Annotated in this window: 56 protein-coding genes and 1 pseudogene; 30 read left to right on the top strand and 27 right to left on the bottom strand. The window is 60.1% G+C overall.

The window, feature by feature from the left end:
• Positions 1–68: 68 nt before the first annotated feature.
• From mreD to tldD, 6 genes are all read left to right on the top strand, one after another.
• Positions 69–560 carry a rod shape-determining protein MreD gene (gene mreD, locus PMI34_RS24845; protein WP_007970244.1) on the top strand — a complete coding sequence of 164 codons (492 nt, stop codon included), beginning with the start codon at positions 69–71 and terminating at the stop codon, positions 558–560.
• A 32-nt stretch (positions 561–592) separates the two neighbouring features.
• Positions 593–1,189: a Maf family protein gene (locus tag PMI34_RS24840; RefSeq protein ID WP_008046135.1), complete on the top strand. Its 597-nt coding sequence runs from the start codon at positions 593–595 to the stop codon at positions 1,187–1,189.
• Positions 1,190–1,246: 57 nt separating this feature from the next.
• Complete coding sequence (rng, locus tag PMI34_RS24835) at positions 1,247–2,704, top strand: ribonuclease G (protein ID WP_008018726.1); 1,458 nt, start codon at positions 1,247–1,249, stop codon at positions 2,702–2,704.
• Positions 2,705–2,779: 75 nt separating this feature from the next.
• The gene (locus tag PMI34_RS24830) at positions 2,780–6,583 is read left to right on the top strand and encodes a YhdP family protein (RefSeq protein ID WP_008046136.1); all 3,804 of its coding nucleotides are present in this window, start codon (positions 2,780–2,782) and stop codon (positions 6,581–6,583) included.
• Between the two features lie 69 nt (positions 6,584–6,652).
• The gene (locus PMI34_RS24825) at positions 6,653–7,507 is read left to right on the top strand and encodes a carbon-nitrogen hydrolase family protein (RefSeq protein ID WP_008046137.1); all 855 of its coding nucleotides are present in this window, start codon (positions 6,653–6,655) and stop codon (positions 7,505–7,507) included.
• Positions 7,508–7,519: 12 nt separating this feature from the next.
• Complete coding sequence (gene tldD / locus PMI34_RS24820; protein ID WP_008046138.1) at positions 7,520–8,962, top strand: metalloprotease TldD; 1,443 nt, start codon at positions 7,520–7,522, stop codon at positions 8,960–8,962.
• 48 nt (positions 8,963–9,010) lie between these two features.
• Here the strand turns inward: tldD and yjgA are convergent, their stop codons facing one another.
• Positions 9,011–9,535 (bottom strand): ribosome biogenesis factor YjgA, encoded by a 525-nt coding sequence (yjgA, locus tag PMI34_RS24815; RefSeq protein WP_008046139.1) that lies wholly within the window; start codon positions 9,533–9,535, stop codon positions 9,011–9,013.
• A 108-nt stretch (positions 9,536–9,643) separates the two neighbouring features.
• Between yjgA and pmbA the strand changes: the two genes are divergently transcribed.
• Positions 9,644–10,990: a metalloprotease PmbA gene (gene pmbA / locus PMI34_RS24810; RefSeq protein ID WP_008046140.1), complete on the top strand. Its 1,347-nt coding sequence runs from the start codon at positions 9,644–9,646 to the stop codon at positions 10,988–10,990.
• 138 nt (positions 10,991–11,128) lie between these two features.
• Here pmbA and PMI34_RS24805 read toward each other — a convergent pair whose 3' ends face one another.
• The 10 genes and pseudogenes from PMI34_RS24805 to PMI34_RS24765 form a co-directional block, all read right to left on the bottom strand.
• Complete coding sequence (locus PMI34_RS24805) at positions 11,129–11,404, bottom strand: HPr family phosphocarrier protein (protein WP_008046141.1); 276 nt, start codon at positions 11,402–11,404, stop codon at positions 11,129–11,131.
• Positions 11,405–11,419: 15 nt separating this feature from the next.
• On the bottom strand, positions 11,420–12,277 hold the full coding sequence (gene rapZ / locus PMI34_RS24800; RefSeq protein WP_008046142.1) for an RNase adapter RapZ: 858 nt from the start codon (positions 12,275–12,277) through the stop codon (positions 11,420–11,422).
• A 2-nt stretch (positions 12,278–12,279) separates the two neighbouring features.
• Complete coding sequence (gene ptsN, locus PMI34_RS24795; RefSeq protein WP_008046148.1) at positions 12,280–12,744, bottom strand: PTS IIA-like nitrogen regulatory protein PtsN; 465 nt, start codon at positions 12,742–12,744, stop codon at positions 12,280–12,282.
• Positions 12,745–12,756: 12 nt separating this feature from the next.
• Positions 12,757–13,065 carry a ribosome hibernation-promoting factor, HPF/YfiA family gene (hpf, locus tag PMI34_RS24790; protein WP_007941242.1) on the bottom strand — a complete coding sequence of 103 codons (309 nt, stop codon included), beginning with the start codon at positions 13,063–13,065 and terminating at the stop codon, positions 12,757–12,759.
• A gap of 74 nt (positions 13,066–13,139) precedes the next feature.
• Positions 13,140–14,633 carry an RNA polymerase factor sigma-54 gene (locus tag PMI34_RS24785; protein WP_032829337.1) on the bottom strand — a complete coding sequence of 498 codons (1,494 nt, stop codon included), beginning with the start codon at positions 14,631–14,633 and terminating at the stop codon, positions 13,140–13,142.
• Positions 14,634–14,878: 245 nt separating this feature from the next.
• A pseudogene (gene lptB / locus PMI34_RS0126995) lies at positions 14,879–15,604 on the bottom strand (LPS export ABC transporter ATP-binding protein).
• Positions 15,604–16,152 carry a lipopolysaccharide transport periplasmic protein LptA gene (lptA, locus tag PMI34_RS24780; protein ID WP_008046154.1) on the bottom strand — a complete coding sequence of 183 codons (549 nt, stop codon included), beginning with the start codon at positions 16,150–16,152 and terminating at the stop codon, positions 15,604–15,606. Before lptA ends, lptB begins: the two are co-directional and overlap by 1 nt.
• On the bottom strand, positions 16,139–16,711 hold the full coding sequence (gene lptC / locus PMI34_RS24775; protein WP_008046157.1) for an LPS export ABC transporter periplasmic protein LptC: 573 nt from the start codon (positions 16,709–16,711) through the stop codon (positions 16,139–16,141). Before lptC ends, lptA begins: the two co-directional genes overlap by 14 nt.
• 7 nt (positions 16,712–16,718) lie before the next feature.
• Complete coding sequence (locus tag PMI34_RS24770) at positions 16,719–17,243, bottom strand: KdsC family phosphatase (RefSeq protein ID WP_008046159.1); 525 nt, start codon at positions 17,241–17,243, stop codon at positions 16,719–16,721.
• Positions 17,243–18,217, bottom strand: coding sequence for a KpsF/GutQ family sugar-phosphate isomerase (locus PMI34_RS24765; protein ID WP_008046161.1), 975 nt, complete (start codon positions 18,215–18,217; stop codon positions 17,243–17,245). Before PMI34_RS24765 ends, PMI34_RS24770 begins: the two co-directional genes overlap by 1 nt.
• A 275-nt stretch (positions 18,218–18,492) precedes the next feature.
• Between PMI34_RS24765 and PMI34_RS24760 the strand changes: the two genes are divergently transcribed.
• The 10 genes from PMI34_RS24760 to hisC all read left to right on the top strand — a co-directional run bounded on the left by PMI34_RS24760 (position 18,493) and on the right by hisC (position 26,457).
• On the top strand, positions 18,493–19,302 hold the full coding sequence (locus PMI34_RS24760) for an ATP-binding cassette domain-containing protein (RefSeq protein ID WP_008046162.1): 810 nt from the start codon (positions 18,493–18,495) through the stop codon (positions 19,300–19,302).
• Positions 19,302–20,099, top strand: a complete 798-nt coding sequence (gene mlaE, locus PMI34_RS24755; protein WP_008046168.1) for a lipid asymmetry maintenance ABC transporter permease subunit MlaE — start codon at positions 19,302–19,304, stop codon at positions 20,097–20,099. Before PMI34_RS24760 ends, mlaE begins: the two co-directional genes overlap by 1 nt.
• Positions 20,099–20,566: an outer membrane lipid asymmetry maintenance protein MlaD gene (gene mlaD / locus PMI34_RS24750; RefSeq protein ID WP_007970271.1), complete on the top strand. Its 468-nt coding sequence runs from the start codon at positions 20,099–20,101 to the stop codon at positions 20,564–20,566. Before mlaE ends, mlaD begins: the two co-directional genes overlap by 1 nt.
• 11 nt (positions 20,567–20,577) lie before the next feature.
• Positions 20,578–21,231 (top strand): MlaC/ttg2D family ABC transporter substrate-binding protein, encoded by a 654-nt coding sequence (locus PMI34_RS24745; RefSeq protein WP_008046171.1) that lies wholly within the window; start codon positions 20,578–20,580, stop codon positions 21,229–21,231.
• Entirely contained in the window at positions 21,228–21,533 is a 306-nt protein-coding gene (locus tag PMI34_RS24740; RefSeq protein WP_008046178.1) for an STAS domain-containing protein, read from the top strand. Before PMI34_RS24745 ends, PMI34_RS24740 begins: the two co-directional genes overlap by 4 nt.
• Positions 21,534–21,647: 114 nt before the next feature.
• The gene (locus PMI34_RS24735) at positions 21,648–21,887 is read left to right on the top strand and encodes a BolA family protein (RefSeq protein WP_008046181.1); all 240 of its coding nucleotides are present in this window, start codon (positions 21,648–21,650) and stop codon (positions 21,885–21,887) included.
• 22 nt (positions 21,888–21,909) lie between these two features.
• Positions 21,910–23,175 (top strand): UDP-N-acetylglucosamine 1-carboxyvinyltransferase, encoded by a 1,266-nt coding sequence (gene murA, locus PMI34_RS24730; RefSeq protein WP_008046183.1) that lies wholly within the window; start codon positions 21,910–21,912, stop codon positions 23,173–23,175.
• A gap of 128 nt (positions 23,176–23,303) precedes the next feature.
• On the top strand, positions 23,304–23,939 hold the full coding sequence (gene hisG, locus PMI34_RS24725) for an ATP phosphoribosyltransferase (RefSeq protein WP_008018703.1): 636 nt from the start codon (positions 23,304–23,306) through the stop codon (positions 23,937–23,939).
• 125 nt (positions 23,940–24,064) lie between these two features.
• Positions 24,065–25,402 (top strand): histidinol dehydrogenase, encoded by a 1,338-nt coding sequence (gene hisD, locus PMI34_RS24720; protein WP_008046190.1) that lies wholly within the window; start codon positions 24,065–24,067, stop codon positions 25,400–25,402.
• A gap of 2 nt (positions 25,403–25,404) precedes the next feature.
• Positions 25,405–26,457, top strand: coding sequence for a histidinol-phosphate transaminase (gene hisC, locus PMI34_RS24715; protein ID WP_008046192.1), 1,053 nt, complete (start codon positions 25,405–25,407; stop codon positions 26,455–26,457).
• A 119-nt stretch (positions 26,458–26,576) separates the two neighbouring features.
• Here the strand turns inward: hisC and algW are convergent, their stop codons facing one another.
• Positions 26,577–27,737, bottom strand: a complete 1,161-nt coding sequence (gene algW / locus PMI34_RS24710; RefSeq protein WP_008046196.1) for a Do family serine endopeptidase AlgW — start codon at positions 27,735–27,737, stop codon at positions 26,577–26,579.
• Positions 27,738–27,840: 103 nt separating this feature from the next.
• On the opposite strand from algW, the gene PMI34_RS24705 reads away from it, so the two are divergent.
• The 4 genes from PMI34_RS24705 (at position 27,841) to cysN (ending at position 32,168) form a co-directional block, all read left to right on the top strand.
• Positions 27,841–28,599, top strand: coding sequence for a Nif3-like dinuclear metal center hexameric protein (locus PMI34_RS24705; protein ID WP_008046198.1), 759 nt, complete (start codon positions 27,841–27,843; stop codon positions 28,597–28,599).
• A 253-nt stretch (positions 28,600–28,852) separates the two neighbouring features.
• Entirely contained in the window at positions 28,853–29,770 is a 918-nt protein-coding gene (gene cysD / locus PMI34_RS24700) for a sulfate adenylyltransferase subunit CysD (protein ID WP_008046199.1), read from the top strand.
• A gap of 104 nt (positions 29,771–29,874) precedes the next feature.
• Positions 29,875–30,216, top strand: coding sequence for a four helix bundle protein (locus tag PMI34_RS0127000; RefSeq protein WP_032829340.1), 342 nt, complete (start codon positions 29,875–29,877; stop codon positions 30,214–30,216).
• Between the two features lie 53 nt (positions 30,217–30,269).
• The gene (gene cysN, locus PMI34_RS24695) at positions 30,270–32,168 is read left to right on the top strand and encodes a sulfate adenylyltransferase subunit CysN (protein WP_008046200.1); all 1,899 of its coding nucleotides are present in this window, start codon (positions 30,270–30,272) and stop codon (positions 32,166–32,168) included.
• Positions 32,169–32,341: 173 nt separating this feature from the next.
• Here the strand turns inward: cysN and PMI34_RS24690 are convergent, their stop codons facing one another.
• The 3 genes from PMI34_RS24690 to PMI34_RS0127005 all read right to left on the bottom strand — a co-directional run bounded on the left by PMI34_RS24690 (position 32,342) and on the right by PMI34_RS0127005 (position 35,735).
• The gene (locus PMI34_RS24690) at positions 32,342–33,247 is read right to left on the bottom strand and encodes an acyltransferase (protein WP_008046201.1); all 906 of its coding nucleotides are present in this window, start codon (positions 33,245–33,247) and stop codon (positions 32,342–32,344) included.
• Positions 33,248–35,347 (bottom strand): phosphate acetyltransferase, encoded by a 2,100-nt coding sequence (pta, locus tag PMI34_RS24685; protein ID WP_008046202.1) that lies wholly within the window; start codon positions 35,345–35,347, stop codon positions 33,248–33,250. It abuts the gene before it with no gap.
• Positions 35,348–35,408: 61 nt separating this feature from the next.
• Positions 35,409–35,735: a DUF3565 domain-containing protein gene (locus PMI34_RS0127005; protein WP_032829342.1), complete on the bottom strand. Its 327-nt coding sequence runs from the start codon at positions 35,733–35,735 to the stop codon at positions 35,409–35,411.
• Here PMI34_RS0127005 and PMI34_RS24680 point away from each other — a divergent pair.
• The 3 genes from PMI34_RS24680 (at position 35,704) to PMI34_RS24670 (ending at position 38,116) form a co-directional block, all read left to right on the top strand.
• Positions 35,704–36,189 carry an FKBP-type peptidyl-prolyl cis-trans isomerase gene (locus tag PMI34_RS24680; protein WP_008046204.1) on the top strand — a complete coding sequence of 162 codons (486 nt, stop codon included), beginning with the start codon at positions 35,704–35,706 and terminating at the stop codon, positions 36,187–36,189. The two genes, PMI34_RS0127005 and PMI34_RS24680, sit on opposite strands and share 32 nt — an antisense overlap.
• Before the next feature lie 122 nt (positions 36,190–36,311).
• A complete protein-coding gene (locus PMI34_RS24675; protein WP_008046206.1) occupies positions 36,312–36,794 on the top strand; it encodes a glutathione peroxidase in 483 nt (160 codons plus the stop codon).
• Positions 36,795–37,012: 218 nt separating this feature from the next.
• Positions 37,013–38,116, top strand: a complete 1,104-nt coding sequence (locus tag PMI34_RS24670) for an NADH:flavin oxidoreductase (protein WP_008046207.1) — start codon at positions 37,013–37,015, stop codon at positions 38,114–38,116.
• Positions 38,117–38,235: 119 nt separating this feature from the next.
• Here PMI34_RS24670 and PMI34_RS24665 read toward each other — a convergent pair whose 3' ends face one another.
• Complete coding sequence (locus PMI34_RS24665; RefSeq protein ID WP_008046210.1) at positions 38,236–39,435, bottom strand: glycosyltransferase family 4 protein; 1,200 nt, start codon at positions 39,433–39,435, stop codon at positions 38,236–38,238.
• 36 nt (positions 39,436–39,471) lie between these two features.
• Positions 39,472–40,224: a sulfate transporter CysZ gene (gene cysZ, locus PMI34_RS24660; protein WP_008046211.1), complete on the bottom strand. Its 753-nt coding sequence runs from the start codon at positions 40,222–40,224 to the stop codon at positions 39,472–39,474.
• Between the two features lie 315 nt (positions 40,225–40,539).
• Between cysZ and trxB the strand changes: the two genes are divergently transcribed.
• Positions 40,540–41,496, top strand: a complete 957-nt coding sequence (gene trxB, locus PMI34_RS24655) for a thioredoxin-disulfide reductase (RefSeq protein ID WP_007970300.1) — start codon at positions 40,540–40,542, stop codon at positions 41,494–41,496.
• 179 nt (positions 41,497–41,675) lie between these two features.
• Here the strand turns inward: trxB and PMI34_RS24650 are convergent, their stop codons facing one another.
• The 7 genes from PMI34_RS24650 to PMI34_RS24620 all read right to left on the bottom strand — a co-directional run bounded on the left by PMI34_RS24650 (position 41,676) and on the right by PMI34_RS24620 (position 46,243).
• The gene (locus PMI34_RS24650; protein WP_008046213.1) at positions 41,676–42,926 is read right to left on the bottom strand and encodes a 2-aminoadipate transaminase; all 1,251 of its coding nucleotides are present in this window, start codon (positions 42,924–42,926) and stop codon (positions 41,676–41,678) included.
• Between the two features lie 247 nt (positions 42,927–43,173).
• Complete coding sequence (locus tag PMI34_RS24645) at positions 43,174–43,512, bottom strand: HopJ type III effector protein (protein WP_008046216.1); 339 nt, start codon at positions 43,510–43,512, stop codon at positions 43,174–43,176.
• Positions 43,505–43,801, bottom strand: a complete 297-nt coding sequence (locus PMI34_RS24640; protein ID WP_008046218.1) for a DUF1244 domain-containing protein — start codon at positions 43,799–43,801, stop codon at positions 43,505–43,507. The genes PMI34_RS24645 and PMI34_RS24640 overlap by 8 nt, the downstream gene beginning before the upstream one ends.
• A gap of 98 nt (positions 43,802–43,899) precedes the next feature.
• Positions 43,900–44,271 carry a dihydroneopterin triphosphate 2'-epimerase gene (gene folX, locus PMI34_RS24635; RefSeq protein WP_008046220.1) on the bottom strand — a complete coding sequence of 124 codons (372 nt, stop codon included), beginning with the start codon at positions 44,269–44,271 and terminating at the stop codon, positions 43,900–43,902.
• 2 nt (positions 44,272–44,273) lie between these two features.
• A complete protein-coding gene (gene folE, locus PMI34_RS24630) occupies positions 44,274–44,834 on the bottom strand; it encodes a GTP cyclohydrolase I FolE (RefSeq protein WP_008046221.1) in 561 nt (186 codons plus the stop codon).
• A gap of 19 nt (positions 44,835–44,853) precedes the next feature.
• Positions 44,854–45,564: a dihydromonapterin reductase gene (gene folM, locus PMI34_RS24625; protein ID WP_008046222.1), complete on the bottom strand. Its 711-nt coding sequence runs from the start codon at positions 45,562–45,564 to the stop codon at positions 44,854–44,856.
• A 109-nt stretch (positions 45,565–45,673) separates the two neighbouring features.
• Positions 45,674–46,243, bottom strand: a complete 570-nt coding sequence (locus PMI34_RS24620) for an antibiotic biosynthesis monooxygenase (protein WP_008046223.1) — start codon at positions 46,241–46,243, stop codon at positions 45,674–45,676.
• A 223-nt stretch (positions 46,244–46,466) separates the two neighbouring features.
• On the opposite strand from PMI34_RS24620, the gene PMI34_RS24615 reads away from it, so the two are divergent.
• Positions 46,467–47,426, top strand: a complete 960-nt coding sequence (locus PMI34_RS24615) for a MerR family transcriptional regulator (RefSeq protein ID WP_008046226.1) — start codon at positions 46,467–46,469, stop codon at positions 47,424–47,426.
• Positions 47,427–47,429: 3 nt separating this feature from the next.
• Here PMI34_RS24615 and PMI34_RS24610 read toward each other — a convergent pair whose 3' ends face one another.
• Both PMI34_RS24610 and PMI34_RS24605 read right to left on the bottom strand, forming a co-directional pair.
• Complete coding sequence (locus tag PMI34_RS24610; protein WP_008046228.1) at positions 47,430–48,035, bottom strand: hypothetical protein; 606 nt, start codon at positions 48,033–48,035, stop codon at positions 47,430–47,432.
• Between the two features lie 60 nt (positions 48,036–48,095).
• Positions 48,096–48,566 (bottom strand): PAS domain S-box protein, encoded by a 471-nt coding sequence (locus tag PMI34_RS24605; protein WP_008046230.1) that lies wholly within the window; start codon positions 48,564–48,566, stop codon positions 48,096–48,098.
• Positions 48,567–48,668: 102 nt separating this feature from the next.
• On the opposite strand from PMI34_RS24605, the gene PMI34_RS24600 reads away from it, so the two are divergent.
• The 4 genes from PMI34_RS24600 (at position 48,669) to PMI34_RS24585 (ending at position 52,118) form a co-directional block, all read left to right on the top strand.
• Positions 48,669–49,124, top strand: coding sequence for a flavodoxin (locus tag PMI34_RS24600; RefSeq protein WP_008046231.1), 456 nt, complete (start codon positions 48,669–48,671; stop codon positions 49,122–49,124).
• A 227-nt stretch (positions 49,125–49,351) separates the two neighbouring features.
• Positions 49,352–50,134: a class II aldolase/adducin family protein gene (locus PMI34_RS24595; protein ID WP_008046233.1), complete on the top strand. Its 783-nt coding sequence runs from the start codon at positions 49,352–49,354 to the stop codon at positions 50,132–50,134.
• Positions 50,134–51,036: an alpha/beta fold hydrolase gene (locus PMI34_RS24590; protein ID WP_008046235.1), complete on the top strand. Its 903-nt coding sequence runs from the start codon at positions 50,134–50,136 to the stop codon at positions 51,034–51,036. Before PMI34_RS24595 ends, PMI34_RS24590 begins: the two co-directional genes overlap by 1 nt.
• Before the next feature lie 170 nt (positions 51,037–51,206).
• Positions 51,207–52,118, top strand: a complete 912-nt coding sequence (locus PMI34_RS24585) for an SDR family oxidoreductase (protein ID WP_008046237.1) — start codon at positions 51,207–51,209, stop codon at positions 52,116–52,118.
• A 73-nt stretch (positions 52,119–52,191) separates the two neighbouring features.
• On the opposite strand, the gene PMI34_RS24580 is transcribed toward PMI34_RS24585, so the two are convergent.
• Entirely contained in the window at positions 52,192–52,962 is a 771-nt protein-coding gene (locus PMI34_RS24580) for an N-acetylmuramoyl-L-alanine amidase (protein ID WP_008046238.1), read from the bottom strand.
• Positions 52,963–53,112 lie beyond the last annotated feature (150 nt).

Here is a 53,112-nt window from a genome sequence, read left to right on the forward strand (position 1 = left end):
CCCGCTGCCGCGAAGCCTGCCGCCAAACCGCCAGTCTCCGCGCCGGCCACTCCAGTGGGGAGAGAATAATGGGCGGTGTAAAAGCATCCCGAAACGGCTGGATAGTCTGGTTGACGTTCGCCGTCGGTCTGCTGTTGAGCGTTTCGCCTCTACCGCAATTCATGGAAATCCTGCGCCCGCTGTGGCTGGCCTTGTTGCTGGCATTCTGGGCGTTGAACCTGCCGCAGACCGTCGGGATGGTGACGGCGTTTTGCCTGGGGCTGGCTGAAGACGTGCTCTACGGCACGCTCCTGGGGCAGAACGCCTTGATCCTGACCCTCATCACCTATCTGGTGCTGGCGCTGCAACAACGCCTGCGGATGTTTCCGATGTGGCAGCAGAGCCTGGTGATCCTGGTGATCTTCGGCCTCGCCCAGCTCGTACAACTGTGGCTCAGTGCCTTGACCGGCAATCGTCAGCCGACGCTGGCGCTGGTGCTGCCGGCACTGGTCAGTGCGCTGCTCTGGCCCTGGATCAGTTTCGGTTTGCGCGGACTGCGTCGACGCTACAAAATCAATTAATTCGCTCAGGCATTGGACAGGGAGAGGTCTTGATGAAACGGTTGTACCTCGCCTCTGGTTCGCCGCGTCGACGTGAATTGCTCACGCAGATCGGCGTTCCGTTCTGCGCCGTCAGCGCGGACATCGATGAAACTCCTTTAGCTCAAGAATCCCCATCGGCTTATGTCGAGCGCCTGGCGCGCGGCAAGGCCGAGGCCGGACGCGGCGGCGCTGTGTCCGAAGAACCGTTCTGCGTGCTCGGCGCCGATACCGCCGTGGTGCTCGATGGAAAAATTCTCGGTAAACCGGTTGATCAAGCGGATGCGTGCGCCATGCTGATGATGTTGTCAGGGTGCGAACACGAAGTCCTGACCGCGATTGCCGTGCTCGATGGCGAACGTTGCGAATCCCGGGTTGTCACCAGTCGCGTGCGTTTTCGGGATATCAGTCGTGAAGAAGCCGTGGCCTACTGGGCCAGTGGCGAACCACGGGACAAGGCGGGCGGTTATGGCATTCAAGGACTGGGTGCGGTGTTTGTCGCCGGGCTCGATGGAAGTTATTCAGCGGTGGTCGGACTGCCGCTTTGCGAAACCGCGGAACTGCTCGGCCATTTCGGCATACCCTGTTGGCAACCCCGGAACGCGCTTTAAGCGTCTTCCTGAACAGATGCGGCCATTATCGTGAACATGCCTGAACGAGACCCTGCCATGAGTGAAGAGATCCTGATCAACATCACGCCGATGGAGTCGCGCGTGGCGGTGGTCGAAAACGGTGTCCTGCAAGAGGTCCATGTCGAGCGCACGCAAAAGCGCGGGATCGTCGGGAACATCTATAAAGGCAAGGTCGTGCGGGTATTGCCGGGGATGCAAGCGGCATTCGTCGATATCGGCCTGGACCGTGCAGCATTCATTCATGCGTCGGAAATTTCCCTGCGCGAAGGCCCGGCGGTCGAGAGCATCAGTGCACTGGTGCACGAAGGCCAGAGCCTGGTGGTGCAGGTGACCAAGGACCCGATCGGCTCCAAGGGCGCACGCCTGACCACCCAGCTTTCGATCCCTTCGCGTTACCTGGTATACATGCCGCGCACCGCTCACGTCGGCATTTCCCTGAAGATCGAAGACGAAGCCGAGCGCGAACGCCTCAAGCAGGTGGTCACCGACTGCGTGGCCAAGGAAGGGATAAAGGAGGCCGGCGGTTTCATCCTGCGCACGGCAGCCGAAGGTGCCGGCGCCGATGAAATCCTCATGGACATCCGCTACCTGCGCCGTCTCTGGGATCAGATCAACGCCCAGATCAAAACCATCAGCGCGCCTAGCGTGATCTACGAAGACCTCGGTCTGGCGCTGCGCACCCTGCGTGACCTGGTGAGCCCGAAAATCGAGAAGATCCGCATCGACTCTCGGGAGACCTTTCAGAAAACCACGCAATTCGTCGCCGAACTGATGCCCGAGATTGCCGACCGCCTGGAGCATTACCCGGGTGAGCGGCCGATTTTCGACCTGTATGGCGTCGAAGACGAAATCCAGAAGGCCCTCGAGCGCAAGGTCCCGCTCAAGTCCGGCGGTTATCTGGTGGTCGATCCGGCGGAAGCCATGAGCACCATCGACGTCAACACCGGGGCGTTCGTCGGCCATCGCAATCTCGAAGAGACCATCTTCAAGACCAACCTCGAAGCCGCGACGGCCATCGCCCGTCAATTGCGCCTGCGTAACCTGGGCGGAATCATCATCATCGACTTCATCGACATGGAAGATGAAGAACACCAGCGTCAGGTGTTGCGCACCCTCGAAAAGCAATTGGAGCGCGATCACGCCAAGACCAACATCATCGGTATCACCGAGCTGGGCCTGGTGCAGATGACCCGCAAGCGCACCCGCGAAAGCCTTGAACAAGTGTTGTGCGAGCCGTGCAATGCCTGTCAGGGACGGGGCAAGCTCAAGACCCCGGAAACCGTTTGCTACGAAATCTTCCGTGAAATCCTGCGTGAGGCTCGCGCCTATCAGGCAGAAGGCTATCGTGTATTGGCGAACCAGAAAGTGGTGGACCGCCTGCTCGACGAAGAGTCGGGTAACGTTGCCGAACTGGAAGGGTTTATCGGGCGCACCATCCGCTTTCAGGTCGAAACCATGTATTCCCAGGAACAATACGACGTGGTGCTGCTCTGAAGCGTTTCGTTTTGATTGTTCAAGAATGGCTGGCCTCAGCTTTTTGCAAAACCTTTGCCATGGGGGCCATCTGACATGGACCGTCTGACACGCATTTTGGCCGCACTGACCCGCTGGGGTCTGGGCCTGTGCGCGTTGGTTTTGGTGTTGATGGCGCTCTACGTCAGCCTTGGCCGGGAACTGACGCCGTTAGTCGCCGAGTACCGTGCCGACATCGAAACCAAAGCCAGCGATGCCTTGGGCATGCCGTTGCAGATCGGCGAGCTCGAAGGCAACTGGAGTGGATTCGCCCCCATATTGATGGCGCACGATGTGACGGTCGGCGAGGGCGCCAATGCCCTGCACCTGGACCAGGTGCGTGCCGTACCGGATCTTTGGGCCAGCCTGCTGGCTCGTCAGGTACGCATCGCTCATCTGGAACTGAGCGGGCTGAAGATCAACGTCAAGGAGGGCGACGACGGTCAATGGGCGCTGGAAGGTTTGCCGGTGCAGCAAGACCAGGCCACCGATCCGGAACAACTTTTCAATCGCATGCAGATGATCCAGCAACTGTCGGTGCTCGACAGTCAGGTGACCTTGCAGCCGTTTGGCCAGTCGCCTCTGACCCTGACTTATGTCGGCCTGAACCTGAAAACCGGGGTGTCACGGCAGTGGCTCGACGCACGACTGACCCTGCCAGACGGGCAACCGGTGGCCATGAGCCTGCGTACCCGTATTCGAGCCAGTCAATGGAAGGACGGTGAAGCCGAGGTCTACCTGAGCCTTCCGCAAAGCGACTGGTCGAAGTGGTTGCCCGAGCGAGTGACCCAAGAGTGGACTTTTTCCGAGATCAAGGCCGGCGGCGAGTTGTGGGCGAGTTGGGGCAAAGGCACCTTGCAAAGCGCTGCATTGCGCCTGAACGCGCCACAACTCAAGGGCGCGTACGGCGAGCGCAAGCCAGTCCAGATCAACAACCTGGCGCTCAATGGCTACTTCCAGCGCAGTGCCAAAGGCGCGTCGGTGACTCTGGACTCCCTGGCAATGAGCCTCGGCGAGACCCGCTGGGAAACGCATTTGCAGCTCACGCAAAGCGCCGCCACTGATAAAACCGAAGAGCTCTGGCACCTGCAAGCCGACCGGGTTGATCTCACTCCGCTGACCCCGCTGCTAAACGCCCTGGCGCCGTTGCCAGAAGGTTTTGCCACGGTTGTCGATCGATTGAAAGTCACGGGTGGCCTGCGTAACGTGCTGGTCGACTTCCGCCCCAATGCCATCGACGACAGCAAGTTCGGGTTTGCCGCCAACCTCGACCAGGTCGGCTTCGACGCTTATCACGGCGCGCCGGCGGCGCGCAATGTCAGCGGCAGCATCAGCGGTGACCTGGGGCAAGGCGAGTTGCGCATGGACAGCAAGGATTTCATGCTGCACCTGGACCCGATTTTCGCCAAGCCATGGCAGTACATTCAGGCCAATGCGCGGCTGACCTGGAAACTCGATAAAGAAGGTTTCACCCTGATCGCGCCATATCTGAAAGTGCTGGGCGAGGAAGGCAAGATCGCCGGCGACTTCCTGATTCGCCTGCACTTCGACAGCACTCAGGAAGACTACATGGACCTGCGTGTCGGCATGGTGGACGGTGACGGTCGCTACACCGCCAAGTACCTGCCGGCAGTCCTCGGCCCTGCGCTGGATGAATGGCTGCGCACGGCGATTCTCAAGGGCGCGGTGGATCAAGGCTTCTTCCAGTATCAAGGGTCGCTCAGCCATGGTGCCGCGGACGTCGATCGCAGCATCAGCCTGTTCTTCAAGGTCCACGATGCCGAACTGGCCTTTCAGCCGGGCTGGCCCCATGTCAGCAAGGTCAGCGGTGATGTGTTTGTCGAAGACAGCGGCGTGCGGATTCTGGCCAGCAAAGGCCAGTTGCTCGATACGCAGGTCAACGATATCTACGTCAACATTCCCCATGTGCCGGCCGGGCAGACCTCTCATTTGTTCCTCGATGGAGGATTTTCCGGCGGGTTGGGCGATGGCCTGAAAATCCTCCAGGAAGCGCCGATCGGCACCGGGGCAACCTTTGCCGGCTGGGAGGGCGAGGGGGACCTGCAAGGCAAGTTGAAGCTGAATATTCCCCTGGCAAAAGGCGAGGAGCCGAAGATCCTCGTCGACTTCAAGACCGCCAAGGCTCGCTTGAAACTGGCCGAACCTGCGCTGGAACTGACCCAGCTCAAAGGTGATTTCCGTTTCGACAGTGGCAAAGGCCTGAGCGGGCACAACATCAGTGCCCGGGCGTTCGACAAGCCGGTCACCGCACAGATTTTTGCCGATGGCAGCCCGGGCAAACTCAATACCCGGGTGGCCGCGTCAGGGCAGGTCGAGGTCAAGAAACTGACCGACTGGCTGAAGGTGACCCAGCCTCTGCCGGTGAGTGGCGTGATCCCGTATCAACTGCAACTGACCCTGGACGGCGCCGATAGCCAGTTGATGGTCAATTCCAGTCTCAGGGGCGTGGCCGTCGATTTGCCGGCGCCGTTCGGCATGACCTCCGAGGCTGGGCGCGACACGACGTTCCGCATGACTTTGCAGGGCGACGAGCGGCGTTATTGGGCCAACTACGGGGACCTGGCGAGTTTCACGTTCGCGGCTCCGGCCAGCAATTTCGCCGATGGTCGCGGGGACTTGTTCCTCGGTGGCGGCGAGGCCGTGTTGCCGGGCACCAAAGGCCTGCGGATACGGGGCGTGTTGTCGGAGCTGGACGTTGGCCCGTGGAAGGACCTGGTGGACAGGTACGCCGGACAGGACCCAGGCGGCAGCGCCAGGCAACTGCTCAGCGGCGCGGATTTCCAGGTCGGCAAGCTCAGCGGTATCGGCACCACCCTCGATCAGGCCTCGATCCAGCTGGCGCGCAAGCCTTCCGCCTGGGCGTTGCAACTGGACAGCCAGCAGATCAAGGGCAGCGCCAATCTTCCCGATTTGAAGGCCGCGCCAATCACGATCAATCTGCAAACCGTGCGTCTGCCCGCGCCGGACCCGACCGTGCTGGCCGATGAAAACTCGCCGGATCCACTGGCGTCGGTGGACCCGACGAAAATCCCCGCGATGGACATCACCATCAATCAGCTATTCCAGGGCCAGGATCTGGTGGGTGGCTGGTCGCTGAAGATTCGTCCGACGCCCAAGGGCATCGTGTTCAACTCCCTGGACCTGGGCCTCAAGGGCATGCTGTTGGTGGGCAGTGGTGGCTGGGAAGGCGTGCCTGGCGCCAGCAACAGCTGGTACAAGGGCCGCATCAGCGGCAAGAACCTGGCCGATGTGCTCAAGGGCTGGGGGTTTGCGCCGAGCGTCACCAGCAAGGATTTCTATATGGACGTTGATGGCCGCTGGCCCGGCTCGCCGGCCTGGGTGGCGACCAAGCGTTTCTCCGGCTCGCTCGATGCGACGCTCAATCAGGGCCAGTTCGTCGAGGTTGAGGGCAGTGCCCAGGCGTTGCGGGTATTTGGCTTGCTCAACTTCAACTCCATCGGCCGGCGCCTGCGCCTGGACTTCTCCGACCTGTTCGGCAAGGGCCTGAGTTATGACCGGGTCAAAGGGCTGCTGGTCGGGACCAATGGCGTGTATGTCACCCGTGAGCCGATCCGGCTGACGGGGCCGTCGAGCACAATCGAACTCGACGGCACCCTGAACATGGTGGCCGATCAGATCGATGCGAAACTGATGGTGACCTTGCCTGTGACCAATAACCTGCCGATTGCCGCGCTGATCGTCGGTGCACCCGCGGTCGGTGGAGCGCTGTTCCTGATCGACAAGCTGATCGGTGACCGGGTCGCCCGTTTCGCCAGTGTGAAGTACACCGTCAAAGGACCGTGGAAAGAACCGAAGATTACCTTCGACAAGGCTTTTTGAGATCCTTTTGAAAAGGCGCTCGGCAAGCCTATGGAGTAGCATGGCCGCATACGATACCAGGAGTGCGCCATGTCTGTAGCGGTGATTCAAATGGTCAGCCAGAGCGATGTGCCGGCCAATCTGGCCCAGGCCCGTCGGCTGCTCGAGCAAGCGGCCGCCGGTGGCGCGGAACTGGCCGTATTGCCGGAAAACTTCGCCGCCATGGGCCGGCGCGACATTGCCGACATCGGGCGCGCCGAAGCACTGGGCGAAGGCCCGATCCTGCCATGGTTGAAACAGACCGCGCGCGACCTCAGGTTATGGATTGTGGCCGGCACGTTGCCGTTGCCGCCGGTGGATCAACCGACGGCCAAGGTGCATGCCTGTTCATTGCTGGTCGATGATCAGGGCGAAACGGTGGCGCGCTACGACAAGCTGCACCTGTTCGACGTCGACGTGGCGGACAATCGCGGCCGTTATCGTGAATCCGATGACTATGCTTATGGCAACGGGGTGGTCGTGGCGGACACGCCTGTCGGCCGGGTTGGCCTGACGGTCTGTTACGACTTGCGCTTCCCGGAACTGTACAGCGAATTGCGCGCAGCCGGCGCGGAGCTGATTACCGCCCCTTCGGCCTTCACGGCGGTGACCGGCGCGGCACATTGGGATGTGCTGATTCGTGCGCGAGCCATCGAGACGCAATGTTACGTGCTCGCGGCTGCCCAGGGCGGGAAGCATCCGGGGCCGCGGGAAACCTTTGGGCATGCCGCCATCGTCGACCCGTGGGGGCGTGTGCTGGCACAACAGGATCAAGGCGAGGCCGTGCTGCTGGCCGAACGCGACAGCAGCGAACAGGCGTCCATCCGGGCGCGGATGCCGGTGTCCAGTCACCGGCGCTTTTTCTCGCAGGGCGCCCAGCGACCTGCATCAGAACGACGAATTTAAGGCGTAAAGCATATGAGCGAGTTGTTGTCCTCAGTCAGTGAACACCTGCTGGCGCCTGGTGGCGTCACGATCGAGAGCCTGCAAGGCGTGCTCGGCGATCTGGCCGGGCCGGGCATCGATGCGGCCGACCTGTATTTCCAGGGGCAGATCTCCGAGTCCTGGGCGCTGGAAGACGGCATCGTCAAGGAAGGCAGCTTCAACCTTGACCAGGGTGTGGGCGTGCGCGCGCAATCGGGTGAAAAAACCGGTTTTGCCTACAGCAATGCCATCACCCTGGAAGCCCTTGGCGCGGCGGCGCGTGCTGCCCGTTCGATTTCCCGGGCAGGGCAGCACGGCACCGTACAGGCATTCAGCAGCCAGGATGTCGCGCAGTTGTATGCGCCGGATAATCCCCTGGAAGTGCTGACCCGTGCCGAGAAAGTCGATTTGCTCAAGCGAATCGATGCCGCGACCCGCGCCCTCGACCCGCGCATCCAGCAAGTCACCGTGAGCATGGCCGGTGTCTGGGAACGGATTCTGGTGGCCTCCACTGACGGCGGTCTGGCGGCGGATGTGCGCCCGCTGGTGCGTTTCAACGTCAGCGTGATCGTCGAGCAGAACGGTCGCCGCGAGCGCGGCGGCCATGGTGGTGGCGGTCGGACCGATTACCGTTATTTCCTCGGCGAAGACCGCGCCATGGGCTATGCCCGTGAAGCGTTGCGCCAGGCGCTGGTCAACCTCGAAGCCATTCCGGCACCGGCCGGTACCTTGCCGGTGGTGCTCGGCTCAGGCTGGTCCGGCGTGCTGTTGCACGAAGCGGTCGGTCACGGTCTGGAAGGCGACTTCAACCGCAAGGGCAGTTCGGCTTACAGCGGGCGCATGGGCGAGATGGTTGCGTCGAAACTGTGCACCATTGTCGATGACGGCACCCTGGCCGGTCGCCGTGGCTCGTTGAGCGTCGACGACGAAGGCACGCCGACCGAGTGCACCACGCTGATCGAAAACGGCGTACTCAAGGGCTACATGCAGGACAAGCTCAACGCCCGCCTGATGGGCGTGGCGCGCACCGGTAACGGTCGTCGCGAATCCTACGCGCACCTGCCGATGCCGCGCATGACCAACACCTACATGCTCGCTGGCGAAAGCGATCCGGCGGAAATCATCGCCTCGGTGAAACGCGGCATCTACTGCGCCAACCTGGGTGGCGGTCAGGTGGACATCACCAGCGGCAAATTCGTGTTCTCCACCAGCGAGGCGTACCTGATCGAGGACGGCAAGATCACCGCTCCGGTCAAGGGCGCAACCCTGATCGGCAACGGGCCGGAAGCCATGAGCAAGGTGTCGATGGTCGGTAATGATCTGGCGCTGGACAGCGGCGTGGGCACGTGTGGCAAGGATGGGCAGTCGGTGCCGGTGGGTGTCGGCCAGCCAACGCTGAAGATTGATGCGATCACCGTGGGTGGCACGGGTTCGTAAGAAATGAAGCTGCGGGTGAGCTGCGAGGCAGCTCACCCGATTCGAGAATTAACGCAGACCGCGTTGAGTCTCGTCCAGCTCACGGATGTACTTGAAGATTTTACGGCTGGAAGCAGGAGGCTTGTTTTGCGCAAGCTCATGCTGGGCCTGACGGATCAGGGAACGCAATTGCTGGCGGTCCGCGTCCGGGTAGTCGACGACGAATTTTTCCAGAACGGCATCGTCGCCGGCGATCAGACGATCGCGCCAGCGCTCCAGGTTATGGAAGCGTTCGTTGTATTGACGGGTGGAGGCATCGAGTTGATCGAGCAGAACCAGAATGGCGGCAGTGTCCTGATCGCGCATCAGTTTGCCGATGAACTGAAGGTGCCGTTTCCGCGCGATATTCGCGGTGTGCTTGGGCGCATCGGCCAAAGCCCGACGCATTCCGTCGGTCAAGGGCAGTTTTGCCAGCAAGTCAGGCTTGAGTGTTGTAAGGCGCTCGCCAAGGTCAACCAGAGCATGCAGCTCGCGTTTGACCTGGGATTTGCTTTTTTCTCCCGTATCGAGGGAGTCGTCGTAAGAATCAACCATGGTGGCCGTCCGCAAAGAATCGCCGCCATGATAACCAGTCGGGGGCCGCTTGTCCGGCCCGGTCGCTCGATGACCGTTACCGAAAGCAGAATTTGAGTGGAGAACAGCATGAGTGCAGTTGAAAGCGTCGGCCCACAAGCGTTGCCGGCACTGCAGGAACAAGTCGAGCAGATCATCGCTGAAGCCAGGCGCCAAGGGGCCAGCGCCTGTGAAGTGGCGGTGTCGCTGGAGCAGGGTTTGTCGACTTCGGTGCGTCAGCGTGAGGTCGAAACCGTTGAATTCAACCGCGACCAGGGTTTCGGCATCACCCTGTACGTCGGTCAGCGCAAAGGCTCGGCTAGCACTTCGGCCAGCGGTCCTGACGCGATTCGCGAAACCGTCGCCGCTGCACTGGCCATCGCCAAACACACTTCGGAAGACGAAGCTTCGGGCTTGGCGGATGCCGCGCTGATGGCGCGGGATATTCAGGATTTCGACCTGTTCCACCAATGGGACATCACGCCAGAACAAGCCATCGAACAGGCCCTGGCCTGCGAAGCCGCGGCGTTTGCCGCCGACATCCGGATCAAGAACGCCGACGGCACCACCCTCAGTACCCATCAGGGCTGCCGTGTTTATGGCAATAGCCACGGGTTTATCGGCGGTTACGCCTCGACTCGTCACAGCCTGAGCTGCGTGATGATCGCCGAGGCCGATGGCCAGATGCAGCGCGATTACTGGTACGACGTGAATCGCCAGGGCAATCTGCTCGCCGACCCGGTGAGTATCGGTCAGCGCGCCGCGCAACGGGCGGCGAGCCGTCTGGGCGCGCGTCCGGTGCCGACTTGCGAGGTGCCAGTGCTGTTTTCCGCCGAGTTGGCCGGGGGGCTGTTCGGCAGTTTCCTGTCGGCGATCTCCGGCGGCAGTTTGTATCGCAAGTCTTCGTTCCTTGAGGGTACTCTCGGTCAGAAGCTGTTTCCGGAGTGGCTGACCATTGACGAGCGTCCACATCTGATGCGTGCCATGGGCAGCGCAGCGTTCGACGGTGATGGTTTGGCAACCTATGCCAAACCGTTCGTCGAAAAGGGCGAGTTGGTGTCGTACATCCTCGGTACCTATTCCGGTCGCAAGCTCGGCATGCCGAGCACGGCCAATGCCGGTGGCGTGCATAACCTGTTCGTCACCCATGGTGACGAAGACCAGGCTGCCTTGCTGCGGCGCATGGGGCGTGGCTTGCTGGTGACTGAATTGATGGGGCAGGGCCTCAACATGGTCACCGGCGATTACTCCCGTGGTGCGGCGGGTTACTGGGTCGAGAACGGCGAAATCCAGTTCGCGGTGCAGGAAGTGACCATCGCCGGGAACATGCGCGATATGTTTAAACAGATCGTTGCCGTGGGTAACGACCTGGAACTGCGCAGCAATATTCGCACGGGTTCCGTGCTGATCGAGCGGATGACGGTGGCGGGTAGCTAGCCTGCGAACGCTACATAAAAAGGCGCGCCACCCATCCGGGTGGCGCGCCTTTTTTTTGTGGATCAAAAGATCGCAGCCTTCGACAGCTCCTGCACGAGCCTAATGTAGGCGCTGCCGAAGGCTGCGATCTTTTGATGTTTATTCGCCTTCGTCGAAGTAGTTATTGATCAGGGCTACCAGCGCGTCCATCGCTTCCTTTTCCTGCTCGCCTTCCGTGCTCAGATGGATTTTGGTGCCCTTGCCGGCAGCCAGCATCATCATCGCCATGATGCTTTTGCCATCTACTGTGGATTCGGGTGTGCGTCCTACCCTGATCGTGCAGTCCTTGAACTGGCCGGCGACCCCGACGAATTTTGCAGATGCCCGGGCATGCAGACCCAGCTTGTTGATGATTTCGATTTCCAGAGCAGGCATCGCGATGTGAATCCTTTAGCTGAGGTCGCGGTGGCGGACCTGGACGTTCTTCAGGGATTGTTGCAGCGTCTGCCCCAGACGCTCGGTCAGGTAGACGGAACGGTGATGTCCGCCAGTGCAGCCAATGGCAATGGTGACGTAGGCGCGGTTGCTGGCGGCAAAACGAGGCAGCCACTTTAGCAGGTATGTGGAAATGTCCTGGAACATCTCTTCGACATCCGGCTGTGCCGCCAGGTATTCGGCAACCGGTTGATCGAGCCCGGACTGCTCGCGCAACTCCGGTTTCCAGTAAGGATTGGGCAGGCAGCGCACATCGAACACCAGGTCGGCGTCCACCGGCATGCCGCGCTTGAAGCCGAAGGATTCCACCAGGAACGCAGTCCCGGGCTCAGGCTGATTCAACAGGCGCAGTTTGATGGCGTCGCGCAGTTGATACAGGTTCAGGCTGGTGGTGTTGATCTTGAGATCGGCAAGGTCGGCAATCGGCCCGAGCAGGACGCTCTCAACGTTGATGGCTTCGGCCAGCGAGCGGTTGGCGTTGCTCAGGGGGTGACGTCGGCGGGTTTCCGAGAAACGCTTGAGCAGGGTTTCTTCGTCGGCGTCCAGATACAGCACATCGCACTGGATGTGGCGGGCACGGACTTCCTCAAGCAGTTCGGGGAAGCGTGACAGGTGGCTTGGCAGGTTGCGCGCATCAATGGAAACGGCGACCAGCGGCTGCAACATCTCGGTATGAACCAGGGCGCGTTCTGCCAGCTCCGGCAGCAGACCGGCTGGCAGGTTGTCGATGCAGTAGTAGCCGTTGTCCTCAAGAACGTTGAGGGCGGTACTTTTACCTGAGCCGGAACGGCCACTGACGATGATCAAGCGCATGATTACTGACCGTTTTGCTCGTCCAGGACAACCTGATACAGGGCTTCGTTGCTTGCAGCACTACGCAGCTTTTCGCGCACTTCCTTGCGGTCGAGCATGCTGGCGATTTGTCGCAGCAGCTCAAGGTGCGCATCGGTGGCGGCTTCCGGGACCAGCAGCACGAACAGCAGGTCGACCGGCGCGCCATCGATGGCGTCGAAATCGATAGGGGCGTCCAGGTGCATCAATGCACTGATGGGCGAAACACAGCCCTTGAGGCGGCAATGTGGAATGGCGATGCCATTGCCAAACCCGGTGGAGCCGAGTTTTTCACGGGCGATCAATGCCTCGAAGACATCTTGCATCTCCAGGGCCGGCACTTCGCGGGCGATCAGATTGGCAATTTGTTCGAGGGCTTTCTTTTTACTGCCTCCCGGCACGTTCACCAGGGAACGGCCGGGGGTCAGGATACTTTCAAGTCGGATCATGGGTAGGGAGTGTTAACGACCGGTTGCGCCCTGGAGGAGGCTCTGGGTCTTTTCCTTATGCTTTTTGAGTTGTTTATCCAGCTTGTCGGTGAGTGCGTCGATCGCGGCATACATATCGGTATGTTCCGCGTTGGCGACCACTTCATTCCCGGGAATATGCAGCGTGGCTTCGATTTTCTGCTTCAGTTTTTCGACGGTCATCGTGACCTGCACATTAGTGATCTTGTCGAAATGTCGCTCCAATCGTTCGAGTTTTTCGCCGATGTAGGTGCGAAGAGGTTCGGTCACTTCCAGTTGGTGTCCACTGATGTTGACTTGCATACAGCTTCTCCTTCGTTGCCAGTGCATAAAGCGGTAGATCAGATGATCTACCACTGGAACGCTGTGGCGTGGCCCTACATCAACCGCTTGCGTTCGCTCGAAGGCGCGATCCCGAGGGATTCGCGGTACTTGGCGACGGTGCGGCGAGCCACCTGAATGCCTTGTGCCTCCAGTAAACCAGCGATCTTGCTGTCACTCAACGGCTTTTTCTGATTTTCCGCTGCAACCAGTTTTTTGATGATCGCCCGGATCGCCGTAGACGAGCATTCGCCGCCTTCGGAGGTGCTTACGTGGCTGGAAAAAAAGTACTTCAGTTCATAAATGCCCCGGGGGGTGTGCATGAACTTCTGGGTGGTCACCCGTGAAATCGTCGATTCATGCATGCCGACCGCTTCGGCGATGTCATGCAGGACCAGCGGCTTCATGGCTTCGTCGCCATATTCGAGGAACCCGCGCTGATGCTCGACGATCTGGGTGGCAACCTTCATCAGGGTTTCATTGCGGCTTTGCAGGCTCTTGATGAACCAGCGGGCCTCCTGCAACTGATTGCGCATGAAGGTATTGTCGGCGCTGGTGTCGGCGCGGCGCACGAAACCGGCGTACTGGGCATTGACCCGCAGTCGTGGCACCGATTCCTGATTGAGCTCTACCAGCCAGCGCTCGTTGTCTTTGCGCACGATGACGTCAGGAACGACATACTCGGCTTCTGTGGACTCGATCTGCGAGCCCGGGCGAGGGTTGAGGCTCTGGACCAGCTCGATGACCTGGCGCAGTTCGTCTTCCTTGAGCTTCATGCGACGCATCAACTGGCTGTAGTCGCGGCTGCCAAGCAGGTCGATGTAATCGGTGACCAGGCGCTTGGCCTCGGCCAGCCAAGGGGTCTTGGCAGGCAGCTGGCGCAATTGCAGCAGCAGGCATTCGCCCAGGTTGCGGGCGCCGATGCCGGCAGGCTCGAATTGCTGGATGCGGTGCAGGACGGCTTCGATTTCGTCCAGCTCGATGTCCAGTTCCGGGTCGAAGGCTTCGAGGATTTCCTCGAGGGTTTCATCCAGGTAGCCCTGATTGTTGATGCAGTCGATCAGGGTCACGGCGATCAGGCGATCGGTGTCGGACATCGGGGCCAGGTTCAGTTGCCACAGCAAGTGGCTCTGCAGGCTTTCACCGGCCGAGGTGCGGGTGGTGAAGTCCCACTCGTCATCATCATTGCTGGGCAGGCTGCTGGCGCTGGTCTGGTAAACGTCTTCCCACGCGGTGTCGACGGGGAGTTCGTTGGGAATACGCTCGTTCCAGTCACCCTCATCGAGGTTATCAACCGTCGGGGCGCTTTCCTGGTAGGAGGGCTCCTGGATGTCGGTGTTGGGCTTTTGTTCGGCGTTGTCGGCCAAGGGGTCGGTATTGTCGAAGTCGTCGCCTTCTTCCTGGCGTTCGAGCATCGGATTGGACTCCAGGGCCTCCTGGATTTCCTGTTGCAGGTCCAGGGTCGACAATTGGAGCAGGCGGATGGCCTGTTGCAGCTGCGGTGTCATCGTCAGCTGCTGGCCCATTCTCAAGACTAGCGATGGTTTCATGGCAGGGGCTTAACACCTTATTCGCCGGCGCACATGCGCCATCCACTACAGGGCGCCGGGGCGCCAAACTTAAGCAAATTATATGCCTGAAACTAAAGGGTTTGCCTAGAGCGCTGTAACAATAAAAAACTATAAAGTTGTGTTGCTGCGCAGCCCTTGTCGCGGGCTGACCACGCTTGTCGGCACGAGGCGCTGGTGAGTGGCTGGCCGGGTGCCCGGGCAGATGCCTGGGCACGGCTCAGCGTTTACAGGCGGAACTCATGGCCCAGATACACTTCCTTGACCAGGTCGTTGGCCAGGATTGTCTCTGCGTCGCCTTCGGCAATCAGTTGGCCATCATTGACGATATAGGCGGTTTCACAGATATCCAGGGTTTCACGAACGTTGTGGTCCGTGATCAGCACGCCAATGCCTTTGGCCTTGAGGTGGTGAATGATCTGCTTGATGTCGCCGACCGAAATCGGGTCCACACCGGCGAAGGGTTCATCGAGGAGGATGAATTTCGGGTTGGTGGCCAGGGCGCGGGCGATTTCCACGCGACGGCGCTCGCCACCGGACAGGCTCATGCCCAGGTTGTCGCGGATGTGGCTGATGTGGAACTCTTGCAGCAGGCTTTCCAGCTCCTTGCGACGGCCGGCCTTGTCGAGTTCCTTGCGGGTCTCGAGGATGGCCATGATGTTGTCGGCCACCGACAGTTTGCGGAAGATCGATGCTTCTTGCGGCAGTTAGCCGATACCGGCCTTTGCACGGCCGTGCATCGGCTGGTGGCTGACGTCCAGGTCATCGATCAGGACGCGGCCCTGATCGGCTTGCACCAGGCCGACGATCATGTAGAAGCAGGTGGTCTTGCCGGCGCCGTTCGGGCCAAGCAGGCCGACGATCTGGCCGCTGTCGATGGACAGGCTGACGTCACGCACGACCTGGCGGCTCTTGTAGCTCTTGGCCAGATGCTGAGCTTTCAGAGTTGCCATTACTGGGCCTTTTTCTCGTCGGTTTTCTTCTTCGGCTGGATCACCATGTCGATACGCGGGCGCGACTCGGTGATCTTGCTGCCTGTGGCGCGACCGGCGCTGGCGAGTTTCTTGTCCGTGTCGTAGACAATTTTCTCGCCTTGGGTGACGTTGTTGTCCTTGTCGACAACCTTGGCCTTGTCGATCAGTACGACGCGATTTTGCGTGGCGTGATACTGGATCGTCACGCCCCAGCCCTGGACAGGCTTGGTATCGCCAGCCGTTTGCAATTGCTCGAAGTACGCCAGGTTGCCCACCGAGGTCACTACGTCAATGTCACCAGTCGGGGTGCGGGTGATGGTAACGGTGTTGCCTGTCACCTTCATCGAGCCTTGGGTGATGATCACGTCACCCTTATAGGTGGCAATACCTTGCTTGTCGTCCAGTTGGGCATCGTCGGCCTGAATGCGGATAGGCTGCTGTTGATCTTCCGGCAGAGCCCAGGCGCTCACGCTTCCCAGTGCTGCGCCCAGACTGAGCAAAATCGGGAGGGTTTTAACGAGCCTCATACTGTCCTCTTACGTTCGATAGCAGGTGTATCCTGCTTTCTTTCAAATACGCTTTCATTCCCTTGCCAGTCGATACACCGCCAGCGCCGTCGATTCTAACGTCTTGCTCGGTCTGCGCATATTGCTGCTGCGGGAACACGGTCATGCGGGTGCTGGTGATCAGGGTCTTGCGGTTTTTCTCGTCGAAGCGCGTGATACGCACGTCATCGATCAGTTCGACCTGTGTGCCATCAGGGTTGACCTCGCCGCGCAGGCTCTGGACGTGCCACGGGAATTCAGTGCCGCGGAACACATTCAGGTCGGGGTTGGTCAGCAATGTCACCTCGGTCGCTTTCAGGTGCTCGACCTTGTCCGACACCAGATCATATTGCAGCTTGCCGTCCGGCAGGTACTGCACGCTGTGGGCGTTGATGGCGTAATAGTCGATCGCGCTTTCATCGACCGGCGTTACCGCCTTGTCGAGGAAGCGTTCCGGGCTGATGTTCCAGTAGCCAACCGCGGCGAATATCGCCGCGATGCAAGTGAACATCAGTGTGTTGCGAAACTTTTTGCTCAGCATATCGGGCTCACAGGTACGCCGCATTGGCCGCGTCGAGGCGGTCCTGGGCGCGCAGGATCAATTCGCAGAATTCGCGAGCAGCACCTTCGCCGCCACGGGCGAGGGTGATGCCGTGAGCGTGTTCACGCACGAAGCCGGCGGCATTGGCCACCGCCATCCCCAGCCCTACGCGACGGATCACCGGCAGGTCCGGCAGGTCATCTCCGAGGTAGGCCACCTGTTCATAGCTCAGGTTGAGTTGGGCCAGTAGTTCGTCGAGTACCACCAGTTTATCTTCGCGACCCTGATAGAGGTGCGGGATACCGAGGTTTTTGGCCCGACGCTCGACCACCGGGGTCTTGCGGCCGCTGATGATGGCGGTCTGCACGCCGGCGGCCATCAGCATCTTGATGCCCTGGCCATCGAGGGTGTTGAACGTCTTGAATTCGCTGCCGTCTTCGAGGAAGTACAGGCGCCCGTCGGTCAGTACGCCATCGACATCGAACACCGCCAGCTTGATCTGTTTGCCGCGTTGCAGCAGGTCCGCACTCATTACATTACTCCTGCACGCAGCAAGTCGTGCATGTTCAAGGCGCCGACCGGGCGGTCTTCACGATCGACCACGACCAGCGCGTTGATTTTATGGTCTTCCATGATTTTCAGCGCTTCGGCGGCGAGCATCTCGGCGCGGGCAGTCTTGCCGTGAGCAGTCATGACCTGGTCGATTGTAGCGCTATGTATGTCGATGCTACGGTCCAGCGTGCGACGCAAGTCACCGTCGGTAAAGATCCCGGCCAGCTTTCCATCGGCTTCCAGGATCACGGTCATGCCCAGGCCTTTGCGGGTCATTTCCATTAGCGCGTCCTTCAGCAGGGTGCCGCGCTGTACTTGCGGCAGCTCTTGCCCGGCGTGCATGACGTTTTCCACTTTCAGCAGCAGGCGTCGGCCCAGGGCGCCGCCAGGATGGGAAAAGGCGAAGTCTTCGGCGGTAAAACCACGGGCTTCCAGCAGCGCGACGGCCAGGGCGTCGCCCATGACCAGGGCGGCGGTGGTCGACGAGGTGGGGGCCAGGTTCAACGGGCAGGCTTCGTGCTCGACGTGAACATTCAGGTTGACCTCGGCGGCCTTGGCCAGCGGCGAGTCAGGGTTGCCGGTCACGCTGATCAACTGGATGCCCAGGCGCTTGATCAGTGGCAGCAGGGTCACGATTTCATTGGTGGAGCCGGAATTCGAGAGCGCCAGAATGATGTCGTCGCGGGTAATCATGCCCATGTCACCGTGGCTGGCTTCAGCCGGGTGCACAAAAAACGCCGTGGTGCCGGTGCTGGCCAGGGTCGCGGCAATCTTGTTGCCGATGTGCCCCGACTTGCCCATGCCGACCACGACCACGCGGCCTTTGCTGGCCAGAATCATCTCGCAAGCGCGTACGAAATCTGCGTCGATATGGGGTAGCAGGCCTTGCACGGCTTCTACCTCGAGGCGGATGGTGCGTTGTGCTGATTGAATCAGGTCGCTGGATTGGCTCATGTCAGAAATCGTATAGCCTGATGAAAAGGCGGCGATTATAGCGGTTATGATCGAATCCCTCACGCTAGTTCGTCGCGCATTGTCATCCTTGTTGCGGGAAACCTTCTAAACGGGGCTTTCAACCGGTCATGCAGTTGAGCATGTCCAGGCTTTGGCCTTGGGCGCACAGCCTTTGCAGTGATATAGTTCGCCGCCAGTTCGGCCTGCCCGGGAGGTATGTGCTTTCGTGAGAAAGTCAGGCGTCCGAGTGAGAGGCTGCATCGCAAGGAGTTTAGATGAGTGCCGATAACGCCTACGCGGTCGAGCTGAAGGGACTGTCCTTCAAGCGCGGTGCGCGCAGCATTTTCAATAATGTCGATATCCGTATCCCGCGCGGCAAGGTCACCGGCATCATGGGGCCTTCCGGGTGTGGCAAGACCACACTCTTGCGTCTGATGGGCGCCCAGCTGCGGCCCACCAAGGGCGAGGTCTGGGTCAACGGCCAGAACCTGCCGAAACTGTCGCGCAGCGACCTGTTCGATGCGCGCAAGCATATGGGCGTGCTGTTTCAGAGCGGCGCACTGTTTACCGACCTCGATGTCTTCGAGAACGTTGCTTTTCCCCTGCGGGTTCACACGCAACTGCCGGAAGAAATGATCCGCGACATCGTCCTGCTCAAATTGCAGGCCGTGGGCTTGCGCGGTGCCATCGAACTGATGCCCGACGAGCTTTCCGGCGGCATGAAGCGCCGTGTTGCGCTGGCCCGGGCGATTGCGCTCGACCCGCAGATCCTCATGTACGACGAGCCGTTTGTCGGCCAGGACCCCATCGCAATGGGCGTTCTGGTGCGCCTGATTCGTTTGCTCAACGATGCGCTGGGCATCACCAGCATCGTGGTGTCCCACGACCTGGCCGAGACCGCGAGCATTGCCGATTACATTTATGTGGTGGGCGATGGTCAGGTGTTGGGGCAGGGTACGCCGGGCGAATTGATGAACTCGGATGAGCCGCGCATTCGCCAGTTCATGACCGGTGAACCCGATGGCCCGGTCCCGTACCACTTTCCAGCGACGGATTACCGCGCAGATCTTCTGGGGAAGCGCTGATGCGCAGAATTTCATTGATAGAGCGCGTTCGCCGCTTCGGCCAGGCCGGCATCGATGTGTTGGCGGTGTTCGGGCGTTCCAGCTTGTTCCTGTTCCATGCCTTGCTTGGTCGGGGCGGCATCGGTGGCGGCTTCGGGCTGCTGGTCAAGCAGTTGCATTCGGTGGGCGTGATGTCCCTGGTGATCATCGTGGTCTCCGGGGTGTTCATCGGCATGGTGCTGGCGCTGCAGGGCTTCAACATTCTTTCCAGCTATGGTTCAGAGCAGGCCGTCGGGCAGATGGTGGCGCTGACGCTGCTGCGTGAACTGGGGCCGGTGGTGACCGCCTTGCTGTTCGCCGGGCGCGCAGGTTCGGCGTTGACCGCCGAAATCGGCAACATGAAGTCCACCGAGCAGTTGTCCAGCCTGGAAATGATCGGGGTCGACCCGCTCAAGTACATCATCGCGCCACGCTTGTGGGCCGGTTTCATTTCCCTGCCGGTGCTGGCGATGATTTTCAGCGTCGTGGGTATCTGGGGTGGCTCGTGGGTAGCTGTCGACTGGCTGGGAGTCTATGAAGGTTCCTACTGGTCGAACATGCAGAACAGCGTGACGTTCGCTGAGGATGTGCTCAACGGGATCATCAAAAGTATCGTCTTTGCCTTTGTCGTGACCTGGATTGCCGTATTCCAAGGCTATGACTGCGAACCCACTTCCGAGGGGATCAGTCGTGCCACTACCAAGACCGTTGTGTATGCCTCGTTGGCAGTACTCGGCCTGGACTTTATTCTGACCGCCTTGATGTTTGGAGATTTCTGATGCAAAACCGCACCCTGGAAATCGGTGTCGGCCTTTTCTTGCTGGCTGGCATCCTGGCTTTGCTCTTGTTGGCGTTGCGGGTCAGCGGCCTGTCCCCGACTCCGAGCACCGACACGTATAAACTTTACGCCTACTTCGACAATATCGCCGGTTTGACGGTCAGAGCCAAGGTGACCATGGCCGGTGTGACCATCGGCAAGGTCACGGCCATCGATCTGGATCGCGACAGTTTCACCGGTCGGGTGACCATGCAGCTGGAAAAACGCATCGATAATCTGCCGGCGGACTCCACTGCATCTATCCTGACCGCAGGACTGTTGGGCGAGAAGTACATCGGTATCAGCGTGGGCGGGGAAGACACCCTGCTCAAGGATGGTGGAACCATCCATGACACGCAGTCATCGCTGGTGCTCGAAGACCTGATCGGTAAATTCCTGCTCAATACCGTTAGCAAAGAAGCTAAATGAGGAACAGTTAAATGATTTCTACCTTGCGACGTGGCCTGTTGGTAATGCTCGCGGTGTTTCCGTTGGTGTCTCATGCCGTGGCGGCGCCTTCGGCGCACGATCTGGTGCAGGACACAACCAACCGTATGCTCGCGGACCTGGCTGCAAACAAAGAGAAGTACAAGCAGGACCCGCAGGATTTCTATACGGCGCTGGACAGCATCGTCGGGCCGGTTGTGGATGCCGAGGGTATTTCCAAGAGCATCATGACGGTCAAGTACTCGAAGAAAGCTACGCCTGCGCAGATGAAGACCTTCGAAGAAAACTTCAAGAAGGGTCTGTTCCAGTTCTACGGCAATGCCTTGCTGGAGTACAACAACCAGGGCATCACCGTTGAACCGGCAAAAGACGAGTCGGGCGACCGTACCAGCGTTGGCATGACCGTCAAGGGCAGCAGCGGCGCGATCTATCCAGTGTCCTACACGCTGGAAAAGATCAACGGCGAGTGGAAGCTGCGTAACGTCATCATCAACGGCATCAACATCGGCAAGCTGTTCCGCGACCAGTTCGCCGATGCGATGCAGCGCAATGGCAACGACCTGGACAAGACCATCAACGGTTGGGCCGGGGAAGTCGCCAAGGCCAAGGAAGCCACCGACAAGAAACCGGAGCAGTCAGCCCAATGAGTGAGTCGGCAGTCCAGATGGACGAAGCGGGCGAGCTGCGACTCAGTGGCGTGCTGGATTACCGCACCGGCCCTGGCCTGCGCGAGCAGGGCAAGGCGCTGATCAAGGCCAGCAAGGCTTCGGCGCTGGTGGTCGATTGCTCGGCGGTGACCAAGTCCAGCAGCGTCGGTTTGTCGTTGCTGCTGTGCTTTATCCGGGATGCGCAGGCGGCCGGCAAGTCCCTGAGCATCCACGGGATGCCCGAAGACATGCGTGAAATCGCTCAGGTCAGCGAGCTGACCGAGCTGTTGGCGCATCCCTAACCCGCATCTATGAACAAGCCCCCCGTCCGAGTCCTGCTTGGCGGGGTTCGCAGGCGCGGGGCTTTTTTGTATGATGTCCGACCCGCGCGCACAGGGCGCCGATTGAGGTTGAGCATGCAGGCCAACGAAGTTAAGAGCTTTCTTGAAGGAAAGCTGCCCGGAACGAAAGTAGAAGTCGAGGGCGAAGGCTGCAATTTCCAGCTGAACGTGATTAGCGATGAACTGGCGGCATTGAGCCCGGTCAAGCGTCAACAGCAGGTCTATGCCCATTTGAACCCGTGGATCGTCGATGGCAGCATCCATGCGGTCACTATGAAATTTTTCAGCAGCGCGGCCTGGGCCGAGCGCACCTGAGCCCAAGGGCGTCGAGATTCTTATGGATAAATTGATTATTACCGGTGGCGCTCGTCTTGATGGCGAGATCCGCATCTCCGGGGCAAAGAACTCTGCCCTGCCGATCCTTGCCGCCACATTGCTGTGCGATGGCCCGGTGACTGTGGCCAACCTGCCGCACCTGCACGACATCACCACGATGATCGAGCTGTTCGGGCGCATGGGCATCGAGCCTGTGATCGACGAGAAGCTCGCCGTCGAAATCGACCCGCGCACCATCAAGACCCTGGTCGCGCCGTACGAGCTGGTTAAAACCATGCGTGCGTCGATTCTGGTACTGGGCCCGATGGTTGCCCGTTTCGGTGAAGCCGAAGTTGCCTTGCCTGGCGGTTGCGCCATTGGTTCGCGTCCGGTTGACCTGCACATCCGTGGCCTGGAAGCCATGGGCGCGGTCATCGACGTCGAAGGTGGCTACATCAAGGCCAAGGCGCCTGAAGGCGGCCTGCGCGGTGCACACTTCTTCTTCGATACCGTCAGTGTGACCGGTACCGAAAACATCATGATGGCTGCCGCCCTGGCCAAGGGCCGCAGCGTGCTGGCCAACGCCGCGCGCGAGCCGGAAGTGGTCGACCTGGCGAACTTCCTGAACGCCATGGGCGCCAAGGTTTCCGGCGCCGGTACCGATACCATCACCATCGATGGCGTCGAGCGTCTGCACACCACCACGTATAAAGTGATGCCAGACCGTATCGAAACCGGCACCTACCTGGTGGCGGCGGCGGTGACCGGCGGTCGTGTGAAGGTCAAGGATACAGATCCGACCATCCTCGAAGCCGTTCTGGAAAAACTCCGCGAGTCCGGTGCCGAAATCACCTGCGGCGAAGACTGGATCGAGCTGAACATGCACGGCAAGCGTCCGAAAGCCGTCAACGTGCGGACCGCTCCATACCCGGCGTTTCCGACCGACATGCAGGCGCAGTTCATCTCCCTCAACGCCATTGCCGAAGGCACTGGTGCCGTGATCGAGACGATCTTCGAAAACCGCTTCATGCACGTTTACGAATTGCACCGCATGGGCGCTCACATCCAGGTCGAAGGCAACACCGCGATCGTTACCGGGATCGAAAAGCTCAAGGGCGCGCCAGTCATGGCCACCGACCTGCGTGCTTCGGCCAGCCTTGTGATCTCGGCGCTGATCGCCGAAGGCGATACCCTGATCGATCGCATCTACCACATAGACCGTGGTTACGAGTGCATTGAAGAGAAACTGCAGATGCTCGGCGCCAAGATCCGCCGCGTACCGGGCTAGTTTCTGCTGCATGGGCACAAGGATGTGCCCGCTGAACTGTTGTAAAGTCGAGCCGGTTTCCGGCTCGATGTGTGTCCGGCGTCATTTGCGACCGGGCATGAGTACCTTGATAAGGACTGACGTTTCCCATGTTGACCATCGCACTGTCCAAGGGCCGCATCCTTGACGACACCCTGCCGCTTCTGGCTGAAGCGGGCATCGTGCCGACCGAGAATCCGGACAAGAGCCGCAAGCTGATCATTCCCACGACCCAGGAAGATGTACGCCTGCTGATCGTGCGTGCCACCGACGTGCCGACTTACGTCGAGCATGGTGCCGCCGACCTCGGTGTCGCCGGTAAAGATGTGCTGATGGAATATGGCGGCCAGGGTCTGTACGAGCCTCTGGACCTGCAAATTGCCCAGTGCAAGTTGATGACGGCCGGCAAGGTCGGTGCGGTCGAGCCCAAGGGCCGTCTGCGCATCGCCACCAAGTTCGTCAACGTTGCCAAGCGTTATTACGCTGAACAGGGTCGGCAGGTCGACATCATCAAGCTGTACGGCTCGATGGAACTGGCACCGCTGATCGGCCTTGCCGACAAGATCATCGACGTGGTCGACACCGGTAACACGCTGCGGGCCAACGGCCTGGAGCCACAGGATTTCATTGCTGCCATCAGCTCCCGGCTGATCGTCAACAAAGCTTCGATGAAGATGCAGCACGCCCGTATCCAGGCGTTGATCGACACCCTGCGCAAGGCAGTGGAGTCTCGACACCGCGGCTGATTCACCCGCGCGACGTTAAGTCGCGCCCGTCTATCCGCCTCATAGCCAGAATTCTCAGGTGCCCAAGCGGATCGAATGTTAGCTTCGGGCGCCTGAGTTTTTGCCAATTCTATGAGGCTCTCGCTATGACCGCACCGACTGCAATTCGCCGACTCAACGCTGCTGACCCGGATTTCGCACATCATCTGGATCATCTGCTGAGCTGGGAAAGTGTGTCTGACGACTCGGTCAATCAGCGGGTGCTGGACATCATCAAGGCCGTGCGTGAGCGTGGCGACGCAGCCCTGGTGGACTTTACCCGCCAGTTCGACGGCCTGGACGTGAAGTCCATGGCCGACCTGATCCTGCCGCGCGAGCGTCTGGAACTGGCGCTGACCCGCATCTCCGTGCCTCAGCGCGAAGCCCTGGAAGTCGCCGCGGCCCGTGTGCGCAGCTACCACGAAAAACAGAAGCAGGACTCCTGGAGCTACACCGAGGCTGACGGCACCGTACTGGGCCAGAAAGTCACGCCGCTGGACCGCGCCGGTCTGTATGTACCGGGCGGCAAGGCGTCGTACCCGTCGTCGGTGTTGATGAACGCGATTCCGGCCAAGGTTGCCGGCGTGACCGAAGTGGTCATGGTGGTGCCAACCCCGCGCGGTGAGATCAACGAACTGGTGCTGGCCGCTGCCTGCATCGCCGGTGTCGACCGGGTGTTCACCATCGGTGGCGCTCAAGCCGTTGCCGCATTGGCTTACGGCACCGAAAGCGTGCCGAAGGTCGATAAAGTGGTCGGCCCGGGCAACATCTATGTCGCCACCGCCAAGCGCCACGTGTTTGGCCAGGTCGGTATCGACATGATCGCCGGTCCTTCGGAAATCCTCGTAGTGTGCGACGGCCAGACCGATCCGGACTGGATCGCCATGGACCTGTTCTCCCAGGCCGAGCACGACGAAGACGCTCAGGCGATTCTGGTCAGTCCCGACGCCGAGTTCCTCGACAAGGTCGCCGCCAGCATCGCCAAGCTGATGCCGACCATGGAGCGCGCCGCGATCATCGAAACCTCGATCAATGGCCGTGGTGCATTGATCAAGGTTCGCGACATGGAGCAAGCCATCGAAGTGGCCAACCGCATCGCGCCCGAGCACCTCGAATTGTCCGTTGCCGATCCACAGGCCTGGCTGCCGCAGATCCGCCACGCCGGCGCGATCTTCATGGGCCGTCACACGTCCGAAGCCCTGGGCGACTACTGCGCAGGTCCCAACCACGTGTTGCCGACCTCCGGCACTGCGCGCTTCTCTTCGCCGCTGGGCGTGTACGACTTCCAGAAACGCTCGTCGATCATTTTCTGCTCCGAGCAGGGCGCTTCCGAGTTGGGCAAGACCGCTTCCGTGCTGGCCCGTGGCGAGTCGCTGACCGCCCACGCCCGTAGCGCCGAATACCGCATCAGCGACGAAGACTTTCCACAAGGGCAGGGGAACTGAACATGAGTAAATTCTGGAGCCCGTTCGTCAAGAATCTGGTGCCTTACGTGCCGGGCGAACAGCCGAAACTGGCGAAACTGGTGAAACTCAACACCAACGAAAACCCGTACGGTCCATCGCCGAAAGCCTTGGCTGCGATGCAAACCGAGCTCAATGACAACCTGCGCCTGTACCCGGACCCCAATAGCGATCTGCTGAAGAACGCAGTCGCCAATTACTATGGCGTGCAGAGCAACCAGGTGTTCCTCGGCAACGGTTCCGATGAAGTGCTGGCGCACATCTTCCACGGTTTGCTGCAGCACGATCAGCCGCTGCTGTTCCCGGACATCAGCTACAGCTTCTACCCGGTCTACTGCGGGCTGTACGGCATCAAGTTCGACGCGGTGCCGCTGGACGAGCAGTTCCAGATCAACCCGGCGGACTACGCCAGGCCGAACGGCGGGATCATCTTCCCCAACCCGAACGCACCGACCGGCTGCCTGTTGACGCTGGAGGCGGTGGAGCAGATTCTCAAGGCCAGCCCGGATTCGGTGGTGGTGGTCGACGAGGCCTACATCGACTTCGGCGGCGAGACGGCAATCACCCTGGTGGACCGCTATCGGAACCTGCTGGTGACCCAGACCCTGTCCAAGTCCCGTTCCCTGGCCGGGCTACGGGTGGGTCTGGCGGTCGGTCATCCGGACCTGATCGAGGCACTGGAACGGATCAAGAACAGCTTCAACTCCTATCCGCTGGATCGCATGGCGAATGTCGGCGCTGCCGCCGCATTCGAAGATCGCGAGTACTTCGACAAGACCTGCCGTTTGGTGATCGAGCACCGTGAGTGGGTGATTGCGCAGCTGGAAGGGAAGGGCTTTGAAGTGCTGCCATCGGCGGCGAATTTCATTTTCGCCCGTCACCCCCGGCACGATGCGGCGGGGCTTGCGGCGAAGTTGCGTGAGCAAGGCGTGATTGTCCGGCACTTCAAGCAGGAACGGATTGCCCAGTTCCTGCGGATATCCATCGGCACGCCAGAGCAGAATCAGGCGCTGATCGACGGCCTGGGCGACCTCTAAACCACCAAACCTGTGGGAGCGAGCTTGCTCGCAATGGCGGCCTGACAGTCAACAATGATGTTGAATGTTATGGCCTCATCGCGAGCAAGCTCGCTCCCACAGGTTTTTGGGTTGCCCGCTTACTCTTCTTCCTTATCCTTGACCGGTGCCGGCGGTGGACGCAGGCCGACTTCCGCCATCAGCTTGAGCTCCTTGCCGTTGCGCATTACCTCGATCGCGACCTTGTCGGTCGGCTTGATCCGCGCCACTTGATTCATCGAGCGACGGCCATCTCCGGCCGGTTCGCCATCGATGGAAAGAATCACATCACCCAGCTGCAGGCCGGCTTTCTGTGCCGGACCATCGCGGAAAATCCCCGCCACGACAATGCCTGGACGTCCGGACAAGCCGAACGACTCGGCCAGTTCCTGGGTCAGCGGCTGCACTTCGATACCCAGCCAGCCACGAATCACCTGGCCGTGCTCGATGATCGACTTCATCACTTCCATCGCCAACTTCACCGGGATTGCGAAACCAATGCCCTGGGAGCCCCCGGACTTGGAAAAGATCGCCGTGTTGATGCCGGTCAGGTTGCCGATGGCATCCACCAGCGCACCGCCCGAGTTGCCGGGGTTGATCGCCGCATCGGTCTGGATGAAGTCTTCGTAGTTGTTCAGGCCCAGTTGGTTGCGCCCGGTGGCGCTGATGATGCCCATGGTCACGGTCTGGCCGACGCCGAACGGGTTGCCGATGGCCAGCGCGACATCGCCGATGCGGATGTTGTCGGAACGCCCCACGGTGATCGCCGGCAGGTTTTTCAGGTCGATCTTCAGAACAGCGAGATCAGTCTCCGGATCGCTGCCGATCACCCGCGCCAGGGTTTCCCGGCCGTCCTTGAGTGCCACCACGATCTGGTCGGCGCCGCTGGTCACGTGGTTGTTGGTCAGGATGTAGCCTTCCGGGCTCATGATCACGCCGGAACCGAGGCTCGACTCCATGCGTTTCTGCTTGGGCGAGTTATCGCCGAAGAAACGACGGAACTGCGGATCTTCGAACAACGGATGGTTGGGTTTGTTGATGACTTTGGTGGTGTACAGGTTCACCACCGACGGTGCCGCGGTGGATACCGCTTCGGCATAAGACACCGGGCCCTGCTGCATGCTGGTGGTTTGCGGCGCTTGTTGCAGATTGACATCGAGGCTCGGGAGCCCGACCCACTGCGGGTAACGCTGGATTATCAAAAGAGCGACAAGCACGCCGGCCAACAGCGGCCAGCCGGAAAAACGCAGCGCCTTGAGCATTAAGCAGTTCCTGAGAGAGTTGCAGGCGGTATGAGACCGCTCATAATGACGCGCATTATACGAGGCCGCACGCGCCTCTGAACGGGATATTTAGGAGTCTTTTATGGCCGTCGCCCTGAGCACCCTGGTCGAAGAAGCCGACCGCTACCTCAACAGCGCCAAAATCGCCGATTACTGCCCCAACGGCTTGCAGGTCGAGGGGCGGCCGCAAGTGATGCGCATTGTCAGTGGCGTCACTGCCAGCCAGGCCTTGCTCGATGCGGCCGTGGAGGCCAATGCCGACCTGGTGCTGGTGCATCATGGCTACTTCTGGAAAGGCGAGAACCCGTGCATCACCGGCATGAAACAGCGCCGCCTGAAGACCCTGCTCAAGCACGATATCAGCCTGTTGTCCTATCACCTGCCGCTGGACCTGCACCCGGACGTCGGCAATAACGTGCAGCTCGCGCGTCAGCTCGACATCACCGTCGAAGGTCCGCTGGACCCGGACAACCTGAAGATTGTCGGCCTGGTCGGCTCGCTGAATGAGCCGATGATGCCCCGGGATTTCGCCCGTCGCGTCCAGGAAGTGATGGGCCGTGAGCCGCTGTTGATCGAAGGCAGCGCCATGATCCGCCGCGTCGGCTGGTGCACCGGTGGTGGCCAGGGTTACATCGATCAGGCCATTCTGGCGGGCGTCGATCTGTACCTCAGCGGCGAGGCTTCCGAGCAAACCTTCCACAGCGCCCGGGAAAACGACATCAGCTTCATCGCCGCCGGTCACCATGCCACCGAGCGCTACGGCGTTCAGGCGCTGGGGGACTATCTGGCCCGTCGGTTTGCGCTGGAGCACATCTTCATCGATTGCCCGAATCCGATCTGAGGTACGCCATTGATCCAAATGTGGGAGCGGGCTTGCTCGCGAATGCGGTGAATCAGTCAGCATTCACGTTGAATGATACGCCGCCTTCGCGAGCAAGCCCGCTCCCACAGGGTTCTGCTGTGCCCAAACGGGCAGGCATATTCATATGCTCTTTCGATCTAGTTTGCGTCCTGATTAGAAGTTGTCGCTGTGCTAGGATCCCCGCTCGAACACGGCCCGCTGGCCGTTCATAAGAAAGTTTTCGTGAGTAGCCATGGTCGACAAACTGACGCATCTGAAACAGCTGGAGGCGGAAAGCATCCACATTATCCGCGAGGTGGCCGCCGAGTTCGACAACCCGGTGATGCTGTACTCCATCGGTAAAGACTCCGCCGTGATGCTGCATCTGGCACGCAAGGCGTTCTTCCCGGGCAAGCTGCCGTTTCCGGTGATGCACGTCGACACTCGCTGGAAATTCAAGGAGATGTACAGCTTCCGCGACAAGATGGTCGCCGAGCTGGGTCTCGACCTGATCACCCACGTCAACCCGGACGGCGTGGCGCAGGACATCAACCCGTTCACCCACGGCAGCGCCAAGCACACCGACATCATGAAGACCGAGGGCCTCAAGCAGGCACTCGACAAGTATGGTTTCGACGCAGCATTCGGCGGCGCCCGTCGCGATGAAGAGAAATCCCGCGCCAAGGAGCGTGTGTACTCGTTCCGCGACAGCAAGCACCGCTGGGACCCGAAGAACCAGCGTCCCGAGTTGTGGAACGTCTATAACGGCAAGGTCAACAAGGGCGAATCGATCCGCGTCTTCCCGCTGTCGAACTGGACCGAGCTGGACATCTGGCAGTACATCTACCTTGAAGGCATCCCGATCGTCCCGCTGTACTTCGCCGCTGAACGTGAAGTCATCGAGAAGAACGGCACGCTGATCATGATTGACGACGAGCGCATCCTCGAGCACCTGAGCGATGAAGACAAAGCGCGCATCGTCAAAAAGAAAGTGCGTTTCCGTACCCTTGGTTGCTACCCGTTGACGGGCGCGGTGGAGTCCGAGGCCGAAAGCCTGACGGACATCATTCAGGAAATGCTCCTGACGCGAACTTCCGAGCGCCAGGGCCGTGTCATCGACCACGATGGCGCAGGCTCGATGGAAGACAAAAAACGTCAAGGATACTTTTAAGCTTCGAGTTACAAGCGGCAAGCTGCAAGTTAAAGGCGGTATGCGTAACTTTGCGGTCTGGCGCTTGCGGCCGGTTGCTGCGAGCCGGAATCGGATGACTCGTAATGGATTTCGAGAAACTGGTTGTTTGGCAGCGAAGCAAATGTTTGGCGGTGGGGATTTATAGAGAGTTTGCGCAATGCGGGGATTTTGGATTCAAGGATCAAATTACCCGCTCTGCACTTTCAGTGCCTTCCAATATTGCTGAAGGCATGGAGCGTCGGAGTTCCAGAGAAAAGGTTCACTTTCTCTGGATCGCGAAGGCTTCTTGTGGAGAGTTGCGAACCCAAGTCCTGATAGGCCGAGATATCGCTTACATCGCAGATCCGCTGGCTGAAAATTGGATTATGGAAACCCGAGAGCTTTCTCGAATGCTGGGCGGGTTGATCAACAAAATTTCTGACTAGCTGTACGCCGACAAGCTTGCCGCTTGAAGCTTACAGCTCGGAGCTTGAATGCAATGAGCCACGTATCTGAATTGATCAGCGAGGACATCCTCGCCTACCTGGGCCAGCACGAACGTAAAGAGCTGCTGCGCTTTCTGACCTGCGGTAACGTCGACGACGGCAAGAGCACCCTGATCGGGCGCCTGCTGCACGACTCCAAGATGATCTACGAAGATCACCTGGAAGCCATTACCCGCGACTCGAAAAAAGTCGGCACCACCGGCGAAGACATCGACCTGGCATTGCTGGTCGACGGCCTGCAGGCCGAGCGTGAGCAAGGCATCACCATCGATGTCGCGTACCGCTATTTCTCCACCGCCAAGCGCAAATTCATCATTGCCGACACCCCTGGCCATGAGCAGTACACCCGCAACATGGCCACCGGTGCCTCCACCTGTGACCTGGCGATCATCCTGGTCGACGCCCGTTACGGCGTGCAGACCCAGACCCGTCGCCACAGCTTCATCGCCTCGCTGCTGGGCATCAAGCACATCGTCGTGGCCATCAACAAGATGGACCTCAAGGGCTTCGATCAGGGCGTGTTCGAGTCGATCAAGGCCGACTACCTGCAGTTCGCCGAAGGCTTGAAGCTCAAGCCCACCAGCATGCACTTCGTGCCGATGTCGGCGTTGAAGGGCGACAACGTGGTGAACAAATCCGAGCGTTCGCCGTGGTACACCGGCCAGTCGCTGATGGAAATTCTCGAGACCGTGGAAGTGGCGGGCGATCGCAACTTCACCGACCTGCGTTTCCCGGTGCAGTACGTCAACCGTCCGAACCTGAACTTCCGTGGCTTCGCCGGTACGCTGGCCAGTGGCATCGTCAAGAAAGGCGACGAAGTCGTGGTGCTGCCGTCGGGCAAGAGCAGCCGCGTGAAGTCCATCGTCACCTTCGAAGGTGAACTGGAACACGCAGGCCCGGGTCAGGCAGTTACGCTGACCATGGAAGACGAAATCGATATCTCCCGTGGCGATCTGTTGGTTCACGCCGACAACGTGCCGCCGGTGACTGACAGCTTCGAAGCGATGCTGGTGTGGATGGCTGAAGAGCCGATGCTGCCGGGCAAGAAGTACGACATCAAACGCGCCACCAGTTACGTGCCGGGCTCTATCGCCAGCATCGTCAACAAGGTCGACGTGAACACCCTGGAAGAAGGTCCGGCCAGCGCGTTGCAGCTCAACGAAATCGGCAAGGTCAAGATCGCGCTCGATGCGCCGATTGCCCTCGACGGTTACGACAGCAACCGCACCACCGGCGCCTTCATCATCATCGATCGCTTGACCAACGGCACCGTTGGCGCAGGAATGATCGTTGCCCAGCCGTTGGCCCATGGCACCAGCACGCACCACGGCAAACTGGCCCACGTCGCCACCGAAGAACGCGCACAGCGCTTTGGCCAGCAACCGGCCACCGTGCTGTTCAGCGGCTTGTCGGGCGCGGGCAAAAGCACCCTGGCGTATGCGGTTGAACGCAAGTTGTTCGACATGGGCCGTGCGGTGTTCGTACTCGATGGCCAGAACCTGCGTCACGACCTGAACAAAGGTCTGCCACAGGATCGCGCCGGTCGTACCGAGAACTGGCGCCGTGCCGCACACGTTGCGCGTCAGTTCAACGAAGCGGGTCTGCTGACCCTGGCGGCGTTCGTTGCCCCGAATGCAGAAGGTCGTGAACAGGCCCGGGAACTGATCGGCAAGGAACGTCTGCTGACGGTCTACGTCCAGGCTTCGCCGACGGTTTGCGCCGAGCGTGATCCGCAAGGTTTGTACGCGGCGGCCGGGGATAACATCCCGGGCGAGTCCTTCCCGTACGACGTGCCGCTGGATGCCGATCTGGTGATCGACACCCAGTCCGTGTCGCTGGAAGAAAGCGTCAAGCAAGTGCTGGGTCTGCTGCGTGAGCGTGGTGCGATTTAAGACTTAGCCGCAAAATGAAAAACCCGCCGATGAGTGATCATCGGCGGGTTTTTTTATTTGAGATCGACTCGATCAAATGTGGGAGCGGGCTTGCTCGCGAATGCAGTGTGTCATTCAACATTGGTGTTGACTGATCCACCGCTTTCGCGAGCAAGCCCGCTCCCACAGGGGGATCAGTGTTTGTCTGGATATTCGCGGTGCATCTGTTCCAGCAACGCATCCTTGTCCTGCCACAACTGGTTGATCCAGCCCTGGAACTGCAGGCGGTATTCGCCGTCCTGGTCGTAATTCTTGCCGATGAATTGCGGCGGAATCCTCAGCTCTTCAAAGTGCACCACCACGTCCGCGACGTTCCCACACAGTAAATCCCAGAAGCCCGGGCGCCCGGCGGGGTAGTGGATGGTCACGTTGACGATCGACTCCAGCTGCTCGCCCATCGCATCCAGCACAAAGGCAATGCCGCCGGCCTTGGGCTTGAGCAGGTACTTGAAGGGTGACTGCTGCTGGGCATGCTTGCCCTCGGTGAAGCGCGTGCCTTCGACGAAGTTGAAAATGCCCACCGGGTTGTCGCGGAATTTCGCACAGGTCTTGCGGGTGGTTTCCAGGTCCTTGCCTTTCTTCTCCGGGTGCTTCTCCAGATAGGCCTTGGAGTAACGCTTCATGAACGGAAAGCCGAGCGCCCACCAGGCCAGGCCGATCACCGGGACCCAGATCAGCTCCTGCTTGAGAAAGAATTTCAGCGGCTGAATACGCTGGTTGAGTACGTATTGCAGCACCAGGATGTCGACCCAGCTCTGGTGGTTGCTGGTGATCAGGTACGAGTGCTGATAGTCGAGGCCTTGCAGGCCGCTGATGTGCCAGCGCGTGGGGCGCACCAGGTTCATCCAGCCTTTGTTGAGGCTGATCCAGGCTTCGTGGGTATGGCTCATCAGCCAGCCCGCGAGGCGCTGGGTGAGGGCGAATGGCAGTACCTTGACGAGCGCCACGCAGAACAGGAACGAGCAGAGCAATATCGTGTTCAGTGCCAACAGCAGCGAGGCGATCACGCCCCGCAACGGGGCGGGTAGGAAGTCCAGCATTTACACATCCATAGGTCGGTTGGCGGCTTGAATCGCGGTCAGGGCGATGGTGTAGACGATGTCATCGACCTGCGCGCCGCGGGGCAAATCGTTCACCGGTTTGCGCAAGCCTTGCAGCATCGGCCCGAGGCTGACGCAGTCTGCGCTGCGCTGCACGGCTTTGTGGGTGGTGTTGCCGGTGTTGAGGTCGGGGAACACGTACACCGTGGCACGACCGGCCACCTGACTGTTCGGCGCCAGTTGCCGGGCCACGTTTTCGTTGGCGGCGGCGTCGTACTGCAAGGGGCCGTCGATCAGCAGCGAGTGCTGTTGTTCGTGGGCCAGCAAGGTCGCCTCGCGGACCTTCTCGACTTCTTCGCCGCTGGCCGACTCGCCGCTGGAGTAGCTGATCATCGCCACCCGTGGCGTGATGCCGAAGGCGGCGGCCGAATCAGCGCTTTGCAGGGCGATCTCGGCCAGTTCGCTGGCACTCGGGTGCGGGTTCATCACGCAGTCGCCGTAGACCAGCACTTCTTCCGGGAACAGCATGAAGAACACCGACGACACCAGGGTGCAACCGGGTGCGGTTTTGATCAGTTGCAGAGCCGGACGGATGGTGTTGGCGGTGGTGTTGATCACACCCGACACGAGGCCGTCGACTTCATCCAGGGCCAGCATCATGGTGCCGATCACCACGGTGTCTTCCAGTTGTTGCTCGGCCATCGGCGCGTTGAGGCTTTTGCTTTTGCGCAGCGCGACCATGGGCTCGACATAGCGTTCGCGAATCGAGTCCGGATCGATGATTTCCAGTCCCGGTGGCAACTCGATGCCTTGGGCGCGGGCGACGGCCTGCACGTCCTCGGGCTTGGCCAGCAACACACAGCGAGCGATGCCACGGGCCTGGCAGATCGCGGCGGCCTGCACGGTCAGCGGCTCGCTGCCTTCGGGCAGCACGATGCGCTTGTTGGCCGCCTGGGCGCGCTGGATCAATTGATAGCGGAAAACCGCTGGCGACAGGCGCATTTCCCGTGGCGTACCACAGCGCTGGTGCAGCCAGTTGGCATCGAGATGGCCGGCGATGAAATCGGTAATGATTTCGGCGCGCTCGCGGTCATCGATGGGGATTTCCTTATTCAGGCCATTGAGCAGGTTGGCGGTGTCATAGGAACCGGTACTCACCGACAGCACCGGCAACCCGGCCTGCAGAGCGCCGCGACACAGGTCCATGATGCGCGGGTCGGGCAGTGTGTCGCTGGTCAGCAGCAGGCCGGCCAGCGGCACGCCGTTCAAGGCCGCGAGGCTGACGGCGAGGATGATGTCGTCGCGGTCGCCGGGGGTCACCACCAGCACGCCGGGCTTGAGCAGCTCCACTGTGTTGCGCATGGTGCGGGCGCAAATGATGATCTTGGTCATGCGCCGGGTTTCGTAATCACCGGCGTTGAGCACTTGCGCGCCCATCAGGTCGGCGACGTCGCGGGTGCGCGGGGCGTTCAGTTCCGGCTGGAACGGAATGCAGCCGAGCAAGCGGAAATCACCACTGCGCAGCAACGGTGAATGCTCCTTCAGGCGCGTGGCGAAGGCCTCCATGCTTTCCTCGGTCTTGACCTTGTTGAGGATCACGCCGAGGACTTTCGGGTCTTTCGGCCCGCCGAACAGTTGCGCCTGCAGCTCGACGCGACCCGAGAGTTCGGTCAGCACTTCGTTTTCCGGCGCCGAGACCAGGATCACCTCGGCGTCGAGGCTCTTGGCCAGGTGCAGGTTGACCCGCGCGGCATAACTGGCGCTGCGGGTCGGCACCATGCCTTCGACGATCAGCACGTCCTTGCCGATGGCCGCCTGCTGATAAAGGGCGATGATTTCTTCGAGCAGTTCATCGAGCTGACCGTCGCCGAGCATGCGCTCGACATGGGCCAGGCCCAGGGGCTGAGGCGGTTTCAAGCCGTGGGTGCGGGCCACCAGTTCGGTGGAACGTTCCGGGCCCGTGTCGCCCGGATGCGGCTGGGCAATGGGTTTGAAGAAACCGACCTTGAGCCCTGCTCGCTCAAGGGTGCGCACCAGCCCGAGGCTGATGGAGGTCAGACCCACACCAAAATCGGTGGGCGCGATAAAAAAAGTTTGCATGCGGATTCTCTGGAAGGTGCATGGCAATGGTGAAAGCCTATAACTGGCGATCTACCGAAATTCAGTCGCCAAGGTTATCGCTAACCGAGCCTTGTGCGCACCAACCGCAATCAAAGGGCTGGCCTATTTTTTCCTGGCGCTGCGCGGGGTCCATGACCCAGGCGCGGGATTGCCAGGGTGGCTGGTGCCGCAGGTGCTGCGTGTGGCCGCAGGAAAGCTCGGCCACCCAGTGTCCGTCCTCGTCCTGATGGAAGCCGGTGATCGTCGTATCCCGTCTGTCCGGGTTGTGTTCGCTTTCGGACGATGGCTTCGCTAAACTTGGCCTTTCAATCTTCTTATGCAAAAGGTCTCGCCCCATGCTGATCGCCGCCAATAAGGCTGTCTCCATCGACTATACCCTGACCAACGACGCTGGTGAGGTCATCGACAGCTCCGCCGGCGGCGCGCCGCTGGTCTACCTGCAAGGCGCAGGCAACATCATCCCGGGCCTGGAAAAGGCTCTGGAAGGCAAGGCTGTCGGCGAAGAGCTGACCGTTGCCGTTGAACCGGAAGACGCTTACGGCGAATACGCTGCCGAACTGGTCAGCACCCTGAGCCGCAGCATGTTCGAAGGCGTCGACGAGCTGGAAGTGGGCATGCAGTTCCACGCTTCCGCACCGGACGGCCAGATGCAGATCGTAACCATCCGTGATCTGGACGGCGACGAGGTGACCGTTGACGGCAACCACCCGTTGGCCGGCCAGCGCCTGAATTTCCAGGTCAAGATCGTTGCCATCCGTGACGCCAGCCAGGAAGAAATCGCTCATGGCCACGTCCATGGCGAAGGTGGCCATCACCACTGATTTCTGCGCTAAGCTCAGATAACTGGAGAGGCGCCCCGTGGGCGCCTTTTTAGTCTGCGGTCGTCCCTGACGACACCGCCAAGTGGCTGTTTCGAGAAGAACACGGGAATCTGGAGTACGCCATGAGTGCTTTTCACGACCTTAAATTGACAGCCCTGGATGGACAGGAGCTACCTCTGGCGCCTTTCAAAGGCCAAGTCGTACTGGTGGTCAACGTCGCCTCAAAATGCGGCCTGACCCCGCAGTACGCGGCGCTGGAAAACCTCTACCAGCAATACAAGGGCAAAGGCTTCAGTGTGCTGGGCTTGCCGTGCAACCAGTTTGCCGGACAGGAACCGGGGACCGAGCAGGAGATCAAGGATTTCTGCAGCCTCAACTATGGCGTGACCTTTCCGTTGTCCAGCAAGCTGGAAGTCAACGGACATGACCGTCATCAGTTGTACCGCCTGCTGGCGGGCGAGGGCGCGGAATTTCCCGGCGACATCACCTGGAACTTCGAGAAGTTCCTGCTGGGCAAGGACGGCCGTGTACTGGCTCGGTTCTCGCCGCGTACGGCGCCGGATGATCCGACCATCGTTCATGCAATTGAAAAAGCGCTGAGCTGATATCTCCCCCTGTAGGAGCGAGCCTGCTCGCGATGAACCTGAGAACGCCGCGGTGTGTCTGGCTTACGGCGTTATCGTTGACGAACATCGCGAGCAAGCTCGCTCCTACAGTACTCCCTGCCTTTTGACCCTTAATCACGCTGATCAATAATGCTGTTCAATGCGTTGGACTCTCCATATTATCACCGTCATAAAGTCATTCTTCCGTGGAGCGTCCCATGCCCGTCAAAGCCCTGTTCAAACCGTTCCACCTCGGCACCCTCGAACTGCCGACCCGAGTCGTCATGGCGCCGATGACCCGCTCTTTTTCCCCGGGCGGCGTGCCTAATTCCAAAGTGATCGAGTACTACCGTCGTCGCGCCGCTGCGGGCGTCGGCCTGATCATCACCGAAGGCACCACCGTCGGTCACAAGGCTTCCAACGGCTACCCGAACGTTCCGCATTTCTACGGTGAAGCGGCCCTGGCCGGCTGGAAAAAAGTCGTCGAGGCCGTTCACGCTGAAGGCGGCAAGATCGTTCCGCAACTGTGGCACGTGGGCAGCGTGCGCCGTATCGGCACCGAGCCGGACGCCAGCGTGCCGGCTTATGGCCCGTCGGAAAAGTTGAAGGAAGGTCAGGTCGTGGTGCACGGCATGACCAGGCAGGACATCCAGGACGTGATTGCCGCGTTCGCCCAGGCCGCCAAGGATGCCCAGAGCATCGGCATGGACGGCGTGGAAATCCACGGTGCCCACGGTTATCTGGTGGACCAGTTCTTCTGGGAAGGCAGCAATCAGCGTACCGACGAATACGGCGGCAGCCTGGCCAACCGTTCGCGCTTCGCCATTGAATTGATTCAGGCCGTGCGTGCCGCGGTCGGTGAAGGTTTCCCGATCATCTTCCGCTTCTCCCAGTGGAAGCAGCAGGACTACACCGCGCGTCTGGTGCAAACCCCGGAAGCCTTGGGCGAGTTCCTCAAGCCGTTGGCCGACGCGGGCGTGGATATTTTCCACTGCTCGACCCGCCGCTTCTGGGAGCCGGAGTTCGACGGTTGCGAATTGAACCTGGCCGGCTGGACCCGCCAACTCACCGGCAAGCCGACCATCACCGTGGGCAGCGTCGGCCTGGACGGCGAGTTCCTGCAATTCATGGTCAACACCGACAAGGTCGCACAACCGGCCAGCCTGGAAAAACTGCTGGAGCGCCTGAACAACGATGAGTTCGACCTGGTGGCGGTCGGTCGTGCCTTGCTGGTGGATCCGGACTGGGCGCAGAAAGTGCGCGACGGCCGTGAAGGGGACATTCTGCCGTTCAGCCGTGAGGCGTTGATGACGCTGGTTTAAGCGGCGACCGGACTTACGCTTTCGCGAGCAAGCCCGCTCCCACAAGGGATTTGTGTACGACACAGAACCAATGTGGGAGCGGACTTGCTCGCGAAGACTGACTAAAGAGCACTACAAACTCAGGGAACAGTCGGTGCATTCGGCACCACCATCTCCCCGGCACAGGCCCCGCGCAACTGCCCCTCGAATTGCTCGATGATTGTCGCCCAGCCCTGGCGACTGGCATGCTGGCGCGCATTGAGCCGCACATTGCGCAAGGTTTCCCTGTCCTCCAGCAGCCATGCCGCTGCATCGCAGAACGCCTCCTCATCCCCCGGCATCGCCAGCACGCCATTGTAGCCATGACGAATATGCTGGGCGGCGGCCGCCTGGTCGTAGGCCACCACGCCAAGCCCCGAGGCAAGTGCTTCGAGCACCACATTGCCGAAGGTTTCAGTCAGGCTCGGAAACAGAAACACGTCGCCCGACGCGTAGTGACTCGCCAGGGCTTCACCCCGTTGGGTGCCGCAGAAAATCGCCTCAGGCATTTCGTATTCCAGTTCCTGGCGCTGCGGGCCATCGCCGACCACGATCAGTTTCAGCGTGCGCTGGGGATAACTCGCCTTGAGGGTATTGAAGGTGCGCTTGAGCAGGCCAAGGTTTTTTTCCTGGGCCAGGCGGCCGACATGAATGACGGCGATGTCTGCCTCGGCCAGTCCCCATTGCTCGCGCAGGGCGTTCAAGCGTTTGGCCGGGTGAAACAATTCGCTGTCAACCCCCCGGGACAGCAACGCCAGTCGCTCGAAATGACGTCGCTCCAGTTCCAGGCGCTGGCTGACGCTGGGCACCAGGGTCATGGTCGAACGGTTATGGAACCAGCGCAGGTAGTGAGTCAGCAGGCGCGTGAGCAAGCCAAAACCGTACTGGTTGGAGTACTGCTGGAAATTGGTGTGGAAACCGCTGACCACGGAAATCCCCAGTCGCCGTGCCGCGCGCAACGCAGAGAGACCCAGCGGGCCCTCAGTGGCGATGTAGAGCACATCCGGGCGGTGACGCGTCCAGCGCCGCAGCAGTTTGTGCATCGACGACTGACCCCATTGCAGGCCGGGATAGCCCGGCAGCGGCCAGCCGCGGCACAGCAGCAATTCATCGTCGCTGCCCAACTGCTGGTCGCAGCCCTGACGCGGCCGCACCAGTTCCACTTGATGCCCGCGCGCGCGCAAACCGTCGCACAAGCGACCCAGGGTATTGGCCACGCCGTTGATTTCCGGGGGGAAGGTTTCGGTAATCAGGGTGATATGCAGAGCTGTCGTCATGACCCCAGTGTCGACCGGGGCCATGTCGTCAGTGTGACGTCGGGATGATGGATTTATGACTTAGCGCTGGGTCACCAGGTTTTCCGCACCACGTTCACGCACCCAGAACAGCGTCGCTCCGGCCACGGCGGCCGGCATCATCAGGATGTTGACCACCGGGATCAGCAGCACCAGGTACACGCTGCCGCCAAAACTCATGCTCTGCCAGCGCTTCTCGCGCAGCCAGGCGAGCATTTCGTTCCAGCCCAGCTTGTGGTTGTCCGCCGGGTAGTCGATGTACTGGATCGCCATCATCCACACCCCGAACAGCAGCCACAGCGGCGCGGCGATGATGTTCACCACCGGGATGAACGAGAGGATGAACAGCCCGATTGCCCGGGGCAGGAAGTAGCCGAGTTTGCGCATTTCCCGGGCCAGGGTGCGCGGGATCATCGCGATCAGCTCACCCCAGCTGAAGGCCGGGAAGTCATCGGTGCCGCGTACCACCACTTCGACTTTCTCCGCGAGGAAGCCGTTGAACGGCGCGGCAATGACGTTGGCGAGCATGGTGAAGGTGAAGAACACCATCAGCACCACCAGTACCACGAACAGCGGCCAGAGGATGTAGCCGAGAAAACTCAGCCAGTCAGGCAGGGACGGCATCAAGGTGTCGACCCACAGGCTGAATTGATGGCCGGCCAGGTAGATCAATCCGACGAACAGCACCAGGTTGATCGCCAGCGGTAACAGCACAAACAATCGCAGGCTGGGGCTCAGCACCAGCTTGAGGCCTTCGCGCAGGTATTGCGGGCCGGACAGAACGGGGGCGGGCATAAGAGGCTCCGGGCAGAGGGAAATCGCGCCGACCTTACCGGCTTTGCCTCACAGGCGAAAGCGCGATGGTGGTATCGACATTCACTGTAACAAAGACGTCGATATCGTCGGTCAGATGGCATAGAGACCACCTATGAGCTGGATTGTTAAACCGTATTTCCTTAATCTTCGCCCCCTCGATACGCTGCACCCAATCTTTTTACAGGACGGTCGGGTTCAAGCCTTCCCCAAGTGCTTTCAACCGTTCTTTTTTATTCCAGCCGGCAATCCGGCGTTCCGCGCCAGGTATTCCGGGCCGGTCAACAGGAGCAGGTCATGTCTGAAGTCCGTCATTCGCGAGTGATTATTCTCGGTTCCGGCCCTGCCGGTTACAGCGCCGCGGTCTATGCCGCCCGTGCCAACCTCAAGCCACTGCTGATCACCGGCATGCAGGCCGGCGGTCAACTGACCACCACCACCGAAGTCGACAACTGGCCGGGCGACGTCCACGGCCTGACCGGCCCGGCGCTGATGGAGCGGATGCGCGAGCACGCCGAGCGCTTTGAAACCGAGATCGTGTTCGATCACATCAATGCCGTCGACTTCGCTGCCAAGCCGTACACCCTGACCGGTGACAGCGCGACTTACACCTGCGATGCCCTGATCATCGCCACCGGCGCCAGCGCTCGTTACCTGGGCCTGCCGTCCGAAGAAGCGTTCATGGGCAAAGGCGTTTCGGCTTGCGCGACCTGCGACGGTTTCTTCTATCGCAACAAGCCGGTTGCCGTGGTCGGCGGTGGCAACACCGCTGTTGAGGAAGCCCTGTACCTGGCCAACATCGCCAGCAAGGTGACCCTGATCCACCGTCGCGAGACCTTCCGCGCCGAGAAGATCCTGATCGACAAGCTGAACGCCCGTGTTGCCGAAGGCAAGATCGAGCTGAAGCTGAACGCGACCCTGGACGAAGTGCTGGGCGACAACATGGGCGTGACCGGTGCCCGCCTGAAGAACAATGACGGCAGCTTCGACGAAGTGAAAGTCGACGGCGTGTTCATCGCTATCGGCCACACCCCGAACACTTCGCTGTTCGAAGGCCAGCTGACCCTGAAAGACGGTTACCTGGTGGTGCAGGGCGGCCGTGACGGCAACGCCACTGCCACCAACCTCGAAGGTATCTTCGCCGCTGGTGACGTGGCTGACCACGTGTACCGCCAGGCCATCACCTCGGCTGGCGCCGGTTGCATGGCGGCACTGGATGCCGAGCGTTACCTCGACAATCTGCAGAACGCTTGATTCTGCTTTCGTCGAAATGAAAAAACCGGCTTCGGCCGGTTTTTTTGTGCCCGCGATTTACAACCCGATCACATTCCAGTGTGGGAGCGGGCTTGCTCGCGAAGTCGGTGTATCAGTCAATATTGATGCCGGCTGACACTCCCTCTTCGCGAGCAAGCCCGCTCCCACAGGGATTGTGTTCAGGTCAGTCTTGCCAGGCATGCCTCAAGGATGTCCAGCCCTTCCTCCAACACTGACGCCTCGATGGTCAGAGGCGCCAGCAGGCGGACGATATGACGAGATTTGCCACTGGGCATCAGCAGCAAACCCGCGTCCCGCGCCAGGGCCAGCAGTTGGGTCAATTGAGCCGGCGCAGGCGAGCCATCGGCATTGATCAGCTCGATACCGCGCATCGCGCCGACACCGGTCAGGCGGCCCAGGTACGGCGTCAGGTTGTTCGCACGCCAGGTTGCATGGCGGCCGACAATCGCTTCTTCCTGTTGGGTGCCCCAGGCATGCAGGTTGGCATCGGTCATTTCGTCCAGGGTTGCCAGTGCCGCAGCGCAGGCAATGGGATTACCGGAATAGGTGCCACCGAGTCCGCCCTTGGGCAAGTTGTCCAGCAGCGACTTGCGCCCGACCACCGCACCCAGCGGCACGCCGCCGGCGATGCTTTTGCCGAGCAGGATCAGGTCCGGCTCGATGCCCAGCCGCGAGAACGCGAAGCGCTGGCCGGTACGGCCGAAACCGGACTGGATTTCATCGGCGATCAGCACGATGCCTTTCTCGTCGCAGAAGCGGCGCAGCGCCTGGGCGAACTCGACCTCCATGGCCAGGAAGCCCGCTTCGCCCTGCACCGGTTCGACGATAAAGCAGGCGACGTCTTCGACATCAATCTCGACGCTGAACAGGCGTTCCATGGCTTTGAGGGCCTCGGCACAGGTGACGCCGTTGTCCTGGCTGGGGAAGGGCAGGTGAAACACCGGCCCTGGTAGTACACCGACCTTCTGTTTGTAGGGCGCGACTTTGCCATTGAGGTTGAGGGTGGCCAGTGTGCGACCGTGGAAAGCGCCGTCGAAGGCGATGGCTGCGCTGCGGCCGGTGGCGCCACGGACGATCTTCAAGGCGTTCTCCGCCGCTTCCGCGCCACTGTTGGTCAGCATGCCGCTGACCGGGTAACCCACCGGCATGAACGCACTGAGGCGATCCATCAGCTCGAGGTAAGGCTCATGGGGGGCTGCGTTGAACGCATAGTGGGTCAGTCGGGTGGCTTGTTCGCGAATGGCTTCGACGATGCGCGGATGGCAATGGCCGAGGTTCAGCACGCCGATGCCGCCGACAAAGTCGATGTAGCGTTTGCCATCGGTGTCCCAGACCTCGGCATTCTTGCCGTGGCTGAGCGTGACTGGGTGAACGATGTTGATCGACTGGCTGATGGTTTCGCTGCGCATGGAGGACCGGCTCGCAAGAAGGAGGACTTCTTTTTATCTAAGCCGTGAGCGGTGGCAGGGGGCAAACGAAATAAAGTTGCCGGGTCAATCTTAAAAGTCAGGATGTGTTTCTGATCAGTTCCGCGCCGTGAATGCAGAACCTGTAGGAGCGAGCCTGCTCGTGAGGGTGGTGAACGATTACGCGTAAACCGGAGGCCCGGCAGTGCTCTTGGGTTTTTCGCGAGCAGGCTCGCTCCTGCAATTTAAATCAGCGGCGGGTCAGTGGCTGTTGGCTGAATTTCACACCGGCCAGGCCATGGGCAATCAACGCGCGGATGTTGCCGTGATCGCTGCCTTCAGGTGTGGCAACAACCGAACGGTAATGCTCGCCGAAAGCCAGCAGGGCTTCTTCATCGCTCAAGCTTTCGAGCAGCGCCAGGCCCAGGGTCTTGCACGAACCTTCGTTCTGCCCGGCCGCGTTTTCCACGCCACCGTTGTTGAAGGCCTGAGGCTGATAGTCGTAACCGGCGGCGATGAACGCCAGGGTGTCGGCGAAGGCGTGTTCGCCGCTCTTGAGGCTGGCGCGCAGGGTGTTCAAATCACTCATTGGGTTTTCCTTTGGCGAACGCCGCTTGCTGGTCGGCGCTGGCTTCTTGCTGATATTGGGCTTTCCATTCGGCGTACGGCATGCCGTAAACCACTTCGCGGGCCTCGTCGAGGCTGACCTCGATCTGGCGTTCGTCGGCTGCGGCTTTGTACCACTTGGACAGGCAGTTGCGGCAGAAGCCCGAGAGGTTCATCAAGTCGATGTTCTGCACATCCTTGCGGCTGTCCAGGTGGGCCACCAGCCGGCGAAAGGCGGCGGCTTCGAGTTCCAGGCGTTGTTGGTCGTTCATGGGGGGTCTCTGCGAGACAGCTTTGAGCGACAAGCTTCAAGCTGCAAGATGGATTGCGGTGGCCTCTAGCTTACCGCTTGAAGCTTGAAGCTTGAAGCTTAGCGGCTTGCCGCGAGTGTTATCGACACCGACTCGGCGAATCGCAGAGCGTGAGGCTTGTCGACCTCGACCTCTGCGTACAGCACCGATGCGTTGGCCATCACCAGGTCGAGAATTTCCTGGGTCAGGCGTTCGAGCAGCGCAAAGCGGTTGCCTTCCACATGGGCGATGATCGCCTTGGTAATGGTCCGGTAGTTCAACGCGTGATCGATGTCGTTGTCCCGTACGGCTTGCTGGGCTGCGTACAGAATGGTGAGGTTGATCAGCACATCCTGCTTGTTGAGGATTTCATCCTCGTTGATGCCGATGAAGGTACGCAGGCACAGGTCTTTGACCCGGATGCGTGCCATGCCTGGCTGAAGTTGTGGCATTGCTACTTGCTCCGTCCAATCAATTGCAGGAACTCCTGGCGGGTGTTGCTCGACTCGCGGAAGGCGCCGAGCATCACCGAGGTGTTCATGGTCGAATTCTGTTTCTCGACGCCGCGCATCATCATGCACATGTGCTGTGCCTCGATGACCACGGCGACGCCTGCCGCGCCGGTCACCTGTTGCACTGCGTCGGCAATTTGCCGGGTGAGGTTTTCCTGGATCTGCAGGCGCCGGGCGAACATGTCCACCAGTCGCGCGATCTTCGACAGGCCCAGCACCTTGCCGGTTGGAATATAAGCCACATGCGCCTTGCCGATGAAGGGCAGGATGTGGTGTTCGCAAAGCGAGTACAGCTCGATGTTGTCGACGATCACCATTTCATCGTTGTCGGAGGCGAACAGCGCGCCGTTGACGATCTCTTCGACACTTTGCTCATAACCATGGCAAAGGTACTGCATGGCTTTGGCTGCGCGCGTCGGCGTATCGAGCAAACCCTCGCGGTCAGGGTTTTCACCGAGACCGATGAGGATTTCTCGATAATTCTGGGGCAGGGATAACGTCATGGAAAATCCTCGCGGGACACTATTTGATGTGCCTTCCGCCGTTGACGGTCAGGGTGGTGCCGGTGACATAAGAGTTGTCGAGCAGATAGCGCAGGCTCTGGTAGACCACTTCGCAGCCGGGTTCGATGCCCAGCGCGGACTTGGCCAGCACCTTGGCACGGTAGGCCGCGTCGTCCTCAGGGTTGAACAGTAGCAGGGCTGGCGCGATCCCGTTGACCTTGATGGCCGGCGCGTACCTGGCGGCGAAGGACAGCGTCAGGCTGTCGAGCCCGGCTTTGCTGGCGCAATAGCCAATGTGCTTGCTGCTGCCCTTGCGGGTCACGTCATCGCTGATGTGCACGATGTCGGCGGGGCTCGAGCGTTGCAGCAGGTCGGCGCAATGCAGGTTGATCAGGTAGGGCGCCAGCATGTGCACGCTGAACATGCGGGTGAATGCCGCGGCGTCGGTGTCCGGCGTTTCGGCCAGCCATTCGGAGGCGTTGTGGACAATCGCCCGCAAACAGTCGGTGTGGGTTTTCAGTTCGCTGATGAAGGCGAGGATCCCGGCCTCGCTGGCGAAGTCCGCGAACACTGCGGTGGCCCCCAGGTCGCGCAGGGCTTGTACGCCGGGCCGCTCGCTGCGGTAGCTGAAAATCACGCGATGGCCGTCTTCCAGCAATCGCCGGGCGCAGTGCAAACCGACACGCTGGCCGGCGCCGGTAATCAGGATAGGGGCTGCGGAAGAAGTCATGAACGGCTCGCGTCGCGGTGAGAGCAAAACTATACCAGTGACGGGAGCGCTCTACCTATTGCGAGGGAAACAACTGTGGGAGCGAGTAAGCTCGCTCCCACAGGAGGGATCAATGATTCTGAGTGGAGGGTTCGGCACTCAATGGGCGTACCGGCGCACTGTTCAGCCAGCCGGCCAGTAGACGGGTCGACAACGGAATGAACAGGTAAACCATCAGCGGCGTCAGGCACAGGGTGCTGATGAACACTCGCGGCAACAGGTTCATGTCACTGATCAACGGCCCCAGCACAAAGTTGAACAGCAGCGAGACCGGAAAGAACGCCAGCCAGATCGCCACGGCCTGTTTCCAGCGCGGCGGGCGTTGACCGACGGCACCGAACCAACCCTCGATACCACTGACCCGGTGTTCTGTCGGGTGGGCGAACAGGTCGCTGCCACGTGCCAGCCAGGCAGTGCGCGAAGCGGAATGCTCCCAGGCGTGCAGGGTCTGCTCGTCGGCGAAGCGGAAAATGATCTGGAATTCGTCGTCCTCGGGCGGCGGAGCGAGCACACCGGAGCCGAGATAACCGGGAAAATCAGTGGCCAGTTGTTCGCCTTCGCGCAGCCAGGCAATCAGGTCCTGGTAACGTCCATTGGCAACGCGGCGCGCTACCATCAGCGTGACGGGAGGGGTAGACATTGTGTATCTCCGTAAGGCATTTGCGTCGCTCCGGATAGGAACTTCGCCAGGCGCAGCGCCGGGGTGGTGGGCTGCGACTTGAAACAAGCAAGGATTATTCCTGATTCTGCCCGTGGCGTCTGTGACGTTTATCCGCTCATCCGCAGTATCGATTTTTTACGGAAACTTTACGGGGCGGGGGCGTTAAAATAACGCTCGGATGATACAGGGATGTTTCAACAGCATGCCGATACATACAGACGTCGCTTCAGGCTCCACGCAGGCCGTCGCTCTCGAACGGGAAGAGCTCTTTCCCATTCGCGAGGTGGCGCGACTGACAGGTGTCAACCCGGTCACGCTTCGAGCCTGGGAACGACGATATGGCCTGATTGTTCCAACACGCACCGATAGTGGGCATCGCCTGTACTCGCTGACCGATATTGAGCGCGTTCGCAGCATCCTCGGCTGGATCGAGCGCGGGGTTGCCGTCAGCAAGATCGGCAAGCTCCTGGCCAGGGCCGAGCTGCTCCAGACGTTGTCGCACATCATCCCCAACAGCCTTGTGGAAGCCGATTACGCGCAGTGGCGGCAGCAGGTGCTTGCCGCGGTCAACGGGTTTGACGACATTCGGCTGGAGCAGGTCTACGGGCAAATCTTTTCCAGCTACTCCCTGCCAGTAGTGTTCCAGGACATTCTGATCCCCGTCTGGAGGCAGTTGTTGCAACGCCAGGACCAGTTCGGTGAAACCAGCGAGTGGCTGTTCCTGGATGGCTTTCTGCGTTCCCGGGTGGTGCAGCGTCTGTTGTTGATGCGCGAAAAACAGCCGCGACGCGTGGTCGTCTGTGCCCTGGATGGCATTTGCCGGGAACTGGAACTGCTGGTCGCCGCCCTGTTCCTGAGTTCCGGGCCATCGGCCGTTCGCGTATTGAACATGGGTCAGCCATTCGAGGAGCTGGCGCTGGTGTGCGAAAGGATCAAGCCCCTGGCGCTGGTGCTGTTTTCCAATCAGGTGCCGAATGCCGAGTTGCCGCGGCGCCTGAATCGCCTGGCCATGAGTCTGGAGTGTCGGTTGTTGTTGGCCGGCGATGCTTGCGACCTGGCGCAAGAGAGCCTGGCCGGGTCATCGATCGGTTGCCTGGGCAATGAAGGGGAGGTCATGAGCCAGCGTCTGAAGCAGTTCCTGGCGGGTACTCTGGATACTTGACGTTCAGAGATGCAGCGCGGGATGACTCAAACGATGCTGTTGCAGGATGAACTGGCGCAGACGCTCGGTTTCGTCCGTATCGCTCTGGCTCAGTTGATAGGCGTAGAAGCCCTGTTCGTTTTCTTTCTCGAAGGTGCCGCGCAAGGCAATACGCTCATAACCTGACGGGCTGAACCACAAGGCGAAATGCTTCGGCGGCTTGGTCTTGTTGCGAGCTTCCAGCAAAACCCCTTTGCACGACACTTCGTGTACCCACAGGGTGCCGGGTTGACCCTTGGCGTTTTCCAGCGCTACCGGTTCGTCCAGCACCAGGCGCCAAGGCCGGACCATCGGTCCGTCTTCATAGATGCTCGGTACGCCCAGGCGCAAATGCAGCGCATGGAACTCATCTTCCACCAAGTGCAGTGGGAAGGTCATTTGCTGGTTTTCGAAGCTGGCTTGAATGGTGACCTGTTCATGGGCCGCCAGGCGGGTGAGCAGGTCACGGATTTGCGACCCACCGTTGACGAGCAGGCTCGACGTCGCGTCCCGCACATTGAGTTGCGGGTTGTGTTGCATGGTCTGGATGAAATCCAGCTCATCCTGGGTCAGGAGCGCGTCGCGTTGCATGGCCAGCTCGAAAGGTATAGTTACAAAGTTATTGGTGATTGTAGTTACTGACCATTAATTCTAAGTTTTGTTTACACCGTTCGTCGCCTTGAGCGCGGCAAGCTCGGCCTGGAGTTCAGCCAACTGCCCCTCCAGCTGTGCCACGCGCTGTTGCGTCTTGACCTGCACGGTGACGTCTTTCTGCACGCCGACAAAATAGGTTTGTCCGTCCGCCGGATTTTTCACCGTTGAAAGGGACAGCTCGTTCCAGAACGGTGTGCCGTCCTTGCGGTAGTTGCGCAGTATTTCCCGGCAGGATCCTTCACGGTTCAAGGCGTCGCGAATCAATGGCAGGGCTTCCTGGTCGCGGTCCCCCGACTGCAGGAAGCGACAATCCTGATAGAGGATTTCTTCACTGGAGTACCCCGTCAGGCGTTCGAACGCGGGGTTGACGTAAATGAGGATGTTGTCCTGATCGCCTTCCTTTTCGGCGATCACGATGCCGTCGTTGGAGGCGTTGATCACCATTTGCAGCAGTTGAGCATTAATCATCGGAGCATCCTTTCCTGATTGATTGTCAATTGCATTCTAAAAGAATAATCACGACCGTGGTGTTAATATCCGGGTCTTTCACTCGGATTCAGGATCAGATTGATGAAAGTCGCCATCATTTCCGGCTCGGTATACGGCACGGCCGAAGAAGTTGCCCGCCACGCCGCCAGCCTGTTGAAAGCCGCCGGTTTCGAAACCTGGCACAACCCCCGTGCGACCCTCGCCGATGTACAGGCGTTTGGCCCCGAAGCCTTTCTGGCGGTGACTTCGACCACCGGCATGGGTGAGCTGCCGGACAATCTGCAACCACTGTATTCGACCATTCGTGACCAATTGCCAGCAGCCTGGCGCGGTTTGCCGGGCGCGGTGATCGGATTGGGCGATGCGAGTTATGGCGATACTTTTTGTGGCGGCGGCGAGCAGATGCGCGAATTGTTCGGTGAACTGGGCATTCGCGAAGTACTGCCGATGCTGCGCCTGGATGCCAGCGAGAGCGTGACCCCCGAGACGGACGCCGAGCCTTGGCTGGCGGAGCTGATCAGCGCACTGCGCACCTGACGTTACTGCGACATCCATGTCAGTCAGGGTTCTGACAGTACGGTAAAAAACTGCCTGTCAGACCATCGCTGGCGCCGGTCGTTTGACATGGATCCATGGGTGGCAGGGCGACTGACCCGTAAGGCCACCAAGCTGGCTGCCAATGCAACTACACGAACCTCAAGGGCTGACTAGACTCGGTGAACATAGGAAACACTCCATAATAAAAAACACCGAGGCTCCTTGCCGTGACTGTCGCTCCCGTCCAATCGCCACACAGTGTCAAAGGCCAGGTCAGTGCTGCCGAGTGGCAGACCCGCGTCGACCTGGCAGCCTGTTATCGCCTGGTCGCTCAACACGGTTGGGATGACCTGATCTTTACCCACATCTCCGCCAAGGTGCCCGGCACCGAAGATTTCCTGATCAACCCGTTCGGGTTGATGTTCCACGAAATGACCGCGTCGAGCCTGGTCAAAGTGGATCAGGCCGGCAACAAACTGATGGACAGTCCTTACGAAATCAATCCGGCGGGTTACACCATCCACAGCGCCGTGCATGAAGTCCGTCACGATGTCGTCTGCGTGCTTCACACCCACACGGCTTCGGGGGTGGCGGTGTCAGCACAGAAGCAGGGTGTTTTGCCGATCAGCCAGCAGTCGTTGTTCGTGCTTTCCAGCCTGGCCTACCACGCCTACGAAGGCGTGGCGCTCAACCATGAAGAAAAAGTGCGGCTACAGGCCGATCTCGGTGAAAACAATTTCCTGATGTTGCATAACCACGGTCTGCTGACGTGCGGCAGCACCATTGCCGATACGTTCCTGATGATGTTTACCTTTCAGCGTGCCTGTGACATTCAGGTCATGGCGCAAAACGGTGCCGCTGAACTGATCGCCATCGAACCGCAGATTCTGGCCGGCGCCAAAGCCATGATCGCGGGTGTCACCCGAAGCGCTCAAGGAATGGGCGGAGCGCTGGCCTGGCCGGCGTTGCTGCGTAAACTCGATAAACTGGACCCGGGTTATAAACTCTAATGGACCTCGCCGAGATCCCCCTGTGTGTCTGGCGCAAACGCAGCCAGATGTTCGTGTTTCGTGGCCAGAGCATCCGTTACTGGACAGCAGGGCAGGGTGAACCTTTGTTGCTCATTCACGGCTTTCCGTCCGCCAGTTGGGACTGGCATTACCTGTGGCAGCCATTGACCCAGCGTTTTCGCGTGATCGCTTGCGACATGCTGGGTTTCGGCGATTCGGCCAAACCGGTGAATCACGAATACAGCCTGCTGGAGCAAGCGGATCTGCAACAGGCACTGCTTGAACACCTGAATGTCGAGCAGCCAGTGCACCTGCTCGCCCACGATTATGGCGACAGCGTGGCCCAGGAACTGCTGGCCCGGCATTACGAGTCGCGAGTGGAGCTGGCCAGTTGTGTGTTTCTCAACGGTGGGCTGTTTCCGGAAACCCACCGCCCGGTACTGATGCAAAAACTCATGCTCAGCCCTTTGGGCTGGATGATTGGCCGCGCCTTCAGCCGTGATGGCCTGGTCAGAAGTTTTCGGCAGATTTTCGGTCCGCAAACCCGTCCCAGTGAAAGCCAGATGGATGACTTCTGGAGCCTGGTCGAAAGCCAGCGCGGGCCACGGATCATGCACAAATTGATCGCCTACATCCCGGAGCGACGTGTCTGGCGCAACCGCTGGGTGAGCGCGATGCAACGCGGTGAAGTGCCGCTGCGAGTGATCGATGGCAGGGTCGATCCGGTCTCTGGTGTGCATATGGTCGAGCGTTACCGGGAACTGATACCGGATGCGGATACCGTGGTGTTGCCCGACATTGGCCACTACCCGCAGATCGAGGCACCCTGCGAGGTCCTCAGGCACTACCTGGCGTTTCGCGATCAGTTGCTTTCCCCTCCGCGCAAAGTTGCCTGCTCCTGATTCGCAGCGTTGAACCTGTTCTGCTTCTGTGGGATCACGTCATCCTGGCCGACGTGATCATCATCCCCCAGCCTTATCGCGCACCATTCAGCCTCCCCGTGTTCATTGTGACCCGTTGCGCCGTGCCTGAAACTCGGACTCATTGTCCCCTGGCCTGCTGGAGTCCCCCCATGAATGAGTCTGTGCGCTTCGAAGATAAAGTCGTGATCATCACCGGAGCTGGTGGCGGTCTTGGACGGGCGCATGCACTGCTGTTCGCCAAACAGGGCGCCAGGGTGCTGGTCAACGATCTTGGCGGCTCGGCCCAAGGCGAGGGCGCCAACGCTTCGGCCGCCGACCGCGTGGTCGCGGAGATTCGCGAGGCCGGCGGCATCGCCGAGGCCAACCACGACTCGGTCACTGACGGTGACAAACTGGTTCAGCACGCCCTGGACGTCTTCGGTCGCGTCGACGTGGTGGTCAACAACGCCGGGATCCTGCGTGACAAGACCTTCCACAAAATGGATGACGCCGACTGGGACCTGGTTTACCGCGTCCACGTCGAAGGTGCCTACAAAGTCACCCGCGCCGCCTGGCCGCACATGCGCGAGCAAAACTACGGCCGGGTGATTTTCACTGCGTCGACCTCGGGTATCTATGGCAACTTCGGTCAGTCCAACTACGGCATGGCCAAGCTCGGTCTCTATGGCCTGACCCGCACTCTGGCCATCGAAGGCCGCAAGAACAACATCCTGGTCAACGCCATCGCCCCAACCGGCGGCACGCGCATGACCGAAGGCCTGATCCCTCCGCAAGTCTTCGAACAGCTCAGGCCGGAACTGGTCAGCCCGCTGGTGGTGTTCCTGGCCAGCGAGAACTGCCAGGAAACCTCCGGTCTGTTCGAAGTCGGCGGCGGCTGGATGGGCAAGGTCCGCTGGGAGCGCAGCCTCGGCATCGGGTTCGATCCACGGGCCGGTTTCTCCCCGGAAGACGTGGCGGCGCATTGGCAGCAGATTTGCGACTTCGAAGGCGCGGCGCATCCGAAGGACAACATAGAAGCGCTGAAGGAAATGATGGGGAATTTGCATAAGTATTCGCTCTGATGGCGCCGGCAAGGTCAAATTGACTGACCTTGCCGGTTCTTGCATTTGTTGCCTGGAAACCCTTTGGTCGTGATCAGCCGGGAAAGTATTTGACTACCAGCGCCTTCAGATTGGCGGCTGTCTGTGCGTCCATTTTTCCATCGAAGTGTTCCGGGCGAAAATGCATCTGGAATGCCCGCACCAACTGTTGAAAACCACCTTCCGTCGAGGCGCCCGAAACATCGTATCCATAGGACTTGAACAGCCCCAGCAATTCGCTTCGGCCCGGAATGCCCGATGTGATGTATTGGCTCAGATACTGGTCCCGAGTGGCTTCATCGAACCAGGCACCGACGCCTTTCAGGTACAGCGCCTGCCAGGGAAACATCGGCCCCGGGTCACTTTTGCGGCCGATTGAAATATCGGAGTGGCCCAAAACCTGCGTCGGCGTGATATCCGGGTAGCGCTTGAGGATGTTCAGCGCCAGTTGTTCAATCGCGGCAATCTGCTCGGAGTGATAGGGCGGGAAGGTGAATTCGCCTTTGTTGTCAGTCGCCAGGTTGACCAGTTCAATGCCGATAGACGTGTCATTCAGATTGCTGCGGTTGCCCCACTGACTGACGCCCGCGTGCCACGCGCGATGGTTTTCATCCACCAGGTTGAAAACCTCCTGCCCTGTATAACCGGCTTTCAGGTAACTGGGGTCAGTGATATCCGGAACCAGATAGTGCGCGCTGACATTCGGGCCGGTCAGGGCGCTGAAAGAACTGGAAAAGTTAGCGGCGGTGTAGTGAAGAACCAGAAAGCGTATTCGGCTGTTGAAGCTTCTGGCTGAGCGATACTGGTTGTAGTTGATGGGTTTCATGGTTGCACTCGCAATAAGTAAGTTTGAAGCCGGACGAAGATCAAGGTTGTTCGCCGACTTGCTGGTCAACTTAATGGCCCGAGTGCGATAGGTGTTTACCTATGCTTGTAGGTGTTTTCTGAGAGAAATGTAGGAGCCAGCTTGCTGGCG

It is taken from the genome of Pseudomonas sp. GM74, from assembly GCF_000282455.1.
Lineage (GTDB): Bacteria > Pseudomonadota > Gammaproteobacteria > Pseudomonadales > Pseudomonadaceae > Aquipseudomonas.

Excerpts from the sequence above, each read along its gene's own strand:
- PMI34_RS0127000 (WP_032829340.1), top strand. The coding sequence starts at position 29,875 with ATGGATTTCGAGAAACTGGTTGTTTGGCAGCGAAGCAAATGTTTGGCG.
- yjgA (WP_008046139.1), bottom strand. The coding sequence starts at position 9,535 with ATGGTTGATTCTTACGACGACTCCCTCGATACGGGAGAAAAAAGCAAA.
- hisG (WP_008018703.1), top strand. The coding sequence starts at position 23,304 with ATGTTGACCATCGCACTGTCCAAGGGCCGCATCCTTGACGACACCCTG.
- PMI34_RS24600 (WP_008046231.1), top strand. The coding sequence starts at position 48,669 with ATGAAAGTCGCCATCATTTCCGGCTCGGTATACGGCACGGCCGAAGAA.
- PMI34_RS24640 (WP_008046218.1), bottom strand. The coding sequence starts at position 43,801 with ATGAACGACCAACAACGCCTGGAACTCGAAGCCGCCGCCTTTCGCCGG.
- cysN (WP_008046200.1), top strand. The coding sequence starts at position 30,270 with ATGAGCCACGTATCTGAATTGATCAGCGAGGACATCCTCGCCTACCTG.
- PMI34_RS24585 (WP_008046237.1), top strand. The coding sequence starts at position 51,207 with ATGAATGAGTCTGTGCGCTTCGAAGATAAAGTCGTGATCATCACCGGA.
- PMI34_RS24785 (WP_032829337.1), bottom strand. The coding sequence starts at position 14,633 with ATGAAACCATCGCTAGTCTTGAGAATGGGCCAGCAGCTGACGATGACA.
- algW (WP_008046196.1), bottom strand. The coding sequence starts at position 27,737 with ATGCTCAAGGCGCTGCGTTTTTCCGGCTGGCCGCTGTTGGCCGGCGTG.
- PMI34_RS24645 (WP_008046216.1), bottom strand. The coding sequence starts at position 43,512 with ATGAGTGATTTGAACACCCTGCGCGCCAGCCTCAAGAGCGGCGAACAC.
- hpf (WP_007941242.1), bottom strand. The coding sequence starts at position 13,065 with ATGCAAGTCAACATCAGTGGACACCAACTGGAAGTGACCGAACCTCTT.
- mlaE (WP_008046168.1), top strand. The coding sequence starts at position 19,302 with ATGCGCAGAATTTCATTGATAGAGCGCGTTCGCCGCTTCGGCCAGGCC.
- mreD (WP_007970244.1), top strand. The coding sequence starts at position 69 with ATGGGCGGTGTAAAAGCATCCCGAAACGGCTGGATAGTCTGGTTGACG.
- folM (WP_008046222.1), bottom strand. The coding sequence starts at position 45,564 with ATGACTTCTTCCGCAGCCCCTATCCTGATTACCGGCGCCGGCCAGCGT.
- PMI34_RS24830 (WP_008046136.1), top strand. The coding sequence starts at position 2,780 with ATGGACCGTCTGACACGCATTTTGGCCGCACTGACCCGCTGGGGTCTG.
- rapZ (WP_008046142.1), bottom strand. The coding sequence starts at position 12,277 with ATGCGCTTGATCATCGTCAGTGGCCGTTCCGGCTCAGGTAAAAGTACC.
- pta (WP_008046202.1), bottom strand. The coding sequence starts at position 35,347 with ATGCAAACTTTTTTTATCGCGCCCACCGATTTTGGTGTGGGTCTGACC.
- PMI34_RS24605 (WP_008046230.1), bottom strand. The coding sequence starts at position 48,566 with ATGATTAATGCTCAACTGCTGCAAATGGTGATCAACGCCTCCAACGAC.
- tldD (WP_008046138.1), top strand. The coding sequence starts at position 7,520 with ATGAGCGAGTTGTTGTCCTCAGTCAGTGAACACCTGCTGGCGCCTGGT.
- PMI34_RS24705 (WP_008046198.1), top strand. The coding sequence starts at position 27,841 with ATGGCCGTCGCCCTGAGCACCCTGGTCGAAGAAGCCGACCGCTACCTC.
- lptA (WP_008046154.1), bottom strand. The coding sequence starts at position 16,152 with ATGAGGCTCGTTAAAACCCTCCCGATTTTGCTCAGTCTGGGCGCAGCA.
- hisC (WP_008046192.1), top strand. The coding sequence starts at position 25,405 with ATGAGTAAATTCTGGAGCCCGTTCGTCAAGAATCTGGTGCCTTACGTG.
- PMI34_RS0127005 (WP_032829342.1), bottom strand. The coding sequence starts at position 35,735 with ATGGAGACAGCCTTATTGGCGGCGATCAGCATGGGGCGAGACCTTTTG.
- PMI34_RS24690 (WP_008046201.1), bottom strand. The coding sequence starts at position 33,247 with ATGCTGGACTTCCTACCCGCCCCGTTGCGGGGCGTGATCGCCTCGCTG.
- PMI34_RS24610 (WP_008046228.1), bottom strand. The coding sequence starts at position 48,035 with ATGCAACGCGACGCGCTCCTGACCCAGGATGAGCTGGATTTCATCCAG.
- PMI34_RS24840 (WP_008046135.1), top strand. The coding sequence starts at position 593 with ATGAAACGGTTGTACCTCGCCTCTGGTTCGCCGCGTCGACGTGAATTG.
- hisD (WP_008046190.1), top strand. The coding sequence starts at position 24,065 with ATGACCGCACCGACTGCAATTCGCCGACTCAACGCTGCTGACCCGGAT.
- PMI34_RS24580 (WP_008046238.1), bottom strand. The coding sequence starts at position 52,962 with ATGAAACCCATCAACTACAACCAGTATCGCTCAGCCAGAAGCTTCAAC.
- mlaD (WP_007970271.1), top strand. The coding sequence starts at position 20,099 with ATGCAAAACCGCACCCTGGAAATCGGTGTCGGCCTTTTCTTGCTGGCT.
- ptsN (WP_008046148.1), bottom strand. The coding sequence starts at position 12,744 with ATGATCCGACTTGAAAGTATCCTGACCCCCGGCCGTTCCCTGGTGAAC.
- PMI34_RS24770 (WP_008046159.1), bottom strand. The coding sequence starts at position 17,243 with ATGAGTGCGGACCTGCTGCAACGCGGCAAACAGATCAAGCTGGCGGTG.
- PMI34_RS24620 (WP_008046223.1), bottom strand. The coding sequence starts at position 46,243 with ATGTCTACCCCTCCCGTCACGCTGATGGTAGCGCGCCGCGTTGCCAAT.
- PMI34_RS24735 (WP_008046181.1), top strand. The coding sequence starts at position 21,648 with ATGCAGGCCAACGAAGTTAAGAGCTTTCTTGAAGGAAAGCTGCCCGGA.
- PMI34_RS24825 (WP_008046137.1), top strand. The coding sequence starts at position 6,653 with ATGTCTGTAGCGGTGATTCAAATGGTCAGCCAGAGCGATGTGCCGGCC.
- PMI34_RS24665 (WP_008046210.1), bottom strand. The coding sequence starts at position 39,435 with ATGGCCCCGGTCGACACTGGGGTCATGACGACAGCTCTGCATATCACC.
- cysD (WP_008046199.1), top strand. The coding sequence starts at position 28,853 with ATGGTCGACAAACTGACGCATCTGAAACAGCTGGAGGCGGAAAGCATC.
- PMI34_RS24680 (WP_008046204.1), top strand. The coding sequence starts at position 35,704 with ATGCTGATCGCCGCCAATAAGGCTGTCTCCATCGACTATACCCTGACC.
- PMI34_RS24740 (WP_008046178.1), top strand. The coding sequence starts at position 21,228 with ATGAGTGAGTCGGCAGTCCAGATGGACGAAGCGGGCGAGCTGCGACTC.
- PMI34_RS24760 (WP_008046162.1), top strand. The coding sequence starts at position 18,493 with ATGAGTGCCGATAACGCCTACGCGGTCGAGCTGAAGGGACTGTCCTTC.
- murA (WP_008046183.1), top strand. The coding sequence starts at position 21,910 with ATGGATAAATTGATTATTACCGGTGGCGCTCGTCTTGATGGCGAGATC.
- cysZ (WP_008046211.1), bottom strand. The coding sequence starts at position 40,224 with ATGCCCGCCCCCGTTCTGTCCGGCCCGCAATACCTGCGCGAAGGCCTC.
- PMI34_RS24805 (WP_008046141.1), bottom strand. The coding sequence starts at position 11,404 with ATGCCTGCTCTGGAAATCGAAATCATCAACAAGCTGGGTCTGCATGCC.
- PMI34_RS24615 (WP_008046226.1), top strand. The coding sequence starts at position 46,467 with ATGCCGATACATACAGACGTCGCTTCAGGCTCCACGCAGGCCGTCGCT.
- lptC (WP_008046157.1), bottom strand. The coding sequence starts at position 16,711 with ATGCTGAGCAAAAAGTTTCGCAACACACTGATGTTCACTTGCATCGCG.
- trxB (WP_007970300.1), top strand. The coding sequence starts at position 40,540 with ATGTCTGAAGTCCGTCATTCGCGAGTGATTATTCTCGGTTCCGGCCCT.
- folX (WP_008046220.1), bottom strand. The coding sequence starts at position 44,271 with ATGCCACAACTTCAGCCAGGCATGGCACGCATCCGGGTCAAAGACCTG.
- pmbA (WP_008046140.1), top strand. The coding sequence starts at position 9,644 with ATGAGTGCAGTTGAAAGCGTCGGCCCACAAGCGTTGCCGGCACTGCAG.
- PMI34_RS24650 (WP_008046213.1), bottom strand. The coding sequence starts at position 42,926 with ATGCGCAGCGAAACCATCAGCCAGTCGATCAACATCGTTCACCCAGTC.
- folE (WP_008046221.1), bottom strand. The coding sequence starts at position 44,834 with ATGACGTTATCCCTGCCCCAGAATTATCGAGAAATCCTCATCGGTCTC.
- rng (WP_008018726.1), top strand. The coding sequence starts at position 1,247 with ATGAGTGAAGAGATCCTGATCAACATCACGCCGATGGAGTCGCGCGTG.
- PMI34_RS24670 (WP_008046207.1), top strand. The coding sequence starts at position 37,013 with ATGCCCGTCAAAGCCCTGTTCAAACCGTTCCACCTCGGCACCCTCGAA.
- PMI34_RS24765 (WP_008046161.1), bottom strand. The coding sequence starts at position 18,217 with ATGAGCCAATCCAGCGACCTGATTCAATCAGCACAACGCACCATCCGC.
- PMI34_RS24590 (WP_008046235.1), top strand. The coding sequence starts at position 50,134 with ATGGACCTCGCCGAGATCCCCCTGTGTGTCTGGCGCAAACGCAGCCAG.
- PMI34_RS24675 (WP_008046206.1), top strand. The coding sequence starts at position 36,312 with ATGAGTGCTTTTCACGACCTTAAATTGACAGCCCTGGATGGACAGGAG.
- PMI34_RS24745 (WP_008046171.1), top strand. The coding sequence starts at position 20,578 with ATGATTTCTACCTTGCGACGTGGCCTGTTGGTAATGCTCGCGGTGTTT.